Genomic DNA, 57,671 nt, shown 5'->3' with positions numbered 1-57,671 from the left:
AAATTAGTTTCTGAACGTGAAAATAAGCCTAATAACAGGAGAGTTTCAACAGAGGAATGTATAGACAGGCTAACAAACGCTGCGGCAAAAACCAATCCTCAAGACATCGCCGCCTACATCTATAAATCTCCTCCATCGGGAACTGGAGTTGATATTCATTTGTCTAAGGACGGAATTGAATATCTTTTTGATATAAAAACTGCACAGCCGAATCTAGCTGATTTTCAAAAGTTTAACAAACAAATGCTACAGTGGTATGCTTATCGACTTGCTAAAGATACAAATGCTAAGTTAAAAGCTCGTATTGCTATTCCTTTTAATCCTTTTTCAAAATCTTGGTATGAAAAGCAAAAAGGTAAGTTATCTAGTTCTCCTCTAGATATAGCTCAAGATATATGGGTTGAAAATGAATTTTGGGATTTTTGTTCTGGAACTGAAAATACATTTGAGCAATTAAAGGCACTTTTTGTTGAGTTAGGACACGAAAACTTTGCCGCAGAATTTAATGATATGTTTTACCAAAATTAGTTTAAATATCAAGAATACTTAGCAACTCTTTAGCTACATACTCAACAACAGGTATAGGAACAGCATTACCAAACTGTTTTTTGGCAATATCATCTTTTTCGTGATATTCAAAATTTGTCGGAAAACCTTGTAATTTACAGGCGTGCTTTGCCATGATTGGGATAAAGTTTTTCTGTTTATAAATTTTTTCTAAGAAAATATTTTTATACTCATCTGGATCTCTAGCATGAATTGATACTGTTGCTATATAGTCTTTAGCACCAGTAGCAGTTAAAGTTGGCATAATATCAGCAGTAGGTAAAATAATTCTATAAATATCATTAATACCTGTCATATTTTTAGAATTAACAAATTCATACTTCTTATCAGCAGTTAATCGGAATATTCCTTTTTGTACTAATTCATTTAATTCATTTATCTCTATATCAGATATTATCTGTTTAAAATTATCAAAAGATAAGGGATTACCATCTTTCTCTCCATATTTTTTACTTCTTCTATGTTTTAGAAGAGTTAAGCAAATCATTTTTTCTCTATCACTGGTTTCTATAATATCCCAAGAGTGAATTGTTGTATGTCCATTTCTTAAATCAGAAAAAATGAAGAAATCATTTAATTCATCATCTTTTTGAAATCTCGTTCTGGATGGTGGAATCATACCTTTAAATAAGGTATGTCGATCTAACTTGACTTTTTCAATAACTTTTGCAGATTTAATATCATCCAATATGTCGTAAACTTTTGGATGAATGTTCAAAGGAATAGGAAATTTATACTCTTGGCATTTTTCTAGATCATTTCTAATTCCAACAATAAAAACTCTCTCTCTATTTTGAGGTAAACCAAAATCATAAGCATTGAGGACTTTCCATTTAACACAATATCCTATGCTTTCCAATTCATGTACAATAAGTTCCAAATTATCTATATTTTTCGGGCTTGCTAATCCACTGACATTTTCAAATATAAAGGCTTTAGGTTTATTTTTATTGACTAGTCGAATTACATCAAACCATAACTTTCCTCGCTTGTCTTCAAATCCCTTTAAACGACCGGCGACTGACCAAGGTTGACACGGAACACCACCAACCACTATGTCAACATCAGAAGGGAGGTCATTAATTTTTGTGATATCTCCTAATTCAATTTCATCTTTGTTTAAGTAGCTGATGAAATTTTGTTGATAAATTTTTATAGCTTGTTTATCTATTTCAGAATAGCCTAAACATTGACCACCTAGTTTTTGTAAAGCAATTCTAAATCCACCAATACCAGCAAATAGATCGATGAAAGCGAATTTATTTTGATAAGTTACTAACTGTAGAGGTAATTCTATTTGTTTGGAATTTTGCGAAAATACAGATTTCATTTTTGTTAGCCAACTTGATCAACTAACTATTGATATTTAGTCACTTAGTATATCATCAAATATTCTAAGTGACTAAAATATCAACTCTGAGACAATCGTTTCACCTCTGCACCCGCCAACATCTGATGGGCTTGTGCCAAAATTTTTGGTATTTTATCGGCGTGGGGATTGCGAGCGAGGGATTGTAGCAAGTCTAATTCGTTTAGCCGATCAGCTTTGTTGCCGGGGAACCAGTGGCTGCCATTGCCTAGGAGGTTATAGCGCATTTTAGCGTACTCTACCAGGTCGTAGGCGATCGCTAAATTCCGCAACCACAAAATCACCCGAATATTTATCTCACCAGGGGTTTGGTCAAAAGTTGGTAGATTTGTTTCCCAGTTTTTTACCCAATCTTCTCCCAAAGTAGCGATCGCTTCTGACTCCAACTTTGCTAAAATCGGTGGCAAAATTGACGATGCTCGGTCTACTAACTCTAAAGTCTTCAGGTGTTCATCAAAATCTTCTGGTTTTGCTGCTCCCACACTCAGGGTATGCACTTCTTGATGACTCAAACAAAACAAATCATTAAACACCATTGGACTCAATGGGGCACAAAGATTCACTAATTTTTGCGGAGGTTCATACAACAAACCTCCTTTATTAGATGGACTAATAATAAACACCCCCATATCGTGGCGTTTAGCTGCTTCAATTGCCGCCCAATTCCATTGATTAATGTAGTACCAATGCAGATTCACATAATCAAATTGATTGGTATTAATTGTCTGCACAATCATATCTGTTGAGCCGTGTGTGGAAAAGCCAATAAATCTAACTTTCCCCTCTGCTTGTAACTGCTGGGCTACTTCCACACAACCACCGGGACGGATGCTCTCATCTAAAGACTCAGCATGATTGATGCCGTGCAACCCTAAAAGGTCAACATAATCTAGCTGAAGATTTTTCAATGATTGTTCAAATGTCTGACGGAATTCTTTCGCATCTGCCGTTGGACTGATTTTAGTCTGAACAATCAATTTTTCACGGGGAAACTTGGGCAATATTCTCCCCAATTGCATTTCGGAAGTGCCATAACCACGGGCAGTTTCAATATGATTAATCCCAACTTCCACAGCCCTTTTAATAGTCGCTTCGAGATTCGCCTGGTTATCAGCAGGAATTTCATGATTGGGAACATCCTGCCATTTGAACTGATATCTCATGCCCCCGCAGGAAAACACGGGCATTTGTAATTCTGTACGTCCAAATCGTCTATATAACATCAGTACATTGTGGATTGCTTACCAACTTCAAATCTCAAAACGACAGTCAACCCCTTCTCTTCGAGACGCTACCCGAACGGGGAATTCAAAATTAGGTACTGGGTACTGGGTACTGGGCAAGAACTTCCTTGATTGTTTTGGTTGGGGTCTAAATCGAATGGCACTAAGTTAAGATACAGCCCTTGCCCTGACTGGTTCCCAGCCTCCAGGCGGGGAAACCACTCTGGGAGTCTCCGCCTCCTATTTCTTGACGAGAGGCAGCAGCCCATTCGGAATACATTCCCAGTCTGAAGACTGGGAACGAGGTTACACAAGTCTTTGGGCTTTTCTTAGTGCCATTCGGGTCTGAATGCACATACTTATCTTAATAGTCCCCAATCCCTAGGGCGTGTTTTCAAACTATTTGTTTAGCCTTCTAACTTTTTAGATCCCCCTAAATCCCCCGATAAATTGGGGGACTTTAACAGACTCTTCGCCCCCCAATTTATCGGGGGGTTGGGGGGATCTAAGACTTTGAAAACACGCCCTAATCCCCAATCCCTAGTCCCCAGTCCCCGTGACAATTGCTGTCGAAATCTGAACTAAGGGAAAAGTTCAAATTAATTCTTTGGGGACTGCGCCTGGGTTAAGCAATTTCTCAGTATTTCGGCTAACACTTGTACGTTGGGTTCATTAAGTAGGTCAAGGTGAGATCCGGGAATATAATGGATATCCAATCCTCCAGCTACTATGTCGCCCCAGCCGAATTGAGGATCGTATTTTGTGCCTATAGCTTCGTCCCGATTTTTATCCTCTGTCCGCAAGAGGACAGCTCGACCAAGGTAAGGTGAAAAGATATATTCCCTACCCGCTTGAATATTAGCATTTATGCTCTTTAAATGCTTGTCAGTTTCAGGTAAATTAACTACCTCTTCCAAGTAACGGTTATATGTATTTTGCAAATGCTGCTTACGCCAATAGCTCCATCTCACAGTCTTTTTCCAAAGGTAGGCAGGCCCTTGTTGAAGGATATTATTTAAATGCAAATAAAGTCGCTTGATAAATGGCGCTCGCCAGCTATAACCTAAACGACAACTATCAAAAAAAACAAGAATACCAACTTGTTCGCCTTGCTTTTGGAGTTGTTGAGCCATCTCGAAAGCAACTACACCTCCAAAAGAATAACCGCCGATAAAATAAGGGCCATTGGGCTGAAGAGTCTTGATTTCTTGAATATAGTGAGTTGCCATATCTTCAACTCGCCTATGGAAAGGGTGTTTTCCATCTAACCCTTGTGGCTGTAGTCCGTAGAATGGTTGGTCTGATCCCAGATGCAATGCCAATTCACGGAAACCCAAGACTTCTCCACCTAGTCCGTGAATACAGTAAAAAGGTGGCTTGGAACCGTTGGGTTCAATTTCTACCAGGGATGACCAGTTAGATTTTGATTTCTCTAAGGTATTTACTGCTAAGTTTCTTGCTATATCTTCTTCTTGGGAGATGATTTTGGCTAGAGCCTCTACAGTACCTGACTGAAAGAGAATCGCCAGAGGCAGATTTTTATTAAATGTCTTCTCAATTTGCCAAAACAGTTTTACTGCTAATATGGAATGTCCTCCTAGCTCAAAGAAGTTGTCCTTGACACCAATAGGCCCGATACCTAAAATTTGTTCCCAAATTTTGGTTAGTTGCAATTCTAATTCATCACGGGGAGCTACATAAGTGTTTTCGGAATCAAGCCTTGTTGAGTCTGGTGCTGGTAAGGCGCGGCGGTCGATTTTGCCGTTGGGAGTTAGGGGTAAGGTGTCTAGTAAAACGAAAGCACTCGGCACCATATATTCTGGCAGTTGCTGTTTGAGGAAGTGGCGCAGCTCCTCTGTATTTGGTGTCTGTTCTGGGTGAGGAACGATGTAGGCAACTAGTCGCTGGTTTTCTGAATTATCAACTCTCGCTGTCACGATAGTTTGCTGTACGCTGGGGTGTTGTGCTAGTAAAGCTTCAATTTCTCCAAGTTCGATGCGGAAACCACGAATTTTTACCTGATGATCAATTCTACCGATGTATTCAATATTGCCATCGGGAAGATAGCGGGCTAAGTCTCCAGTTTTGTAAAGTTTTTCGCCTTGGTTAAAGGGATGGGAAATAAATCGCTCGGCTGTTAAGTCTGGACGGTTAAGATAGCCTTTAGCAACTCCCACACCACCAATATAAAGTTCGCCATTAGCACCCAAGGGAACTGGTTGGAGATGGGAGTCGAGGATATAAAGTTGAGTGTTAGCGATCGCTCTCCCAATTGGTACACTTTTTAAGTTACTCTCTCTTTGACACTGCCAAAATGTGACATCAATTGCCGCTTCGGTAGGGCCGTAAAGATTGTGTAGTTCACATGCCATCCCTTCAAAAAACCGCTCTTGGAGGTCAATTGGTAAGGCTTCTCCACTACAAAACACCCGTTTGAGAGATTTGCAACGTTCTAGTCCTTTGGTTTCTAGAAATATCTGCAACATGGAGGGGACAAAATGCAGTGTTGTAATCTCCTCTTGAACAATGGTGTTAATTAAGTAAGTCGCATCTCGCTGTCCGCCTGGTTGAGCCATAACTAAACGCGCCCCTGTTAATAGCGGCCAGAAAAACTCCCACACTGAAACGTCGAAACTAAAAGGCGTTTTTTGCAGAACGCGATCAGTTTCAGTTAGTTTGTAAGCATCTTGCATCCACAGTAAGCGATTGCAAATTCCTTTATGGGTGTTCATCGCCCCCTTGGGTTTACCGGTAGAACCAGAGGTGTAAATTACATAAGCTAAATCTAGAGGTTTGACGCTGGAATTGGGATTGCTATTGCTTTGTTGGGAGATTGTTTCCCAGTCGGTATCCAGACAAACTTTTTGGCTAGTTGTAGGGAGCTGGTCAACTAAACTCCTTTGGGTTAATAGCACTGCGGCTTGACAATCGCCTAGCATATATGCTATGCGTTCTTGAGGATATTCGGGATCAATCGGTACATAAGCGCCACCAGCTTTGATAATCCCTAATAACCCCACTACCATTTCTAAGGAACGCTCAACACAAATGGCTACGAGTACATTTGGCTGGACTCCACAAGTTTGCAAGTAGTTTGCTAGTTGATTGGCGCGACTATTTAGCTCACTATAGGTAAGGTGCTTGTCTGCAAATTTTACAGCGATCGCATCTGGTGTTTTCTCTACCTGCCCTTCTAACAAGTGGTGCAGACATTCAGATAAATCGTAGTCAGTTCGGGTATTATTCCACTCTACCAGTAGCTGATCCTGCTCGGCTGCTGTTAATAGAGGTAAATCGGAAATATGCTGTTCGGCGTTGGCGACAATACCTTCAAGCAAAGTTTGGAAATGCCCTACCATTCTAGCGATGGTTGTCGCATCGAATAAGTCTGTGTTGTATTCAATTCCACCTTTGATCCCCTCTGAAGTTTCTTCTAAATCGAGGGTAAGCTCGAACTTTGCTGCGCCGCTATGGACTTCTACAGGGGTAATGGTCAATCCCGGAAGTTCCCAGAGTTCCTTTGGGGTATTGTGGAAGGCAAACATTACCTGAAACAACGGTGAGTGGCTCAGATCCCTTTCTGGCTGTAGTTCTTCTACTAGCTTCTCAAAGGGCAAGTCTTGGTGGGAGTATGCTCCTAGTGTTACTTCTCGAACTTGACTAAGTAACTGCCGGAAACTTGGGTTGCCTGAAAGATTAGTGCGTATGGCTAGGGTATTGACAAAAAAACCAATCAACCCTTCGGTTTCAACTTGGTTGCGACCAGCAATGGGAGAACCGATGAGAATATCTTCTTGCCCAGTGTAGCGGTGCAATATTGTGCCAAAAGCCGCCAGCAATGTCATAAATAGCGTGACACCCTGCTGGTGGGAGAGTTCTTTTAGCGATGCACTCAGGCTCTGGGGTAGCATCAGGGATTGCACTGATCCCTGGTAAGTTTGGACTGCTGGCCGTGGTCGGTCGGTTGGTAATTCTAATACAGTATTAGCGGCAGCTAACTGGGTTTTCCAGTAGTTGATTTGGCCTGAGAGTATTTCACCCGATAGCCATTGGTGTTGCCAGACACCGAAATCGGCATACTGAATAGGTAATTTTACCAGGGGCGAAGGCTTGCCGCTCAAAAAGGCTTGATAAAGTTCTGCTAACTGCTGCCAGAAAATGCCTATTGACCAGCCATCTGAGGCGATGTGGTGCATCACCAACAGTAGTATATGCTCCTGTTCCTTTACCTGGAGCAAAGTAGCTCGCAGCATCAAGTCAGTTTCTAAGTTGAAGGGGCGTTGCACCTCTTGATTTAGGAGAGATTCTACTTGCTCCTGTGTTACCTCAATTACCTTGAGTTCCACTGACCGAGGTGTGCCAATTACTTGTATGGGGCTACCATCAAGTGATGTAATAAAGTTTGTTCGCAGTGCCTCATGATGGACAACGATCGCATCTAGTGACTGTTGCAACACATCCACATTTAACTTGCCTGTTAAGCGTTTTGCATTGGAGAGGATATATGCTCGGCTATCGGGTTGCAACTGCTGCAAAAACCACACTCGCTGCTGGGCAAAAGATAAGCGGGCTGACTCTCGGTTGCCTATTTGGGGAATAGTCTGATTCTGGGGATCATTTTCTTGACTCTCCTTTTGACCAATCCCTTGAGCTAAAGTAGCGATCGTGGGATTCTCAAATAAGAGTTGCAACGGTATTTCTATCCGAAAAGCTTGGCGAACCCGAGACATTACTTGAGTCGCCAGTAGTGAATGACCTCCCAATTCAAAGAAATTGTCGTGGATACCTACTTGTTCTAGACGCAAAACTTTCGCCCAGATGCTAGCTAAGACTTCTTCTGTCGAATTCTGAGGTGCAACTAACTTTGTTGACAGCCTAATATTAGATGTATCCGGTGCAGGTAAGGCGCGACGATCTATTTTACCGTTGGGATTTAATGGTAAGGTGTCCAAAAATACAAAGGAACTAGGCACCATGTATTCAGGCAATCGAACTGACAAAAAGCGACGCAATTCAACCTGGCTAGGGATTTGCTCTGGACTGGCCACAATATATGCCACGAGTTGCTTGTCTCCAGGAACATCCTCTCTAGCTATAACTAGATTCTGTATCAGTGCCGGATGTTGACCTAATATGGCTTCAATTTCTCCTAATTCAATTCGGAAGCCACGTATTTTCACTTGGTGGTCAATGCGACCAAGGAACTCGATATTACCGTCGCTCAAGTAACGTGCTAAGTCCCCAGTTTTGTAAAGGCGTGCCCCTGTTTCAGAGCTAAAAGGGTCGAGAATGAACTTCTCTGTGGTCAATTCTGGACGGTTAAGATACCCTCGCGCTAGACCAATACCGCCAATGTGCAGTTCACCTGATTCACCAACAGGCACAGCCTGCAAATTTTCATCCAGGATGTGAATCTCTGCATTAGTAATGGGGCGACCAATGGGAGCAATGGCATAATTGCTGCTGCGCTGACAAGTCCAGAAAGTGGTATCAATGGAAGCTTCTGTCGGCCCATAGCAATTATGCAAAACATTGTCCAAATTAAGTTGGGCAAAAAAGCGTTCTATCAGTTCGCCAGGTAAAGCTTCACCACCGCAGGTAATATGCCTGACGAATCGGCAATTCTCAATTCCGTTCTCTTCGAGTAAAACACGGAGTATGGAAGGTACTAAGGCCAAAACGGTGATTTGCTCCTCAGTAATCACCTTCACAAGGTAGGCAGTATCTTGATGACCACCAGGACGAGCCACGATCAATTGCCCCCCAAAGCACAATGGCCAGAATATCTGCCACACTGAGGGGTCGAAGCTAAAAGAAATAGTCAGTAAAACTTTGTCTTGCTGAGTTAATCCAAAGGTTCTTTGCTTCCAGTGGAGTTGATTGCAAATCCCACGGTGAGGGATCATTACACCCTTAGGCTGTCCTGTAGAACCAGATGTGTAGATTACGTAGATAAGATTATCAACCGTCGTTTCCTTGACAGGATTTTCTTGGCTGTTCTGGGTGTTCCCTTGCCAGTCCAAGTCTAAACAAACCACCTGTGCCTGATGCGGTGGTAAGCTGTTGACAAATTTTTCTAGAGTTAACAACACTGGTGTCTGGGTGTCTTCTAAGATGAAGGCTAAACGTTCTGAGGGATATGCTGGATCTAAAGGCACATAGACACCTCCAGCTTTCAGAATTCCCAGTAGTCCGACGATCATCTCCAAGGAACGCTCTAGGCAAATTCCCACAAGTACCTCAGGTCCAACGCCTAAACCACGTAAGTAGTGCGCTAGTTGATTCGCCCGTTGGTTTAACTGCTGATAAGTAAGTTGTGTATTTTCAAATACTACCGCAATTGCTTGGGGCGATCGCTCTACTTGTATCTCAAACATTTCATGGATGCACAGTTCCTGATGATCGCCTGCGTCAGTGCCATTCCATTCTTGTAGAAGTTGAGTGCCGATGATGTTAGTTAAGGTACTTAACGGAATATTTTGCTCACACTCAGAAGTCTGGCTATTTATCTGCATTTTAATATATATCAACTCCATCAGGAAATGCCATTTTTTAATTTATTCTATGTACAGCAATGTACCAAATTTTATATGCGGCTGCACATTAACACCCTTAGGATAGAAGTCTGGGGCTACAGAAACAAAGGCTAGCTAGTCTTGAGAACTAGACACTGACCGTAACTCCCTTCCCCAAAGGGTTAGGACTTCTGCTTTTTCAAGAGAATTGGTATGTAAGGCTCTAAATAATCGATTTATACTTAACATAATAATAACGATATTTTACCGAGCATATTGCTTTTAGATACAACTTTAAAATAAAATCTCAGCCAAAAAATGCATGATTGCCTTTTTTAAGGTACTAGCCAGTAACAACCATTTGATTTGCAGCTTTCCCTTTAAGTTGACAAGTAAAGGTTTTTTCCTTTATCTAACTAGATTAGCTACAAATACAACACTGGAAAATCCTATCCTTTTTCAAGAAGATTTGCTGAAAGAAAAAATAATTATTACCAAATCTTCATTGTGTCTCTTTATATATAAAAATCATGTAAAGGCGTAATTATGATTTGCTTAAATAATTAAGTAGCACCGATAAACCGTATAAATTGTAATATCCACGACCGTAATTAGGCTGGGTTTAGCACTGGTATTTTTACTGAACACGGACTAAATGCCCCACTACCGCTAACAGCATTTTCAAGTCAGGTTCGCATAAAGATTTGTCATTGGGATCAGGCAAGAAGTAGGAAAAAAGAGCATTTTAGCCTCGTTGATCTTTATTTACATAAAAATTGACTCTCTCATGAGGTAAAAATGTCTACAACGCTAATATGACAGTACTCATAGAAATCAGCTATTAGAATTTATGTTCATTAATCGGTGACGAATTCTCTAGAGATGCCCATCAAGCTCTGACTTTTCACGTTATGTGGAAAAGTCCACCAAAAACCTAACCCCCTAACCCCCTTCCCTGCTAGCGTTGGGGGAAAATTCAAAGTCTCTCTCCTACAAGGAGAGAGAAATAGAAGTGAGGTTTTCCAGATGCCGTGAAAAGTCAGATCAAGCTGACTCAACTTCAACCACGATATTCGATTATATAAAGTTTTGTAACAATCATCAAACTTTCGATTCATTTCGTTATATGTTGTTTGTGTAAGTTTTGTTAATCAGTAATTATGCGTAAACAAACAAAATAACTTCTAAGCAAAACCGAATTACTCTAGCTAAATATGGTACAGTTATTCTCCAAGATATATTAGTATAAATCTGCAGCGGAACTTTAATAACCGAGTTAGGTTATTTATTACACAGATGATAAAGCATACATAATATTGTTTGTTTACCTGACCTGCTTGATTATTAATGTCAGGAATTTATTAAGTTAACTCACCAACAAATCCTTTACTTAGGGATCAAAGCTCGAAATTTACGGACTAAATTGGATGCTACCCTTCAATAAAATTTAAGCATTCGGGTAGTAGCAACACTCAAACTAATGTTGGAATATGCTTTTGATCAAGAACTTAAAGTTTAGTCTAGAGAAAATGGTTAATAGTAGACTATAAAGGACAGATTCCTTTGAGAGAGAAAAGAAATGTGAGACATCCTAATTATATAGGTTTTCATCAAATTTTAACTACACCAAGTGTTACTAACTATGAGTAATCAGAGCATTGCAACAAATAAGTTGAGTGAAGTGCCTTCAGATTTACGTGCATCTGCATCTGTTATTGTACGCAAGGGATCGTGGTGGTTAAGATTAACAACATTGTTTTTAGTAGACTATATTCTTTTATCCTTAGCTTGGGTTTTAGCTGGATATGAATCTTCCTATGGGAATTTTACTTGGTATATACAGAGTCATTATTTACCGATTTTAATAACTATTGGGATTCAAATAGGATCACTAGCTCTAGAAGGTATTTATCGAGAAGGTCAAAACCGCTATGACTATTTCAATATTATCAAATCCCTAACTTTTGCTCATGGATTAATAATCCTTGTTTGTTTTTTGTATAAACCAGTTGTTGATATTACACACCAAAGATTAATATTATTATCTTGGCTCCTAAGTGTATTATTTATTTGTACTGGTAGATATGGTGTAAATATTGCTCTTGAATATTTGCGTAAGCAGAAAAAAATAGTTCGCTCTTCTGTATTTATTATTTGTGATGCTCAAGATCATGACCAGATTGCGAGCTTTATTAAAAAAGAAAAGCATTACATTGTATCTGGAACGGCAAATGCTAGTTCATTAGACAGATATAAACGTCAGCAAACATTAAATCAACTTAATGAATTAGGTGTAACAGAAGTTTTTATATCTTGGGATGCTCTAAAAAATAGAATGTTTTTATGCTGGTTATTTCAAGCGTCTGGCATCCAAGTACATATTTTGCCTATGGAATTAAAACCAATTTATAAAAACGTAGAATTTAATAAAATCGGGGGAATGCCTTGTCTTAGTTTGGATTGTCCGATAATTACAGGTAAGGATTTTTGGGTAAAACGTAGTTGTGATTTTTGTTTTGCAACTTTATTTGTAATGTTATCATTCCCTATTTACATAGCTATAGCTATAGCTATAAAAATCGATTCTCCCGGCACAGTATTTTACAAGCAAACACGTATAGGTTTGCATGGTCAACAGTTTAAAGTATGGAAATTCAGAACCATGAGGTCTGATGCAGAAAAATTACAGAAAGAATTAGAAGCTTTAAATGAAACTAAAGATGGAATTATCTTTAAAATTAAAGATGATCCTCGCGTTACCAGTGTTGGGAAGTTTCTGCGTCGTTACAGCTTAGACGAATTACCTCAACTTTTTAATGTTATCCTTGGACAAATGAGTATAGTAGGACCTCGCCCTTTACCTACTAGAGATGTAGATAAATTTTCTGAACATCATTTTATTAGACATGAAGTTTTACCTGGTATTACAGGTCTTTGGCAAGTCTCAGGTCGCTCAGATATTTTAGATTTTGAACAAGTAATAAATCTTGATCTTAACTACATTGAAAATTGGTCTCTGGGATTAGACTTTGAAATTCTGCTCAAAACAGTTTTGGTAGTTTTGAAAAAAGAAGGTGCATACTAGGTTGATCAAAACAAAATCAATTATATCTAGTGGACAGCAATAATTATGTTGTTTAGGTATTGATACGAGTATTGCACTTTTAAATGGAATTTTTCCGGCATTAAATTTAGGTTTCTCTGTTAGAAAAAATACAGATTAACTACCTGCTTAATTGCGATAAAAACTTTAGCATTCACTACTCAAAGTATTTGTTAATTAAGAAAATATTGTGATGATTGATACACTCAAGCGTGCGATGATAGAAGCAAAACAAAAATGCATTTTCATTGCATTATTCTGCTGGACTCGTGTTAATTGATTGTATGTATTGAACACTTAGAAAAACTTCTGACTATATATCAGAAAAGATAAGTTATGAGATTTATCGGTATTGATGATTCAATCAAAATGAACGAATTAAGCTGAATTAAGAATTTAAAAATGGTAGACAAGTACAAATTCCTGAGTAATTCCCTCTCAATGATACTGAATCGGTTAGCGCAAAGCATTACAACTTTTGTATTAACCGCTGCTATTGCTCGTACTCTCGGAGCTGAGGCTTTAGGACAGTATCTACTAGCGTATAGCTACTATTTTATCTTTGTGGGTATTGCTTCACAGGGTCTAAAGACATTGTTTACCAGAGAACTAGCCCGTGATCCGGAAAAAACACCAGTTTATTTGATCAGTGGCACCTGGTTACAGTTAATATTTAGTTTCTTCAGTTACGGGGCGTTGGTGATTGTAGTGTTTTTACTTCCCTATAGTTCCAAAACCTCGACTGTTTGCTATATCATGGGCTTAACGATCATTCCCTTTGCCCTTTCCAACATCACAGAGGCAATTTTTCAAGCAAAAGAAAAGATGCATCTGATTGCTATCTCTACAGTTCCAATTTATATCTTACGCCTAATAATAATGATTTGGGCGATGCAACTTAAATATGGAATTGAATATTTGGGGGCGATCCTATGTTTTTCAGAAACACTAATTCTGGTAATTGAATGGATCTTTATCGTCCCATTAGTTAAAATACAATGGCAGATTGATGGAAGTTTTGTATTTAAGACAATCAAAAGTGCGCGTACATTTTTTGCTATTGAAGCACTAGCTGTAATCAGTGGCAGAATTCAAATCCTGGTTCTTTCATTGCTAGGAAGCGAGTTGTTAGTAGGCCTCTTTGGCGGAATAATACAATTGCTACAACCATTTCTGATTATTTCTAACAGTATAATTTTAGCAATATTTCCCAGATTTTCAAAAGCAGTAGAGCAAGGACGGGACAAGCAGAGGCAGATCACTGAAAATATTATTGAAGTCCTACTAATAATGGCACTACCATTATTTCTTGGACTGTTATTGCTTGGCAAAGATTTACTAACTTTTATTTATGATAAGAGTTTTGCTGAGGCAAATATAGCCCTTAGCTTAACTGCCGCATCACTAATTTTCTTGCCGTTCTCACGCGCACTTTCTTTTCTACTTGTAGCCAATGGTTTTGAGATAGTAAACCTACGTGAGGTGGTAATAACCACTTCATTAGGGAGCTTGTTAGGTGTGGCATTAGTTTCGCAATATCATTTAGTAGGTGCAGCTTTGATGGCATTATTAATGGGTATCCTTGGTTTTAGCCAGTTTATTTATTTCACCTATACTCGCCTATTTTCATTAAATTTATGGCGAATTATGCGCCGGCCTTTACTAATAAGTATCTTTATGCTACCTGTATTCATCTTATTGCAAAAAATTAGCTTAGACTTTATATTAACTCTAATTATTTCAACTTGTGCTTATCTTTTATTTGTGATTTATCTGGGCATTCGTGCCTTTGGTGGGTTCCGTTTTTTGTGGATGAAGCTTTTGAGAGAGCAGTAATTGTTTGAAATGAAATCCTACCAGTAAGGTATCAAAATTGGTTGAATAAATGATTCCAATGAGAATATAGTTTTATTTTAATTATGATTAAAGTCGCTCTATTACATTTTTGTTTTGAAGACTATACCATTGAATTAGCAAACAGTCTAGTTAAATATGTTGATTTAACGCTAATTCATCCAGAAAAAGTCTCATATTTCTGTAGCAATGTCCTTGATTCAAGTATCCGCGTCATTAGCTTTAAAAAACCACGGATTCGTGACCCCCGCAACCTATTGTCTATGGTCGCTATGATGAATATCATCAAAGACATACAGCCAGATGTTTTACATGTACAAGAAACTAACGATCCTTGGTACGATTGGACTTTGTTACTCAATAAGATGCCACCATTGGTGACAACTATCCACGATGTATTCCGTCATCCAGGAGATAACATCACTGCATTTGGTTCAGAGTATACTAGACGTATTGGCTTCTACCGTTCCCAACAATTGATTGTCCATACTCATCAACTAAAAAATATTCTAATTGAACAATTTCGTATATCTCAAGAGCAAGTCAATGTTTTACCTCATGGGGAACTTGGTAGTTTGTATCGGCGTCGGGTTAGTCAGAATATTCAAGCCCGTGAGCCATATACATTGCTATTTTTTGGACGCATCTTGCCCTATAAGGGATTGAAATATTTGCTTGAAGCTATGCCCTTAATTGCTGAATGTATACCTGAAGTCAAGCTCATTATTGCTGGAAGGGGAGAAAGCGTAAGGCAGTATTTTCCTAATGGTTATGATGAAAACCGCTACGAGATTATCAACGACTTTATTCCCATTGAAGAAGTAGGTAATCTATTTCAACGCAGCACAGTAACAGTTCTACCATACATCGAAGCCTCTCAAAGTGGTGTAGCAGCTTTGTCTTATGGAATGGGAACCCTGGTTGTAGCTTCTGAGGTTGGGGGATTGAGTGAGATAGTTCAGCATAAAAAAGATGGGTTGCTAGTTCCACCCTGTGATGCTCGAACCCTAGCTGATGCGATAATTTGTTTGTTAAGCGATCGCAGTTTGCAACAACGCATGCAAACCGCGGCACTAGCTCGTTGTCAGCAAGATTTAAATTGGTCAAATATTGCCGCTCAAACTGTAGAAGTTTATCAGAAAACCTTGAAAGAGGCAGGAGGCAGGAGGCAGGAGGCAGGAGGCAGGAGGCACAAAATATATGGGGATTCAAACCCCAACCAAATTGTAAGCGCCGTGTAGACTCAGGGGTTTTAGACCCCAGAACCGTGTGCGTCACGGGCAGGAGACACCAGCGCTGTTTTCCTCCTCCCTCCTGCCCTCATTGATAAAAACGAGAAATTAATACAATTTAACTCACTACTTTGGCATTTAAAAAACATCATAATTACAAATCTAAGAAACAAACTATTTGCCAAAATAAACTTAGACTAACAACCACAAATCCCTGACTTGCTGAATCTATTTTCTCTATGCACACATAATGATACATATTATAAAAAATGAGGAAATTTTTAGTTTCTGCCGAACAAATACTTACATTCACTTGCTTGATGCTCTATTCAGGAACTCCATTAGATCCTTTTCTGACAGATGGCTTTACTGTAAAAGAGGGTGATAGAACTATATTTCGATTACTTTATACTCTTACATATATAGTGAGCCTTTCATTGATTGCTCTACGCTGGAAGAAGGCTAATTACGTTTTTAGCAAAGATAAGTTTATTTGGGCATTGATTGGAGTTTGTGCGCTTTCTAGTTTTTGGTCTTCAGATCCAGACATTACTGTACGTCGGGTTATTGCTCTGTTAGGAACAAGTATTTTTGGACTTTATTTAGCTTCACGCTACACCTTAAAGGAGCAACTAAAGCTGTGTGCATATATGCTTGGCATCTCAGCAGTAATGTGTTTATTATTTGCTATACTCGTACCACAATATGGTATTGATAGTTATGCTTCTTTGCGAGGAATATACCCAACTAAAAATGTTCTTGGTAAGACATTTGTACTTAGTGGAGCAATATTTTTATTCCTTGCTATGACTACTAAAGAAAATCGGTTACTTTCATGGCTTGGCTATCTCACTTCTGGAGTACTTGTATTATTATCGAAATCAACAACATCTATAGGTAATTTGATAATCATTACAGTAGCTTTTTTTGTATATGATCGAGTATTACATTTAAAGTATAAAGTAATGATACCTATTTTGACGTTCCTATCAATCATTGGCATAGCTTTTTATGCCTGGTTTATCTCAGAAGCTGATACAATTTTAGGCTCCGTAGGTAAGGACACAACACTCACTGGACGTTCGGAATTATGGCCTGTTGTGTTACAGATGATTGCGAAAAAACCGTGGTTAGGGTATGGCTATGGAGCTTTCTGGATAGAGCAGAATAGTGAGTCTTCTATTGTTGTACAAGCGGTACAATGGGATGCTCCTAATTCTCATAATGGTTTTCTGGATCTCTGGCTAGCGTTGGGTCTACCAGGAATGTTGGTTTTTGTAATTGGATTTGTTATTAATTGGTTAAGGTCCATGTATTTAATCAGATGGAATGGAAAATCTGAAAATTTATGGCTTTTAGTTTATTTAACCTTTACTATACTTTCAAATCTAACTGAAACTTCATTGTTAGAGCAAAATAATCTTGAATGGGTACTTTATGTATCAGCAATATTATCAAGCAAACTTTCTACACGCCCAAATGTTTTAAAATAGAATCAATGGATTTACTGTAAAGTTTGGAAAAGATGTGCGTCAACATCAAAAAGTCTAAGTATAGCTTTGACTATTGGAAATTAAAACGATAACTTGTGATTCTTGCACTGATATATTAATTAATATAGACCAATTGTTGAAAAAGTACAGCTTATGTCTCGAAGTAATACTCTCAAAATTATCATGTTAGGTCCTAGCTTACTCCAGCAAGGTGGTATTTCCGGTTACGAGAAACTCTTTTTGGAGTATGCTCCTGCTGAAGTCCAAATATGTCACATTATTACTCACGAGGAAGGAGCCGTCTCACTCAAAATCATGGTGTTTTTGAAAGCTGTGGGGAAATTTATGTGGATGCTAATAAGGGAAGAAGTTGATATTGTTCAACTTGAAATTTCACAGCGCGGCAGTGTTTTACGACAAGCAATTATGACATTTTTAGCTTGGGTATTTCACAAGCCAATAATTTTACATGCTCATGGTAGTCAATTTCATCTTTTCTATGCTGGACTTGCGAATTGGATACAGAAACTACTAAGTTGGATATTTTGTAAATGTCAACGCTTAATTGTATTATCCGAAAGCTGGAAAAGCTTCTATATAGAAAACCTTGGTCTGAAACCCGAACAAGTTGTAGTCTTTTATAATCCAGTAAAAATTCCTGCCGAAGTTCCATACCGTTCAGCCTCGATCAAAGTTAACTTACTTTTTCTAGGGCGAATTGGTGAACGGAAAGGAGCATTTGATTTGATCAAAGCCTTTTCCCTTTTGCCTACTGAATGTAAAACTAGATCAAATATGATTATGGCAGGAGATGGAGATATAGAAAAAGCACGTAACTTAATTACGAATTTAAATCTAGAAGATTATATAAAATTACCTGGTTGGATAGGGTCAGATGAACGCGATATTCTTCTAAGTCAAGCAGATGTTTTTGTCTTACCCTCTTATAACGAAGGTCTTCCATTAGCAATGCTAGAAGCAATGGCTTGGGAGTTACCAGTCATAGTTACACCAGTAGGAGGTATACCTGAGATAGTTACTCAATCTGAAAATGGATTAATCGTTAATCAAGGTAGTGTTCAGCAGTTATCAGATGCAATTAAGTCTTTGATTGAAAATGATGCTTTGAGGCTTTCTCTAGGAACGAAGGCTAGAACAAGTGTTTTTCCTCTAGATATAAAAAATCATTGGGTTTCTTTCCTTGATTTATATCGTTCAGTCTTAAATAGAGATGATAATGTGAGTGTAAACAGCCAATAACTGCAAAACTATCAGCTATGAAAATGCAGATATGTAGGTTATTAACCCCAGTTTCACCAGGTATGACTAGAAGTTACCCAAAGAAGGTAGATTTTAGAATTGACAAGTGAGTGTTTTACTAAACTAATTAAAAATTGGGATTATTATGGCATCACCGAAGAAAGTACTAATTATCGTTGAAAATCTGCCAGTTCCGTTTGATCGGCGGGTATGGATGGAAGCAACTACTCTACAAAAAGCTGGGTATGAAGTTAGCGTAATTTCACCGACAGGTAATGGTTTTGAAAAAGACTATGAAGTTATTGAGCAGATTCACATCTACCGTCATCCTCTACCACCAGAAGAAAGTTCAGTCATTGGCTATCTCCGAGAGTACAGTTGGGCAATTAACTGGCAATTTCGTCTAGCTCAAAGGGTATGGCGAGAGCGTGGTTTTGATGTTATACATATTTGTAATCCGCCAGATTTACTTTTCTTAGTAGCAGGATGGTTTAAATTATTTCATGGTAGATGGGTTATCTTTGATCATCATGACCTGAGTCCGGAGATGTACGAAGCTAAGTATCAACGGCGCGATATTTTTTATCATGGATTACGCTGGGCTGAACGCTTGACCTATGCCACGGCAGACATAGTAATTTCAACGAACGAGTCACACCGAGAAGTCGCTCTTAAGCGTGGGCACAAGAAAGCAGAGAAGGTTTTTGTAGTTCGTAGTGCGCCTGACCTTTCGCGCTTCCACCGAATGCCCCCGAACCCTAATTACCGTAGAGGTAGAAACTATTTGATAGGGTATATGGGTGTCATGGGGGAACCAGAGGGAATCGATTATCTTCTGAGAATGGTATATTACATTGTCCAGAAAAAAAATCGCTCTGATATTCACTTTATGCTAATCGGTAGTGGACCTGCGGCTGAAAAACTCAAGGCATTATCTAAAGAGTTAGAAGTGACTGAGTTCGTAGAATTTACAGGGTTCAAGCAAGGGGAAGAACTTCTAGAGCGGCTTTCAAGTTGCGACGTCTGTGTAGAACCCTCTCCAACATCTGCTTATAACGAAAACTGCACCATGAATAAAATCCTCGAATATATGGCGATGGGAAAAGCAATTGTCCAGTTTGATTTGCGAGAGGGAAGACGTTCTGCACAGGAGGCATCTCTTTATGCCAAGCCTAATGATGAGGTCGAATTTGCGGAGAAAATTTTGGAGCTTCTAGATGCTCCTGAACGTAGAGAAAAAATAGGAGCCGAGGGGCGACGCAGAATGGAGGAGATCCTTGAGTGGCAATATCAAGCTCCGAAACTGTTAGAGGCTTATGATAAAATTTGGCAAAGCTAGTTAGCTACTTTAAATTTAAGAATCACTATTAAGTGAGTGCTAAAGTGTTCATTTATGCTATTGCAGTATAATTAGGACACCCTTAACTCACATGGAATCCAAAAGACACCAAAGTTTTTGATCAATAGAAGGAAATAGAACACTGTGGTGCAATTGTGCCCAAATGTGAACTAAACTTGTAACTTATATTGTAAAATCATATAAGTCTTGCTTGTCAATTGTACTGATTTGTGAGTGATCTAAGTCAATTTTTAGTTTTTTGCTTGAAACATATACTTTTGAAGATTTATGTCAGAAAAATCTATGGAATCTAGAGAATCTATTGATTTAGACCTTAGTCGTTACTTATTGATATTGAAACGATGGTGGCTACCTGCTACAAGTATATTTGCAGCTACACTTATCCTCAGTGTGATAGCTGTACTATTCATGAAGCCATCCTATGAAGCCGAAGGAAAACTGTTATTTAGAATTCCTTCTTTTAAACTAGTAGGATCTGAACTTTTACCTACTAACAGTGAAGCACAAGATGCAGGAGATTTAAAATCCCTGCTAGCAACTCAAAATCCTATAAACACTCAAGTAGAAGTTATTTCCTCACCTACTTTATTGCAGAAAACAATAGACAAAGTAGGACTTAAAGACAACGAAGGTAAACCTCTAGAAGTAGAAAAGCTACGAAAACTTCTGATCGTGAAAATTGTTAGTGGCACAGATGTAGTACGAATTAGCTATACCAGCCATGACCCTGAAGAAGCAGCGGCAGTGGTCAACACAATTATGAATTTATATTTAGAAAATGACATTCTGACAAATCGCTCTGAGGCAGGAGCAACTCGTCAATTTATAGCCAAGCAACTTCCTAAAACTCAAGCTGCTGTTGATAATGCAGAAGTAGCACTACGTATATTTAAACAAAAGAATCAGATTGCAGATTTATCAGAGGAGACAAAAACAGCCGTTGCGACTATTGGAAATCTAGATAATGAGATGAATACTGTTAAGGCTCAGTTGGATGAGGTAAATGCCCAAACCAATGAACTGCGCCAAAAAGTAGAGCTAAATTCTCAGGAAGCGATGGCAGTGAGTGCCCTCAGTCAGTCACCTGCCGTACAGGGAGTTCTGACACAACTTCAAGACACTGAGAGGCAGTTAGCGGTTGAGCGCAGCCGTTTCCTAGATGACAACCCCGTAGTCATGAACCTAGAAGCAAAAAAAGCTAATTTAAAATCTCTCCTGCAACAGCAAATTGGTCAAACTGTTGGCGATCAAACACAGGTTTCAGAGAACCTATTGCAGATTGGACAACTAAGACAAAGCCTGATACAAAGTTTTCTGCAGTCAGAAATACAGCGCTTTGGCTTAACTAAAAGACTCTCCTCTCTGTATAATTCACGTTACAACTACGAAAAACGGGTGAAACTCATACCACAACTGGCACAAAATCAGCGTGAGTTAGAACGGAAAGTTGACGTTGCAGAATCGACATATCAAACTTTATTAAAAAAGGTTCAAGAATTACAGTTAGCGGAGAATACAAATACAGCCAGTTCCCGAATTATTGCTCAGGCTTCAGTGCCCAAAGATCCAGTATTGCTCAAAAAAATTATCGTTTTGCTGTTAGGAGTAATGCTCGGTTTATTTTTAGCCACCACAACTGTTCTCTTTCTCGGACTGAGAGATACATCTCTAAAAACACTTAAAGAAGTCAGAGATATATTTAGATATACTTTGCTAGGAATTGTTCCTTTGTCCATTAAAGCCAAGCCTCGCTCCCGTTATTCCAGTTTGGAATCAACGACTCAAGTAATTGCTGTTAGAGATACGCCTTACTCTTTAACTAGCGAAATGTACCGAATGATTCAAGCCAATCTGAAATTCCTGAGTTCAGATAAAGCGCTCAAAACTATTGTGGTAACTAGTGCAGTTCCTAAAGAAGGCAAGTCTACAGTTTCAGCTAATTTGGCAGCTGCGATCGCTCAACTAGGACGTCAAGTTTTACTAATTGATGCAGATATGCGAATTCCTTCTCAGCATGAACTCTGGCAACTAAGTAATGGAGTTGGTTTGAGTGAGGTTCTTGTAGGTGAGGTTGAATTTGACATTGCTGTATCTAAAGTAATGGATAATCTTGATGTCTTAACTGCTGGAGATAGACCTATCAACCCACTTGCTTTGCTTGACTCAAAACGGATGGCATCATTAATTGAAAACTTCTCATCTCAACATAACTATGATTTTGTAATTATTGATGCTCCTCCCCTCCTTTTGGCAGCCGATGCTTTAGCTTTAAGCCAACTGACTGATGGGATTTTGTTAGTAGCCCGACCTGGCGTAATTGATTCTAACAGTGCTAAGGCTGCTCAAGAGATGTTAGAGAGATCTAATTACAACGTCTTAGGTTTAGTTGTGAATGGAATCATTCATAAAAATGAATCTAGTAGTTATTTATATCATGATCACGAGTATTTTAAACCAAGGGAGTTAAGAAAAGAGCTTAAGGGACTGGCAAAAAAATAAACCCTCCAAAGTTTAGGGACTACTTGAAGAGATATCAATAAACCATTTACTCCAGAAAAGAAATTATCCGACAAGCATCTGGGTAATTGGTTTATACAAAATCCAAGGGTTTAAGATAAGACCCCTACATCTATATGTAGAATCAGTTTAAGTTGGGGTAATCCCCAACTTAAATGTATTTGATTTTCAATTGTTAATTCTATCTGTCATGTGAAAACCTAACTTTTATTTTTAGATAGCAATTAACAAATTTATAATCTTAAATAAACACACTTGTGACTCTGATAATTTCTCACAAGTGTAAATTTTTAAAGTGACCGCTATAGCGTTTCTCAATCTAGTGAGGTACATCTTAAGCCCCCTCTCGAAGAGCGGGGAGGGGGTTGGGGGTGGGGTTCTTGTACCTCACTCAACCGAGAACCGCTATACCGCTTTCTTCTATTAATAATGATTATTTTTTTTAAATACCCATAAATTAATTCTTTGTAAGTCTTTAAGAGACTATAACTATATATAATATAATTTTGTTCTACCATGCCCTTATTTATGCTACGGCATTAAAATCAAGCTTTGATAAGCTAAACCACATCTAGTTTGCATATTTAAAATTTTTGTAACTATTGTGAGGTGGAACAGCTTATCAGATTCGGAATGTGGGTTACAAGAACGGGTTGTAGACAAAAACTCTATATAAATCATCATTTTGCCATACAACCCGATGCAATACTATTAACTCACCTTTACCAATCTTCGTAAATTGGCGAAGGTCATTCTTAACTAATTTTGCATTTCGTATGCCCCTCTATCGAGTCCTGAACCAGAAATACGAGGGTTGCCTAGAAAATCGGTTTTCAAATTATTTAAGATATAATTCGACTTATAACCACTATCGACTGCCCGACTCGTGCGCTTCAGTCTAAAGTCACCAATCGAGGGATTAATAAATTGTGGATCTGCCATAATATCGTTAGGTCCAACAGCATTTACACTATAACCATTGTTGTTGTAGAGGTTGTAGTTAAAAGTAACGTTGGTACTTTGATTCTTCAGGTCTATAGGTTTGTTAGGCGCAGAATAAAGGATGTTATTGATAACCTGAATATCACCTGAATAATTACTCATGATTTGCCCGTACATAATTCCCGCAGTCTGGTTATTCAGATAAGTTGTGTTGCTGACAATATCGACATGATCGCTTTCATAGGTATGAATGCCCGAACCACCATTTTTATATGAGATATTGTCAGCAATCAAAGTACGTCCTTGATACGCATTCAATGTCGAACCAGCCGTATTATTTCTTGAACGATCAACAATAATACCATTACCGTCTTGGTACTTTCCATTTTGAATCCAGGGAACTAACATTTGATTGTTGTAGACCTCGTTTCTGGTCACAAAATTCTTGTACTTCTGGCTGTTGCCATTGTCAGAATTCCAATTGTTGAGGAGTGAAATGCCACTAGCACCGTAGACTGAGTACCAGGCATTATTGAACACTTTGTTATTATCCACTGTCACATAGTCCGATTCCATAACTGAAATGCCTCCCCCTCCACAATCGTGTATCTTGTTGTTGAGAATACTTATATGGTGAGAGCGACTATTGTTATCTCCATCTATGGTGATGCCGTTTCCATTCGTCAGTGGGTTTAATTTGTTATACTTCTGACTCAGCGCATAAGCACGGTTTATATTGCCATTGTTTCCTACAATCTCCAGCCCATTGACCTCAATATATGACGCTCCATTGTGAATCCAAATTCCATGCCATCCATTGTTCTGAAGTTTCGGCTTATCTCCAGGATATGCTTTATAGGTAATCCATGCATTTGCAGTTCCAGAGCGTTTAATATCTAGTACCGTTCCAACTGGGCTTGCATTCTTGTATACTCCGTCCATAATAAGTACGGTGTCCCCAGGGTTGGTAAGATCTGCTGCCCTTTGAATTGTCCTAAAGGGGGATGAGGTAGAGAGTCCGCGATTTCTGTCGTTTCCGTTACCACTAACATAATATGTTGTCGCAGTTGAAACCTGGCTGATTAGCTTGCGGCTAGGTAGTGGTATTTCTTGAACAGTGGATAACTGACGAACATCTTTAACTAAAGAATCTGTTATTCTCTGTCCTTGAACCAGACCTGTTAATACCCAGGGAAGTACAAGAGATGCGCTCAAACTAAGAAAACCGAAACCATGAATCATCATAGGGAAAAAATAGGGTATGTTGCAAAAACTTAATCGTCAACAGTCAGTAACTCTAGCCTTAGTTCGTAACTCAGTATTGGATACGGTGGTGTGACTGCCCTTTGTAAGTTTATACACGGTTTTTTAGGTTTACACCTGCGGATTTTCGCGTAAATATGACTGAAATGCCTTTTTAGCTTGTGGTCCAAAAAATGGAAAATATCTAGTAAAAGCACTGAAAAAAATTATTAGTATCCAGAGTTACCCCATTAATGGAGATCAAGCAACCGTACAAATGACCTCATTTTCAATTCGACATCATTTTACTGTGTATAGGCGGTGTGTGTGGTTAAGATAGTATATCTGTCATCAATAAGTTAATTTACTTAAATAATTCTTATGATAATAAGAATCACTACATCACAAAAAATAAGGCAGAGACTAGCTTTTATTGTCTCCACCTTCTAAAATATTCTCATTATCATAATAAATCTGAGTACCTACAACAAGGTTTGCAAAAGCCTATTAATGTACATTAAGAATTTTTAGTAAGAGGTTTAGAGTCAAAAGCATTTGTAAATGAGTAGTGTTACTTAAAAAGTTTATAAAAATAGCGGATAGAAAACACAATTTTATCGGAAGCGATGCCTTCTCTGCGATCCGCTACGCGTAGCTGGCTTTTCTGTAAGAGTGCGGCTCTAGGCTTGATATTTAAACGTATAGAACTCTTGCTCTCAAAAGGCAGTATAAGAGTTAATTTAATACTCCCATTATGAGTCTGTAGTTGTTTTCTATAGCAATCTAAATTAAATCGTGAGAAAATACGGAGATCAGCTTGTCAGCTTTTTTATCTCTTACGAATAATTTAGGATTGCTATATTATCCCTTGACTATTGAACTTTGATTCAAGGATAGTGCAGTTTTAGGGACAAAGAGGGTTGACCAACGCCCCCAATTTGCATCTATATCTTAAACTAGAGTCCGAACAAGTTCAGAAGATTAAGGACAATACCTAGAGGCCCAGTTATAGTGTTTACGGTATCGCCAAAACTAGCTGCACCTGAACGGGTGACTACTACAACATCATTATTGCGGAGTATGGGATTAGTTTGCTCATTAATTCCGGCGGAGAAATCCACTTTTACTATACGTTTAGTGACAGAACCATTAGGGTTGAGGCGAATCAAATCAACAGCCTTACTACTCGCTCTGGCATCATTAAATCCGCCAGCAGCAAGTATAGCTTGATTTAAAGAGCTATTCGGCTGAACCTGTGTTAAACCTGGTTTTTTAACTTCACCGACCACACCAACTTGAATAGATGTAGGAGACAAAGTAGTGGTAGCTAATTGAGTGGCTTCTGCGGGGTTGATTTCAGTTGCCGTGGGAATAACAATTGTATCTCCGTCTTGTACGATGATGTCTTGATTGGCGTCACCACTCTGCAATAGTTGCCAAAGATTAATATCTATAGTCTGTTCTGAGCCATTTCTTGTAGGTCGGCGTAGTCTGAGATTACGAACATCAGCCTGTCCTGTAATTCCCCCAGCTAGTTGAATTACCCGCGTCACATTTGGTAGACCAGTGGGACTGGCAGTGCCACTGTTAGTGGTTGCGCCTGCCTGAGCCTGAGCCTGAGCATCTGTGTTGCCTGGGGTGACAAGATAGGAACCCGGACGGTTAACTTCACCAATAATTGTTACTGTGCGGGGTGTGGTTTGGCTGGCGGCAAAGTTAGCTGCAAATATATTGCGGGATTCTGCTACGTTGAAGTTGGTTGCAGTTGGCACAACTATAGTGTCTCCATCCCGCAAGGTAATATCCTGTGATAACCTGCCTGTTTGGACGAGCTCCTTCAAATTGACGGTGACGGTTTGCTCTGAAGATGGTCCTATTTTACGCCGTAATTGAACTTGAGTCACATCCGCAGCTAAAGTCACTCCCTGCGCTGTTGTTAATGCGGCTAATACAGTGGGGTATTGTACGCCTGGATTGTTGCCGGCTCCTCCGCTCAAGCTGAGAGTATAACCTCCGGGACGTGTCACTTCTCCAGCAACGAAAATATTGATGGGACGAGGCGATAGAAGATTTACTGAGATTAAGGGGCGCTTGAGGAAGCGAGCATATCTTTTAGCAATTTCATCAGAAGCCTGTTCAGTTGTTAAACCGAGGACTGACACACTGCCAATTAAAGGTAGGTTGATTGCTCCACCTGGGGGAACTTGGTATTCACCTGTATATTCGGGTACTTCAAATACATTTACACGGATGAGATCCCCGCCTCCTAATGAATAATCAGTATTTAATTGTGTTTGTGTCGTTGATGATTGTGTCGTTGGTGGTAATGGTTGTCCCTGAGCTAGACTGACAGATGACACGGCGGTATTGACACCAGTTAACAAAGCCACACCTACAACTGGCTGAATTAGGAATTTAGACAAACTTTTGTTAAGCATATTTACCTGAGACTCTGAAACTACGATCAATAAAGTATTGTCTAAACATTCTTATTTTGACTATACCTAAGTATTCAAGTTCCCCGACACTCTTATTTTCCTAGATAAAGTGTGATTTTCGGGAGGAAATTTGTTTATTAAATTTAAATTTTTAATGAAGTTAACTAAAAGTTAACGCTGCTTGAATAGAGCAATGCTCAAAAAGTATCCGACTTAGGCAACTAAATGCAGTTTATACAATAAATTGTATTTTATCTAAATCAAATACTTATGAATAAAATTTTATTGCCAAAGTTAATTTGATGACATTTAAACTAGAGATATGAGAGAAAATGACGTAGGCACAATACCCTTCTCCTAACGGAGACCCTACGCGAATGGTAAGCCTTCGGCTACATTAATTTTGCGTACCAAGCATTTCGGGCAATGCATAATTAATTTCTGAAGTCTCCTGTGATTTTAAATACGCGACGAATAAGCTAATCGGCATTCGATTCGCATAATTAGGGCGCTCATGTTGCCCACTCCACAAGATATTGAGAAAATTTTAATATGCAAGTTAGATGTGTTTTAGCTTAGTAAGAGAGTAACAAAATTATGAAGAACTTCATTAACTAAGTACAAATAACTTGAAAAAAGGTCAGAATTTTATTTTTTGTGGGTTTGTTTGAGCAAAGATAACTCAAAAAGGTAGAATTTTTGGTTTTTGTTCTTTAAGCCAAGGGACAGTTTAGCATTTGGCAACAAGACTAATTAAGGGAGTTATTTTTTATTTGGATTTGTTCCATAAAAAATTCTTCTAGGGAATGACGCGACAAGTTCATGGCAATAATTTTACCCTCCATGAGACGAAGACTGGCAAGAAAATCATAGTAATCATTTTGTAGTGTACCTTGCCAGGAACCATCAGGCTCAAATCTGAGAGTGGGTATCCATTTTTGGAGAATTTCCCAATCACCACCTTGACCTTTGACGTGATATGTGTCGGTTCCGCCTAAGAGTTCATTGAGGGAACCAGAGCAAATTAGTTCACCTTGAGCGAGGATGGCAATGCGATCGCAAATCTGTTCTACTTCACTAAGAATATGGCTGTTAAAAAAAATCGTCTTGCCGGCGGCTTTGAGCGCCAGAATAATTTCCCGCATTTGATAGCGTCCTACCGGATCAAGCCCGGACATCGGTTCATCTAGAAAAACCAAATCTGGCTCGTTAATTAACGCCTGTGCCATACCAACACGCTGTAGCATTCCTTTAGAATAGCGGCGCAAGAGCTTTTTACGAGCATCGGCTTGGGATAAACCCACTAATTCCAGCAGTTGGGGAATGCGTTGACGTTGGACACTTTGGGGAATTTGGAATAGCCCAGCAGCTAGCTGCAAAAACTCCCAGCCAGTGAGATAGTCATATAAATAGGGATTTTCCGGCAGATAGCCGATATGTTGCTTGACAGTGCGATCGCCTATTGGTTTACCCAACAACGATCCCCGTCCAGAGGTGGGATGAATAATTCCCAGCAACAATTTTAAAAGGGTAGTTTTACCAGCACCGTTTGGCCCTAGCAACCCAAAGGTTTCTCCTTTGTAAACCGTTAAAGAACAGTTTTTGAGAGATACGACTTTTTGATTTAGCCAAAAACCGGTGCGATAGACTTTTCGCAACTCAGAAGTTAGGACTACTGGCGGAGTGTCGGTCGTATTAAGTTGAGAATTAGAGTCATCTGCAACAGACTTCATCTCGGTTAAATCACTATTTATCAGCTTGATATTAATTAGAAGTTACCCGGTAGGCTGATAATAACCATCAACTGCTGGTGTGTCAATTATTGGGGACTGGGGACTGGGGAGTGGGGAATGGGGGGATGAGGGAGATGAGGGAGATGAGGGAGACTACTAAACCCAATGCCCAATGCCCAATACCCATTTCATAGAACGCCCTTAGAACTGGGAATTACGCCAGCACGACGGGGGTCTATTTCTACAGCTAGCCGGGTTGCTCTTGCAAAGGCTTTAAATGTCGCTTCAATGATGTGATGGGAATTAATCCCATCCAGTTGCCGGATGTGCAATGTCATTTGGCTATGGTTCACTAAAGCCACAAAAAATTCTCGCACCAGTTGGGTGTCATAGGTTCCTACCCGTTGAGTAGGAATTTGCAAGCCGTAGCTAAGGTGAGGCCGTCCAGAAAAGTCTAGCGCTACCTGAACTAACGCTTCATCCAATGGTGCAAGAAAATTACCGAAGCGGACAATACCTTTTCTGTCGCCTAGTGCTTGGTTCAAAGCTTGCCCTAAGGTAATGCCTACATCTTCGTTGGTGTGATGGTCATCAATTTCCCAGTCTCCCTTGGCTTGGACATCTATATCAATCAGCCCGTGGGAGGCAATTTGATGCAACATGTGATCCAAAAACGGAATGCCTGTTGCTGCTGTGCAAGTTCCTCTACCATCCAGGTTGATGGTAACTTGCACATTGGTTTCACCAGTGGCGCGGTGAACAGTGGCAATCCGAGGGGTTTTAGTTGACTGATCGGAGTTTGAATTAATTTTGCTGATTTGCATGGGAAATAGGGCATGGGGAATGGGAATGGGAAATGGGAATGGGGAATGGGGCATGGGGCATGGGGTATGGGGTATGGACAAGAATTTTATTAATACTCAATGCCCAATACTTCTCTTCTTAGGCTGCGCCAACGGCAACTCTTGGAGACGCTACGCGTAGCAAGATCCCCGGAGGGGTACGCTCAGTACAAGTGCCCAATGCCCAATGCCCAATGCCCAAATTATCTTACATTCCCATAATTTCATATCCTGCATCTACATACAGAATTTGTCCGGTAATGCCACTGGATAATTCACTACACAGGAAAGCCGCAGCGTTGCCAACTTCTAGCTGAGTAACGGTGCGTCGTAGGGGAGCTACTTCTTCTACATGATGAATCATATCCAAAATCCCACCCACTGCTGAAGATGCCAAAGTGCGGATTGGGCCTGCGGAGATGGCATTCACGCGGATGTTTTGTGGTCCTAGTTCAGCAGCCAGGTAACGCACACTCATTTCTAACCCCGCCTTGGCAATTCCCATAACGTTATAGTTGGGGATTGCTCTGACACCACCTAAATATGTCAGGGTGACGATACTACCTCCCTCTGTCATCAAAGGTTTGGCTGCACCACTTAACTGCACTAGTGAATAGGTACTGATTTCTAAGGCCGTATTGAAGCCAGAACGAGAGGTTTGGCTAAAATCTCCAGTTAAATCGTCTTTGCTGGCAAAGGCCAGACAATGGATGAGGATATCTAGCTTTCCCCACTGATCGTGGATTGTCTCAAAGGTAGATTGAATTTGTTCGTCATCTTGGACATTACAGGGAAGAAATAAGCTGGGGTTAAGGGGTTCTACCAATTCCGCGACTTTTTTCTCCATCTTGCCGCGTTCATCTGGCAGGTAGGTAATACCCAGGTTTGCTCCGGCTTTGTGCAGCTGTTGGGCGATGCCCCAGGCGATCGAGCGGTTATTGGCAATACCTGTAACAAGGGCATTTTTTCCAGTCAAATTTAGCATAAAAATTGTTAATGCGATCGATCATTAGGAGCATACTAGAATCTGAGGCACGTTTTGTCTTTGTTTTATAGAGAATTTGCAAAAATGAATATTGCTAAGGGTGTTTGCTGTGACAAAAATCTTGATTTTTCATAAAGATATTCTGAAGATATCTTTATTTGTTCTTCAAAAAACCTTTTGAATCTAGCTATTGGAACTACTTATCAACAATTAGTAGCTGAAAGGATCAACAATTATGTATCATTATAAACAAAGAGTTATGAAGAGATTAGTTGGAGTATAGGAAAGTACAGAAAGGTTGACGGTGCTTTATTCATTTTTCGGGTGTATTCTTAGGTAATCAGTTTTTGTTTTTCCGGCATTGGGTAGGGGAAGGGAGATGATCGTGACACAAGATAAAGCCCTAGCAAATGTTTTTCGTCAGATGGCGACCGGGGCGTTTCCGCCAGTTGTGGAAACGTTTGAACGCAATAAAACGATCTTTTTTCCTGGCGATCCTGCCGAACGAGTTTATTTTCTTTTGAAAGGTGCTGTTAAACTTTCCAGGGTGTACGAGGCAGGAGAGGAAATAACGGTAGCGTTGCTGCGGGAAAATAGTGTTTTTGGTGTATTGTCATTGCTGACAGGAAATAAGTCGGATCGGTTTTACCATGCGGTTGCATTTACTCCTGCGGAATTACTGTCAGCACCAATTGAACAGGTGGAAGTAGCGCTCAAGGAAAATCCTGAATTATCAATGTTAATGCTGCGAGGTCTGTCTTCGCGCATTTTACAAACAGAGATGATGATTGAAACTCTCGCTCATCGAGATATGGGTTCTAGGTTGGTGAGTTTTTTGTTAATTCTTTGTCGGGATTTTGGCGTTCCTTGTGCAGATGGGATCACTATTGATTTGAAGTTATCTCATCAAGCGATCGCAGAGGCAATTGGTTCAACTCGTGTTACTGTTACTAGGCTACTGGGAGATTTACGTGAAAAAAAGATGATTTCTATCCACAAAAAGAAGATTACTGTGCATAAACCTGTTACCTTAAGTAGGCAATTCACATAAAAACAATTGGAGAAAGGGGAGTCGGCGCGTGTTGTGTTTTGAAAAATCACACTAATAGCTAGAGGTAAATCTAAAATTGAGTAATTTCAGCTATTGCCAATTTCCACTTATTTCCAGACAATGCTTAAAAGTAGTAGGCTGTATCTGGAAGGATTTCGGTAGCTAAAGATGACCACCGGATACATCCTCATCGCAGCAATTTTAATTCTGGGAGGCGTGATAGCCACCGTGGGCGATCGCATCGGCACACGAGTTGGCAAAGCCCGCCTCTCACTTTTTAATCTTCGTCCAAAAAACACCGCCGTAGTGGTAACAATTTTTACGGGTGGTTTGATTTCAGCATCAACACTAGGGATTTTATTCGCTGCCGACGAAGGCTTGCGAAAGGGAGTATTTGAGTTAGAAGATATTCAAACAGACCTCAGGCAGAAGCGGGAACAGCTAAAAACCGCAGAAACTCAGAAAAGTCAGGTAGAGGGTGAGCTAAGTCAGGCAAGAATTGCTCAAACAAAGGCACAACAAGACTTGCAAGCAATTAATCAATCTTTGCAAGCAGTGAATGCCAAACAGAGGCAAACACAAGCCCAGTTGAATCGCACCATTAGTCAACAAGCCCAAACCCAAACTCAACTCCAACGCACTCAAGGTCATCTAGAACAAGTTGTAACTCAGTATCAGAAAGCTATAGCTGAATTGCAAAGCGTTTACAACCAGAGAAAGGAGTTACAAGCAGCAGTTGAATTACTGAAGACGGAACGCCAACGACTGTATGTAGAAGCGAAAAAAGCCATTGACGAAGCCAAAACAGCGATTGAAAAACGCGATCGCGAACTTGCTAACCGTCAAGAAGCGATAGAACAACGCGATCAAAAAATTGCCCAACTGGATCAACTAATTCAAAAGCGGAATGTAGAAATTACATCGCGGGAGCAAGTCATTGCCACACGGGAATCGCGTCTCAAAGAGTTGGAAGCACAACAAGAGCAACTAGAACTGGAAGTTGCAAGGCTGGAAAAATATTATCAGTCTTACCGCGACCTGCGTCTTGGTAAGCTGGCCTTAGTTCGCGGTCAAGTTCTGGCTGCTGCTGTAATTCGTGTTACCAAACCTACTGCTGCTCTTCAGGCGGTGGTACAACTTTTACAAGAAGCCAATCGGAACGCTAACCTCGAATTAAGCGAACCTGGGGCAAATCCCGCCAATGTAGAACTCCTGCGCGTTACCCAGGATAGAGTTGAGCAATTGAGCAAGCAGATTGGCGATGGCCAAGAATATGTACTGCGAATTTTCTCAGCTGGTAATTACGTCAGGGGAGAAAAGCAGATAGAATTTTTCACCGATATAGCCCGGAATCAACTGGTTTTTTCGGGAGGCGCGGTGCTGGCTACAACTACTACTGATTCCAAAACTATGACATCCTATCAGTTACAGCAGCGCCTAGAAATACTGATTTCGGCTTCTCAATTTCGTGCCCGAAATGCCGGAATTGTCGAAAATGTCCAAGTAGAAGGGACTTTTCTCCGCTTTGTCACCCAATTAAGACAGTATAATCAACCCTTGGAGATCAAAGCGATCGCCGCAGAGGACACTTATACAGCCGGTCCATTGAGAGTAAAATTAGTGGCAATAGTCAACGGACAAATTATTTTTAGTACTTAAAAAAGTTTTTGCACACTGTTATAGCGGTTCTCACTTGGATGCAATACAGTTTGACCTCACTTCCATTCCTCTCTCCTAAAAGGAGAGAGGCTTTGAATCTTACTTCCCTTCCCTTATAGGGAAGGGGCTGGGGGTTACGTCTGTATTGCACTCAACTGAGAACCGCTATATTATTCAGGAGGCAGGAGGAACCCACGCTTCAAAACGTGAGACTTTTCTTAATTTTGAATTTTGAATTTATTAGGACTTACGCATTGACAGGAAAGAGCAAATATGAGTGTTTTGAAAAACCACATTTGTTGTAGGTGCAATTCATGAATTGCCCCTACTGCGCGGGTCTACAACAATCAAAGAATGATTAATAAAAACCTGAAACGACGTATTTACGTTGATACACAACATAATTCTTTTGTACAGTGCGTAAGTCCTATTTATTATGAATTTCCGTGAATTTTCACCAACCCAACCAGTCATCTTAGGGTTTGATCCAGGTCGAGATAAGTGTGGTGTAGCGGTGATGGGACTGGATCGGCAACTGTATTATCATCAGGTCGTGCTAGCAAAAGAGGCGATCGCTACAATTGAGACACTAAGGCAAAAGTTTCCTATCTCCTTGATGGTCATGGGCGACCAAACTACAGCCAAGCAGTGGAGACAGCAATTATATCAGGAGTTGACAGAACCTCTGAGTATTATTTTAGTGGATGAGCGGTACACAACCTTAGAAGCCCGCGATCGCTATTGGCAAATGTACCCGCCCAAAGGACTAATAAAGCTATTGCCAAAGGGTATGCAACAGCCACCAAGACCTATAGATGACATTGTTGCCATCCTCTTAATCGAAAGATACTTAAATCGCCTCACTGAATCAGAAGTGAGGAATGAGGAGTGAGGAGTGAGGAGTTAATATCTTTATAACTCCAAATTCCTAACTCCTAACTCCTAACTTTTAACTCCTAACTTTTAAAGTTCCGCCCGAATAGTAAAAGCATAATCTCCTCCAGGCTCTAGCTGGTAATCTTGTTGCTCTAAGAATCGACCGAGGGGTTCTTTGATTAAGGCGCGGCCTTGGGAAGGCTTGACAGCAAGTTCTCCCCGGCGAAAATGCCACTGAAAATGCCACTCAAACTCACCCGCATTCACTTCGCCTTCAAGGAAGCCGTGTTGCCAAGATTGGCGGGTAATTCTGACATGGGCAATGGTTTCTGGCAGACGTTTTGCACTCACAATGCTTTATGTCAAGTGTGGAATAACAGCCGCTCATATAGACTGGCTACTGATTTTATTTAACAAACATAGCTTAATTACACAAACTGACAAAGTGGGTATTTTTGGGTATTTTTTGTTAACTAGGTTGTGTTTATGAGTCGGACGACTTCAGGATACTGAAGTTGCGGCTAGAACCTGGGCGGATTTAATAACCCAAATTGAGGTTTATCAAATTTCGGGTGGAGAGTCAAGCGATCGCGCACAAAAAATTATAGGTTTCTGAACTTTTGATTCTCCTCTGAGGGTGCTGAGGCACTGAGAGCGGGTAATTTTTTAGTTTCTCAGGAATGAGAGTATCCTAGAAACTGCATATCTGATGCTCTTTTCATCAGTATATTGTGGGTTAATTGGAATTTCCTCGCCAGATTTCAGCATAATTACAGCCCGATAAACCTTGGAGTGTTTATATTGCTGTTCTTGGATATCAAAACGCAGAATGCTTGCTAGTGGATGTTCGATAATTTGATTGCCACGCAAACTTTTACGTTCGATAAATACCTTATCCATACTCTTATAGAAAGTGCAAGTAGTTGCAGGTGAGGTGGCAAAATAAGCAGCGATCGCCATTACAACTAATATAAATAAACTTGAGAAAAATAGATAATTTTGCTGATTTTGCTGCACTAATAGGGAAATTTGCTCAGAGTTGATAAAATTATTGATTTTTAAGACAATTTCCTCATCCTCTTGATAGCTAATATGCGATAGCAGGGCAAAATCTCCAAATGGAGTCACAATCATAACTTGATAGCTTTTGCTCCCTTTGCTACCAGTCTGTGTCAGGATGTATGCTTCCTGGAGATCAAATATTTTGAGTTTCTCCATACTTCCCAGCAAATTAAACCGCTTCAATTCACAGTTAATTTGGTTTGATGAAGGTCGAATGCAACTGAGACTAACTGAAGCATAATCAAAAACTAAGCAGTAAATCAAAAAGCTTAAAAACATAGTAAAAATACACCAGCCACTAAACCAATAGCTGAGTGGTCGATGCTTTAGCTGCAATTTAGTATGGGTTTCCGCGACAATTTTCATCGATACCTGTGTATAGAATACTTAACCCCTGAGTAGAGTATTCCCCTCGTCGCCCATTTACCGATCACCAAGTCTAAGTACTAGGGAGGATTTATGATCAATGCCTAACTGATAGATAATTGGGACAGAAAACTATAGCTAGAATCATGGAAACTACACAACTCGGAAAAACTGGTATCTTTGTGAGTGCGATCGGTTTGGGTGGTATGCCTATGTCAATTTCTCATCGCCCTCCCGAATCGCAATCAATCGAAGTTATTCATCGTGCCCTCGATCTGGGCATTACATTTATTGACACTGCCGATTCTTACTGCAAAGATGAGTCAGAAAAGCATCACAATGAGCGGTTAATTCACAAGGCACTTAGTAGTTACAAAGGCGATGTTAGCCAAGTAATTGTGGCAACCAAGGGCGGTTTGATGCGTCCCAATGGCAGTTGGACAAGTAACGGCAACCCAGAACATTTACGCCAAACAATTCGCGTCAGTTTTGAAGCGTTGGGTGGTGCTAAACCCATCGATGTTTGGCAATACCATGCACCGGATAGTAATTACACCATTGAAGAATCCCTTGCGCCAGTTAAAGAAGCAGTGGAGGCGGGTTTGATTCGGTTTGTGGGAGTTTCTAATTTTTCCGTTGAACAAATTAAGCGATCGCAGGATGTGGTGGATATTGTCTCGGTACAGAATCAATACAGCCTTTGGCAACGACAGCCAGAAAATGACGGCGTGTTGAAATATTGCGAACAGCAAGGATTAAGCTTTTTGCCTTGGAGTCCCTTTGGTGGTAGCCGTCGCCATCAGGACTTGCAAGATATTTCGGCGATCGCTCAGTTAGCTAAAGAAAAAGGCGTATCGGTGTACAATATCGTTCTGGCGTGGTTGCGTTCCAAGTCGCCCGCTATTTTGCCAATTCCTGGTGCTAGCAAGGTTTCCAGCATTGAAGACTCAGTACAAGCCATCAATGTAAAACTATCTGATCAAGAAGTGCAAAAAATTGATCGGGCAACTTAATTTCATCAGTTCGTAGTCTGTACTGTCTTCGCTAAAGCACAAACTACGAACAATCTCTACCCATCAGTTATTCATTGGCTCGATCAACTCACAATAAATGACTTTCGTAACTATGTTAAACCAAAAAAAGTTGAATAAAAATCAGAATAATATCATTATATTTACTGCTCTGAGAATCCCACCTCACATCTTGCACCTAGCCCTGGCGATTAGAAATCGCACGCCAGTTGCTCATGGGGGAAACCCCCAAGACCGCACTGGCTTGGCTATACAAACGTTCGCGTAGCGTCTCGAAGAGAAGTCCACCTCCGTGGACTAAGAGAAAATCAAAGGTTTTTATTTAACCCACGTTCGCCCTTGGCGTTCCGCAGGAAAGGTGGGTTTCGCCTGTGTAGCCGCGACTTCCAGTCGCCTGGTGCAAGATATAAGCTACCTGCAAACACGATAATTTGCGAAAGTTGTTCCAGGCATACCTGGATGATTAGCCCGATATTGCCAAGGCTGGACGATGATGAATCCAAGGGTTAGCCGCTTCTAATTGTGCTGCTAGGCCGATCAAGGTAGCTTCAGCCGCAGGTTTACCAATTAGCTGCACACTTATGGGTAAACCATTACTATCAAAGCCTACAGGAATTGCGATCGCAGGTTGTCCAGTTGCATTTGCAGCTGGACAAGGGGCAATCCATTGAACAATATTTTGGAATGTCTCTTCTGGACTCAGCGACGCCCATTCCCCCACGCGGATGGGTGAATGTAAATAAACTGGCAATACCAGCACATCCACCGTATCGAAAAACGCCACAATCTGCCGTGCCACTATCTGCATTTGAGAAACTGCTTGCAGATACTCAGTTACGGAACCTGTGCGTGCAAATAGCCAGCGATTCAATGGCTGCAAGGCTTCAACAGGAAGTCCCACCGCAGCTACCCCAGCTTGCCAAACGATTTGAAATGGTTCAATTAAACTGCTCAAATCTGGGGATTTTTGTTCAACGTGGTGGCCGAGTTGTTCTAATAACTGGACTGTTTGGCGGACACCTTGCTGACAGTTCGCGTCAGCCTCTCCCAAAGGAGAAATGTTAGTGTCAAAGGCAATTCGCAAAGCACCGAGTTTTGTCTGAGTGCCGACGAGAAATGATGGTTCGGGATCTGGCAACCAGTAAGGATCGCCTGTGACATAGCCAGATATGGCATCCAAAAGGGCAGCAGCATCAGCCACAGTCCGAGCGATCGGCCCGTTGACGGCAATTCCGGCAAGGCGTTCGCCTACAGGTGCTTTACTCACTCTACCCCTGGATGGCTTAATTCCCACCAAACCACAACAAGCGGCAGGTCCCCGAATGGAACCACCGCCATCAGAACCTTGAGCGATCGCACATAATCCCGCCGCTACCGCCGCCGCCGCGCCACCACTGGAACCGCCAGGGGTGTATTCTAAATTCCACGGATTTCTCGCTGGGGGAAAACCCGTAGGTTCAGTGTATGGAAATGAACCTAATTCAGATGTGGCTGTTTTACCGATAATAGTAAATCCAGCTTGCTTAATCCTTGTTACAACTCCGTCATCATAGTTAGGGATATTGTTCAGTAATGCCGGATTTCCATAAGTACAAGTAACACCTGCTACAGCATTGAGGTCTTTAATGGAAATCGGCACCCCAAAAAATGGCGGTAGTTCTGAGGTAGTTGTCAATAATTCTGTTTTGGCTTTGGCATCGGCGATCGCTAATTCTGCCGTCACCGTAAAATAACTTCCTAATTGGGGATTTAACTGCCCAATCCGTTCTAAATATATTTCCACCAATTCTAGTGGTGATACTTCCCGGCGACGAATTAATTGCGCCAACTCTAGTGCTGGGGTAAATGCTAAATCAACTTCATTCATAGGTTAGTGAATGGGTAATTTTGTCTTTCTCTGGGATTTTTAAACTGAAATTGTTACTTTAGCAGGATTTATGGGAATTATACATTTTATAGCTCCTAAAATTTGCTACTCAACTAGGATGCTCAGATGCAACAGGCGTGGTTATATTCTCACTCAAGCCATTTTAATTGTTTCGCATAAACTTTCGACAAATCCCCAAGGGGTATTTATGGCTAACCTAGAAATACTTGTTAGTGAATTGCCAACACTGATTCAGAGTCTAAAACTGACTATTGGCGATTCTAATGAAATCATGAAACAAATTATCCTGATCAATAATGCTCAGGAACAACTACGGAATATTAAAAAATTAATTGCTCAGGAGTTAAGACTTGATCCTATCAAAACTACTGCGATCGCCACACTTCCTCGAATAGCTACAGGAGCTAGTTTGTTGATACCTAGCGTAAAATTAGTACATCCAGCGATCGCCGAAAAATTTGGCAACCCAGAAACTAAAGTTTCATTAACTGATTTACAACCAAAAATTGATTCTTGGATTGAATGGGGTTACTTTTTGCAGGCAATAGCTACTGATATTCTCAGTGATATTAAGTTGGTCAACCAACTTAATTTTGATATTAGCTATCCCAGTTTACCCGCCAGGTTTCAAGTAATTTCTGAAAGCTTAAAGATCAACTTACACTTGAGCAACTCTAATGTTTTAGAACGTCAAATTCAAGAAATTATAAATTGTCAAAAAGACCTATTACAGTTACAGGAAAGATTAAATTATATTTTTAATACTATTAAAACTAGTCATAATTTATTAAATATTTTATTAGGGGTGTCTGCTTTTTATGGTAAATCTGGCTTCGCTTTAGAGTGGTTAGATGATGACCATCAATTAATTATATCGAGTGAAAATGATTTTCAAGAATTAACAGATATCCTTAATGATTGTGAGTTTTTTAAAGAAGAAATTGCTACCCTAATTATTCAGAGTGAAATTTTAAGTGAACAGGCAGAACAAGCCCTAAAAAGGATTGAACAAGAAAGTAGTAAAGAACCAATTCTTAGCCAGCAAGTAGAAATATTACCAAAGTTTTCGACACAAAAAATAGTCCGTTCAGCTTTGATTATAGCCTCAAGTTTATTAATCTTAACTTTTGGTGGTTGGAAACTTCAAGAGCAAAGTCCACAATTGCAGCAGATGAGTCTAAGTTTAACTCAAGAAGGAAGCGGGTTTGCTAAGTTTAAATCTGCTCAAAAACTCGGTATGGAAGCTGCTTCTCTGGTTCAAAATCCGCCCCATCCTCTAAAAGTCTGGCAACAAGCACAAAACAAATGGCATCAGGCAATAATCTTGTTAGATAGTATTCCTCATGCAGCATCAGTTTATGAACAGGCAAAGAATAAATTAGCTTACTATCAGATTAACTATAAATCTATCAGTCAAAGAGTGTTAATTGAACACAAAGCCTTAGCAAACTTAGAATCAGCCCAAAAACTAGCAATAGAAGCTAATTTATTTGTTGATAATTCACCTTATTCACAACTAAATCGGCAGCAAGCACAAGATAAATGGGAACAAGCAATCAACTTATTAGAAGCTATTCCAGAGAGTACATCTGTCTCTGTACAAGCTAAAGAGATGCTTTCTATTTATAAAACTAACTATGCGGCTATCAGTCAAATATAGCAGTCCTAAATCATTCGTTAAATATTAGATCCCCGACTTCGTAAAAGTTGTCGGGGATCTGGACACTGTAAAATTTCACAAATCAGATAAAAATTACAACTTAGAACGGTCAGTCAAAATCTCATAACCAGTTTCCATCACCAACACTGTATGCTCAAACTGAGCCGACAAAGAATTATCCATAGTGACAGCTGTCCAACGGTCAGATAATGTCCGCGTGTGTCTAGAACCCGCATTTAAAATTGGCTCAATTGCCAGCGTCATCCCCGCACGAAGTTTAACATTTGGCATTTCACGGGTACGGTAGTTGAATACTGAAGGTTCTTCATGCAGGTTACGACCAACACCGTGTCCAGTGAACTCTTCGACTATACTAAAACCGTTAGCTTTCACATGGTCTTCAATTGCTCCAGCTAAGTCAAGTAAGTATACACCGGCTTTTACTTGTTCAATGCCCTTATATAAAGCTTCTTCTGCTATGCGAATTAATTTTGCAGCTTCTTGGGTCACTTCACCGACAGCAATTGAAATGCAAGAATCACCATGAAAGCCTTGGTAATAAGCGCCTGTATCTACTTTTAATACATCCCCCACACGAATCACTTTCTTGGGACTAGGAATGCCATGTACAGCTTCATTATTAATACTGGAGCAGATAGAACCTGGAAAACCGTGATATCCTTTAAAACTGGGTGTTGCACCCATTTCGCGGATACGTTTTTCTGCATAAGTATCCAAATCAGCCGTAGTCATTCCTGGCTTTACTAGCTCAGAAATTTCTTTGAGAACAGTTGCCACAATTTTCGCTGATTGCCGCATGATTTCAATTTCACGCGGCGATTTAATTTCAATTCCTCGGCGCTGTTTTTTCGATGTTCCAGGCTGAGTTGTTTGAGAAAGTAAGTTACTGAAAATGTTCATAGGAAATTAATAATTACTACTGGCTCTGCCGTTGAAGTATCAATGCTTTCTCTAGATTACTTGAGAAATAATATCTATAATTTAAGTTATTTTAATCCCTGATAGGGATTCTTCCAGTTTAGCCTCTAAAGTATATACAATAACACATTCCCGTACTCCTAATGTGTTGGACTTGAATCAAAATCGCCCTAAATTATTTTTCGCTGCACACTATGGGACTTAGTTCAATTATCCTTAATTGAAACATTAGACCTCTGCCAAATACTGAGTCGAATAATTTTTAATTCTTGATGACAATCTCTCCAGTCATACCTGCTTCCGTATGTCCCGGTATCGGACAACGCAAGCCATAAGTACCAGATTTGAGGGGTACAAATACCCATTCTGCCTCAGCACCCGGCTTGAGTTCCAGTTCGTGAATGGCTCCTTTGATTTCTACTTTGCCTGCTTGGACTTTTTGTGTCCAGATGCCATCGGCAAAATCTTTAGCAGTAAAATAGTGCTTCAGTTGGCTGGGATTGGTAAGCCGTAGTTGATAGCGTTTGCCAGCGAGTAGTTCCAGATGATTTGGTTCAAACTTGAGTTCATTAGCTGAATTACCCAAGCTAATTGTAATTTCTGTAGCTGGTTGCTTGAGTAAATCGCCAGACAAATTCGCCGCCATTGCTGGAGTAGCAGCGATGAAATTTAGTCCCACGAGCAACGATAATATCACGTAGTTACGTCGTAATATTTGCAGCCAAGCAGGAGTGGGGAAAGGAAGAAATGTAATTACAATTTGATATAAATGGTTGTAAATTTTCATTCGGTAGTTCTGAAAAGGCAATGCTGGTGAGCAGGAACAATTAATAGGTAGCGGTAAAAATCATTTTACCCATTCTTTATATTATCTAGGACTTATGCACCGTACAAAAGAATTATGTTGTGTATCAAGCTAAATACGTCGTTTCCGGTTTTATGAATCATTCTTTGATTGTTGTAAACCCGCACAGTAGGGGCAATTCATGAATTGCCCCTACGACAAATGTGGTTTTTCAAATCAACCATATTTGCTCTTTCCTGTCAATGCGTAAGTCCTATTATTAGCCCTTTCAAGGTGACTCGTAAAATCTCTGTTTTTCTCTCTGCGCTGCGCCACGTGCTTCTCCCCCTGGGAGAAGCACGTGGCGTGGATTTAGGGGGATCTAAAAAATTAGGAGGCAAACGAGTAGTTTGAAAACACGCCCTAGTCCTCGCTTGAAAACTGAACTGGATAATCATACTGTATAAATAAATCGCCACAGTTATAATAGTTGGCCAGTGTCGAAAATAGCAAAAATCACTTACCTTCTAAGTATATACGCAATCCAATTATTGTTACACAACCCAAAGGTAGAGTTAATTAAAATAATTTGCCTCGATAATAAAGACAAGCAATATTAAAGATAATTTGGATAAAAAAATGAACGCCAACATTATTGCTTTCTTGGGGATTACGGCAGCCTTTGCAACCTTAGGAAGCCAGGTATATGCACAGTCACCAGCATCAAGCTTAAATCGCGGACAATACAGATTAACTGGTAATTCTCTAGTTGGAATTGATAGTAGAACAGCCAAAAATGACTTTACAAGCTTTTTTGAGCAAACTAATCCAGCAAACATCTCCAACAAGAATAGAATATACAATAAAACTCCAGTCAAAATCCACTTTAAAGAATCATTATCAGTGCCCGACACTTCTGTTTTCTTAACACCGGCTCAGTCGGAGAGTGACAATGATGGATTCCAAGTACACTTAGATATAGATAGAGAATAATGATGAGAAGTTCGTTAGTAATTGGTGTGGACATGACATACAGGTATCTAACAAGCATTACCAGGATGTAGCTATTTTCGCGGGAAGAATTAACCCTGAAGTGCCACAGCAACAATCCAGGATGGAACAACTTGAGCAACAAAATCAATTGCTTCAGCAACAAATGGAAGAGATGAAAAAGCTACTACAGGACAGAGATAACTTTAAATCGTAACGAAACAAGACGTATTAGACTCTATCCTGCCAATACTTTTTAAACTAATACTCCAACACTTTATGCCTAGCAATAACATGCTAGGTTTTTTTTCGTAATATCGGACATACCCTTGTATTTTAAAGTGACACTTTTTTTGACATAAATAATGACAAAAAACCTGACACTTATTTTGACACTTTAAAACATAGGGGTATATATGGCTATTACTTCCCCTTCTTCTCATCTAGTGCCTTTTGCACTGCGTCTCTACAGAATTGTGCCGGGTTATCTTGCTTCTGTATCTCTTCCTTCATTTCCTTGGTAGCCCTGAAAGTAACATTTTCTGTCAACTCTCTACTTGGTGGATTATCAAAATTTTCAGGCTTACCTTTGAGCTTAGACATTTATGTAGAAACGTAAATATAGATTGAAGTCGATGCAAGCGTCGGGTTAGAGTTTTAAATCGGTGAGTACTCCCGTGGAAAGTTGTAGCTCACCGATACCACTTTTACAAATGGGTAACTCTATTTTATGTTCACACGGTCAGAACTCGAAATCAAAACCATTGCTGAGTTGAGAGATTTGTGTAGACGGTATGGCATCAAGCCAACTGGCAATGCTGGTTACAAGGTCAGCTACATTACCTCGTTAATGGCATTCCCAGCGATCGCCCTTCACCAGCTACAGGAAGGTAAGGGATTAAGGAAGCTCACTTTTGAAGCTTACCAGAATATCGCCCAAGCACTAGATGAGATGAACTCACCCACAGATGAACAAGCAGCGCTGATTAAGCTGACGATGGAAGGTAAACGATATCAAGCACCTGAGAGATGGGAGCAAGAGCGTTTGATTAACCTGTACAAGGCAAAGCAGAAACTAGAAGAGGTTGTATCCTTGCTCAGTGACTAATGGCTAACTACTAGAGACTTTCATTTATTAGGAGTAAAACATGACTTGTCAACTACCAATACAACAAACCACCGCCCTTGTACCCGTGCCTCGCTTCCAGATAGGCGAATTCGTAAAGTTTGATAACAGTGGTGAACTACCTCATGGGTCATGTAGGGGCGTAATAATTGAACAAAATTACAGAATTAATTACGACGAAATGGGCTGGCAATACACCATAGCAATTACTGAGGCGTGGATAAGAGATGTTAAAACCCTAGAATGTAGCAGTGATTGTGCCTTTGATATGGATGAGGCGAGTCTAACATCAGCCGTCAATTTTTCTTAGTTAACTTCGATAATTTGTCAACCTTGAATTCGAGATGAAACGCTAGTACATCCACAAAAAACCCTTTAGGAGACTGACTTTCTAAAGGGTTTATTGTTATTAATTCCGGCTTACTATCCCTCTAGCGAGTACTGCCCACCAAGCAGGTATTTTGTCGAACTTCCGTCAGGTAATTGAAATGCTTCTATTTCAATACCAGCGATTTGAATTAATAGTAATACGTAAATACTTTCTTGAGTGCGAACGTATCGCAAAACAAGCGATCGCACCACCAGCCCACACCCTGTCCCTCATTGACACATCAAAACTTGATGCACTTGTTGACAAGGAAGGCAAGTTACAAGATGAGGTAAAAGCGCTTGAGACACGCATGAGAGAAGTGAAAAGCGCTTTAGACATAATAAGATAGATGTAGATTCTTACCCGGAAAGTTGAGCATCCTTTGAGCATAGTTGCTGAGTAGTAATTCATACCTATTGTTGATGCTTGAAGGGTGAAATTAGACTATTTGAGCATTGTGTGAGCATTTTAGAGAGAGTAAAGGCTAGGAGTGTTGATATAGCATGGTTTTAAAAGTCATCATTGTGCGTCACGGTCAAAGTGGTTATAACACCGAGCGGCGTATCCAAGGACGCACTGATGCGTCAACATTAACCGAAAAAGGTCGTAACGATGCAAGTCTAGTAGGCAAAGCCCTCAGTAATATTTTATTTAATGCGATTTACAGCAGTCCCTTGCAACGGGCGAAACACACAGCAGATATTATCCATAGTGAGTTAGCTACTCATTCTGAACAGTCTGCTGTACTCCAAGTTTCTGATTTGCTGCTAGAAATTGACCTGCCTTTATGGGAAGCACTACTAACTGCCCAAGTCAAGCAAAAATTTGCCGAAGACTACCGCACTTGGCACGAACGCCCCCACGAACTGCGGATGGTGCTTAATGATGCACAAGGGACAAGAGAACATTTTCCCGTTCTTGCTTTATACGAACAAGCACGGCAGTTTTGGCAAGAAATTTTGTCTCAGCATCAAGGCGAAACTATTCTCATAGTGGGACATAACGGAATTAATCGCGCCCTCATTAGCACAGCGCTATCCATCCCTCCAAGTCGCTACCATTCAATACAGCAATCTAACTGTGGCATCACTGTACTAAATTTTGCTGGGGGATTGGGCGAACCAGTCCAATTAGAGTCCTTAAATCAGACACAACACACTGGAGAAACTCTACCCTCATTGCGACCGGATCATCAAGGAGTACGATTGTTGCTAGTGCGTCATGGTGAAACCGACTGGAATCGCCAAACCAGGTTTCAAGGACAAATTGATGTCCCCCTCAACGACAACGGTAGACAACAGTCGCAAAAAGCAGGTGAATTTCTCCAAGAGGTAGCCATTGATAATGCTTGCAGTAGCACAATGCTGCGCCCTAAAGAAACAGCAGAGATTATCTTAAAACAACATCCAAATGTAAAGTTAGAATTGCAAGATGGTTTGAGAGAAATCAGTCACGGACTCTGGGAAGGAAAATTAGAAACAGAAATAGAGCAGGAGTTTCCGGGAGAGTTACAGCGCTGGCGGATAGTACCAGCCCAAGTGCAAATGCCTGAAGGAGAGAATTTGCAACAAGTGTGGGAGCGCAGCGTTGCAGCTTGGCAATCAATTGTGCAAGCTGCATCAACCAATCAATTTAAAACTGTATTAGTAGTAGCTCATGACGCTACTAATAAAACCTTGCTTTGTCACATTCTGGGTTTATCGCTAGAAAATTTCTGGAATTTTCGCCAGGGAAATGGCGCAGTCAGTGTTATTGACTACCCTTCTGGTATCGATGGTTTACCAGTATTGCAAGCGATGAACATCACCACTCATTTGGGTGGAGGTGTACTAGATAAAACAGCAGCAGGGGCATTGTAATAAAGTTATGAGTGAGGAGTTAGGAGTTAGAAGTTAAGAGTGAAAAATAAATTCAAGTTTGTAGTAAGGAGTTTAGTCCTGATAATCCTTGCTTTGAGCGATGAATCGCTGACTACGAACTAGGATTTTATTTTATGTTTAATTATGCCTACCTACTTAACTCATAACTCATAACCCCTAACTCCTAACTTTTATGACGGAACTGCTACAAAAAGTACGGGTGATTGACCCAGTTTCTGAAATCGATGAACTCTTGGATGTGCTGATTGCTGATGGTGATATCCAAGCAGTGGCTTCGCACATTTCTGATATCAGTTCTGATACTAAAATCAGAGATTGTCAGGGATTAGTTCTTGGACCTGGGTTAGTGGATTTGTATAGCCACTCCGGGGAACCTGGCTTTGAAGAACGGGAAACCCTCTTGTCTTTCTTACAATCTGCTGCTGCTGGCGGCTTTACTAGAGTTAGCATTTTACCCGATACATCCCCAGTTATTGATCATCCTGCACTTGTGGCACAGTTGCGGCAGAGGAGCAGAGCGGCAGAGGATAGTTTTTCTCCCCTGCTCCCCTGCTCCCCTGCTCCCCTGCTTCATATTTGGGGTGCTATCACCTTAGATGTTGCTGGGAAACAGATGACGGAATTGGCAGATTTAGCGTCTGCTGGAGTTGTTGGTTTTACCGATGGTAAGCCCTTAGAAAATTTGGCCTTGGTGCGGGGAGTGTTAGAGTATCTCCAGCCCTTGGGTAAACCAGTCGCATTTTGGCCTAGCGATCGCCAATTAACAGCAAATGGTGTAATGAGAGAAGGGTCAGATGCTCTCCGTTTCGGTTTACCCGCAATACCCGCCAGCGCTGAAACTACTGCGATCGCCGCAATGCTAGAATTGGTTGCAACAATAGGCACACCAGTCCATATCATGCGTGTCTCCACAGCTCGCAGTGTGGAATTAATCGCCTCAGCGAAGGCGGCTGGTTTACCCATCACCGCCAGCACCACCTGGATGCACCTTTTACTTGATACCAAAGCAGTTAAGAGTTATCACACCAGCTTGCATTTAGACCCGCCTTTAGGTAATTCTCGTGATGTGGCGGCGTTGCGTGCAGGGGTACGTGCAGGGGTGATCGATGCGATCGCTATTGACCACACACCCTACAGCTACGAAGAAAAAGTCCAAGCTTTTGCCGAAGCACCACCCGGAGCAATTGGTTTAGAATTAGCATTACCCTTGTTGTGGCAGTATCTCGTTGAAACTGAAGAATTTACAGCTTTAGAATTATGGCGAGCATTGAGTACCAGTCCAGCAAAGTGTTTAGGGCAAAAAGTCAGTGCGATCGTTCCTCATCAACAAGCGGAACTGACTTTATTTGATCCCCAGCAAACCTGGAAAGTCGAACGGAAAAGTCTTTATACACTTTCACAAAATACACCTTGGTTAGGACAACAGTTAAAGGGTCATGTTGTGCAAACCTGGTGTTAAAAAATCCAAAATACTCTGATATCTGGGACTTTTTAGAGAGGTACTAATGTATTGGCATTTCAAACTTATAGAATAGAAAGAAACCCTATATACATTACGCTGATTCAGCAGAATTGCCCATGACCACTTCTAAACGCCACTACCACATCACTACTTTCGGTTGTCAGATGAATAAAGCTGACTCAGAGCGCATGGCTGGCGTTTTGGAAGATATGGGCTTTGAATGGTGTGAAGACCCGAATAATGCAGATGTAATTCTCTACAACACCTGCACTATCAGGGATAATGCTGAACAAAAAGTATATTCCTACCTTGGCAGACAAGCGAAACGCAAACATGAGCAGCCTGATTTAACTCTCATTGTTGCTGGTTGTGTTGCCCAGCAAGAAGGAGAAGCGCTATTACGGCGAGTGCCAGAATTAGACTTGGTAATGGGGCCACAACACGCCAACCGCCTCAAAGATTTGTTGGAGTCAGTGTTTGAGGGCAATCAAGTTGTAGCAACTGAAGCAGTTCACATTATTGAAGATATCACCCAGCCGCGACGCGATAGTAAAGTAACAGCTTGGGTGAATGTGATTTACGGCTGTAACGAACGCTGCACGTACTGCGTAGTTCCCAATGTGCGCGGTGTCGAACAATCTCGCACGCCGTCAGCTATCCGGGCTGAAATGGCAGAATTAGGACGGCAAGGTTACAAAGAAATTACTTTACTCGGTCAAAATATTGATGCTTACGGTAGAGATTTACCGGGAGTGACACCAGAAGGTCGGCATCTGCAAAACTTTACAGATTTGCTTTATTACGTGCATGATGTGCCGGGGATTGAAAGGCTAAGATTTGCTACTAGTCACCCCCGTTATTTTACGGAGAGGTTAATTCAAGCTTGTGCTGAGTTGCCCAAGGTGTGCAAACACTTTCACATTCCCTTTCAATCTGGGGATAATGAACTTTTAAAGGCGATGGCGCGGGGTTATACCCATGAGAAATATCGCCGGATTATCGATACCATTCGGCGGTATATGCCAGATGCTTCCATTAGTGCCGATGCCATTGTCGGTTTTCCTGGGGAGACAGAAGCACAGTTTGAAAATACCCTGAAACTGGTGGAAGATATTGGCTTTGATATGTTGAATACAGCAGCATATTCGCCGCGTCCAGGGACACCCGCCGCTTTGTGGGAAAATCAACTGAGTGAAGAAATTAAAAGCGATCGCCTACAACGGCTCAATCATTTGGGAAACTTGAAAGTAGCGGAGCGATCGCAACGTTACTTTGGACGCATTGAAGAAGTTTTAGTAGAAGACCAAAATCTTAAAGATCAAACCCAGGTGATGGGACGCACTGGCGGTAATCGTTTGACCTTTTTTAGTGGCAACATCAAAGAACTTCAAGGGCAGTTGGTGAAGGTAAAAATCACCGAAGTCCGCCCTTTTAGCTTGACGGGTGAACCAGTTGAAGTGAGGCAAACCATTTTGCAATAATAACCAGATAAAAAACATCCGAAATTTCTTGTGGGATGGGTGTCCGCACCCGTCCCAGCTTTAGGGCAGGCAGGATGCCCACCCCACAAGATGGATAATTTATTTCTTATCAGTCCCTTATAGATTAATACAGTTCAGTTAAGCTTTTCTTCCTTCTCTTCCTTCGCGTCCTTTGCGTCCTTTGCAGTTCGTTAAAAAAATTGAATTTGACAAAGAGTTAAGCCTTAACTGAACCGTATTGCCTTAGAGATTTAGGAAGAACGAACATTGTTAGAAGCAAGCCTGATTAATTCTTCAACATTGTTTGAGATTGTATTGCAAATCGCATTTAAAGGTAAGTCATTGGGATCAAGCCCAAAAGGTTCTTCGATTTCTGAGCCAATTTGTTCAATGCTTAATAATGTAAAACTTACAAAAGCCATTACTAGACCAGTCCACCAATTTAAAAAATCAACAATTTCCAAAGGTAATATCAAACAAAAAATTAATAACAGTTGTCTAAGTTTAATAGTATATATCAAAGGCAGTGGCGTTTTTAAAATGCGTTCGCAACCACCTAAAATATCTACTAAATCATCTACGCAGTTATGTAGAGTAGTCAGTTGATAGACATTTAGACGATTCCGATCGTGCTGATCCTGCAAGTAATCTCCTATCCAATAAGCAATTTGTAGTGGAGGATGATTAGTATCTTGGAGTTGTAAATATTGTTTTTCAGACATTAAGGATGCCAACTGATTGTCTAAAGTGACTGTTCTTAGATGTAGCTTCATTGCAACGGCAAAAGCAATTACTAACCGAAGTATTGACTCTTTTTCTAATCTATCTTGCGGTGTCTTATCTTTAATTATTATCCAAATTCCACGAGTTAAGTTACGAGATGTATTAACTAAAGCTCCCCATAGTTGACGACCTTCCCAAAATCTATCATGGGCTGTATTAGTCCGAAAGACTAATAGTAATGTAAAACCAATATTAAAACTTAAAACAGCATTAGTAAGAATATTGTTGGAATCTGAAAATGCTATTGGTAATCCTAAATAATTCAAAAATGATATTAAAATTCCATAGGCAGTACAAAAAATTACCCAAGGAAGAATAATAGAAATAATTGACCTTTCAAGCCGAAGAGTTACTTGAAGCCAGTTCAATTTTTCGCCTTTGTAAAGATGATACTTTTCTCTTAAAGAGTTTTTGGAATGATTTTGAAAATAGTTGGGTCGTTTCATATTGATCTGGTTTGAAGATTACACCAATTAGCAAACTAACTTTTTTTAGTCAACCAACACAAATCCTATTTTTAACATTTAAATTTATTTCTGTTAACCCTCTTTAGGTAGGGAACTTCATGACTGTCTTCCAATTATTCAGCATCAACTTTAACTTGGTTTTCTCCATGTATTTCGAGACGCGTAGCGCATATTTACAGCGTCCTTAGTAAATCCCCTAAATTTATTTATGGGGATTCCTTCTGCCTCCTTAAATCACGATAAATTTGTACAGTCCATAATTCCTCAAAATGTTAGAAAAGCCATTATTATGGGAAAACTTAAAACAGACCTAGTTTGAAAACGTTATAAAATTCCAAAGGTAAATATGATTAAACGCTTAAAAGGATTATTTTTGACTACAATTCTGACTGCTGCCTTGATTGGAGTAACTGCTACTCATGCAAAAGCAGATACTTACCGTGCTGGAGAATTTACCATTACTTTAGATAATGGGGAAAACGGCAAAACCTACAGAGGTTGTGATGCTCAGGCTAAATGTATCAACTTAGAAAATGGAACATCTTGGCGTGATAATGGTTATCGAGGCATTACTTGGGAAAATGACGATTATACTTATTCAGTTTCCTGGCGTGAAAATGCCAATGAAGGAATGTACCTGAATATTTACAAAAAAGGTGAGCAGATATTACACCGTCAACTAGTAGCAATCACGGAAAATGTAGTCCCTCAAAAGTGGAAAACCTCTTGTGATGTAGTGAATATTAAATCTGGGCAACTGGCACTTCGTGATAGTCCGAATGGACAATCTCAGGCTGGTCTTGATAATGGAAATAATGTTTTATTGAAGAAACAAGAAGGTATCTGGGCTTATGTAAGTGTAATTCAAGGCTCTAATACTAGAATTAATGGTTTGTCAGGATGGGTTAATTCAAATTATCTGCATTGCAGCAAAGAACCAATTGATTAGCCGAAAGCCCTCCTGAGATTGGTTACTGGATTGATACCAGCCGTGTTGGTATTAATCCTTGTGTCATAAGCTTGCTTATGACTTATGCAAAAAATCTCTCAAATTCTTATTCCTCCAAGTCCTCTGTGGTTCGATTGCTATTAATAATCATATTTGTGACATACTCCACACACTCCCCTTCTCTGCGAGACGCTACGCGAACGGGTGAGTGTGGGCTTCTCAACGACTCTTCTATGAAGACATTAGTTGAGCTTTAAGATCGTGTGTCCCACGATTCTTTATATTTATACTTGCGTTTAGATCCCTACACAAACTAATTTTACAATTAGGACAATTGTGTATTCGTTCTGACAGAGGTTTCTTTACCTTAGTCCCACAGCTAGAACACTCTTGGCTAGTACCTCTTGGGTTTATAGCTATCACTTTTAAACCAGCATTTTCGGCTTTGTTTATTAGTATTGCTATAAATATTTAGACTGTGTTGTAGATAATCCAACTTTAGAATACTACTATAAAAGATATGGCTTTAAACGTATAACAATAGTCAAACATCGAAGTTATCATCAAAATATGGCTATTATGGTATTCAAGATTTAGGTTGAAACTTGCTCGTCATTAGTGAACTATTTGATTGGTATTAGTTGCAATTGTGAAGATGAGTCAGACTCGCTAAGATGATATGAGAAACCTATAGCATCTGAGTATGGCAAAGCAGGACGCTCCACTTACACCAGAAGCGGTGATTAAAGAAGTCTGTCGGCGGATTCGAGTAGCCCGCAGCTATTGGGATGCTCACAACAATGCTGCTTGTCGGGGTGAGCGCGATCGCGCCTTAGTTCTTTACAACACCCTCAGTAAGGAACAAAAAGATCAAATTCCCCAAGTTTTAAGGGTGTGGTTGCGTTACCGCAGTGAGAAATACTTTGGATCGCACCGAACGCCACCGAAGTCACGCCAGCTTCCCTAGGAGAATATTATCACAATTTATGACTAGTTTTTGGGCATTGGTCACATTGGATAACATCAGCAGTTAATAACTGGTCTAATTTATTGTTGTAGCTGGGTAAAAGTTCAACTTTTTTACTTTCTAGTTAGCAAACTATACGTTGCATACTTCGATACGTCCATAAGGGCGCTGTACTGCATCGGACTATTAACCAGGAGACTACACCAATGATGAAAGCTGAAGATATCATGACCAAAGATGTAGTTACCATTCGCGGTTCGGCAACAGTTGCTGAGGCGGTGGGGCTGATGAAGGAAAAAGCATTGCGGGCGCTGGTTGTGGATCGTCGCTATGACAATGATGCTTATGGCATTGTCACAGAAACGGATATTGTCTATAAGGTAACAGCCTACGGTAAAGACCCAAAGCAAGTGCGGGTTTACGAAATTATGAGCAAGCCCTGCATTGTGGTCAATCCTGATTTGGGTGTGGAATATGTAGCGCGGTTATTTGCTAACACTGGTATTCATCGCGCACCTGTGATTCAAGGCAAGCTGTTGGGTATCATCTCCATTACCGACATTTTGACCAAAAGCGACTTTGTAGAAGCGCCAACAGCACTCCTGCTACAGGAGAGAATTGAAAAAGCAATTGAACAGGCTCGTGCTATTTGCACCGAACAAGGTGCTTATTCTAAACCCTGTGCAGCTGCCTGGGATGAAGTAGAAGAACTCCAGGCAGAAGCGGCTCATCAAAAATCTGAGGGTATGGTATCAGCCAAAGTCTCTTTTGAAGAATATTGCAAGGAAAACCCAGATGCACCGGAATGTCGAAATTATCATCCGTAATTGAAGTGTGGGGATGAGGGGGCATGGGGCATGGGGCATTGGGCACTTGTAGCGCAGTCGTTGGCGCAGCCTAAGAAGAGAAGTATGGGGCATTGGTTATTAATTCTTGTCCCTCACTCCCTCTGCTCCCTGCTATCTCAATTTACCGTTTGGCAACTTGTATCAATAAGAATAGACCTATTCCCAAAAAAAGGAAGTTGGGCAGCCAAGCCCCCATAAAAGGAGAGAGGACACCTGCTTGTGCGATCGCACCACTAATAAAGAAAATTAAGTAGTACGAAAATATAACTATGACGCTAATCCCAAAGCTGGTGCCTCTGCCAGTTCGCTGGGGTATGCTTCCCATCGCTGCACCAACTAAGCCAAAAACTACACATACAAAGGGCAAGGAGATTTTTTGGTGAATCCGCACTTCCAGTTTACGAATTTTTTGGCGATCGCCACCGAGATTTTCCACTTCTAGTTGCTGTAGTGCTTCAGAAATATTCATTTCACCGTAGTCTCGGCTTTTTTCTGCCAGACTTAATGGCGTGCGCGGTAGTTGCAGTTGTTGGTGTTCAAATCTAACGATGTTGCGATAAGAGCGATCGGGGGCGACAAAATAGATCGTACCGTTGTAAAAATCCCAAACATTTTGAGAAGGATTCCACTGGGCAGATTCTGATACGACAATTTGATTCAGACCTTTTGTTGAGCGATCTACAATCGTTAACCCTGTCATCCGTTTACCATCAAATTGGTCAGCGTAAAATAAGCGTGTCAATATCCGATTCTTAGAACCATCCGGTTGGGCAACATCCTGGTATTCAGGATAGAAAATATTTTGCTGTTTTAAAATTGGCTTGTCTGATTTCAGGGCTTTATCCAAAGTCATCGTCGCTTGATAATTTGCTGCTGGTGCAATTTGTTCGTTAAACACAAATGTCATTCCTGTAACCACAAGACTTAACATCACAGCAGTTAGCACTATGCGATAGACGCTGACTCCACAACCACGCAGGGCGATTAATTCACTCTCGCTAGAAAGACGACTGTAGGTGATCAAAGTCGCCAGCAGCGTAGACATGGGGAAAGCTAAAACGATAAAGTTGGGAAATTTTAACAAAAAAACTTGAATGGCAATGTCTATGGGTAGCCCAGATTCTACGATTTTTCTGATGAGATCAAATACAGCATCAATGGTGACGCCAAGTGATGAAAAAGCTCCGACACCAAAGAAAAACGGCGCTAACAATTCGCTGGTAAGGTAGCGATCCATGATCGTCAAAGGCAGCAGCGAATAGAGACTGTTGAAAGACGTGAGTTTCTTTGATATCATAAGCAACTTAAAAAGTTAAATATTGGCAACTCTGGTAAAGTGAAATATATGTTTAATATCAAAATTAAATTCTCAATAGGTGAGAATTAACTAAGAAATTCATGGTGAAAAATAAACAATCAAAATATCCTTTGAAATTATTAACTAAATAATTGTTAATTTAGACTTGAAAGTTATCCCCCAAATAATACTGCCGCACCAGGGGGTTGCTGTAGAGTTCTTCAGCAGCGCCAAAAGCGAGGATTTGTCCCTCACGCATGATGTAGGCGCGATCGGTAATGGCCAGGGTTTCGCGGACATTATGATCTGTAATTAAGATTCCCATACCGCGATCGCGCAGTTGTGCCACGATTTGCTGAATTTCTGAAACTGCGATCGGATCAACTCCCGCAAATGGTTCATCCAAAAGTAAAAATTTAGGCCCTTCTCGTCCAGCAGCTAAAGACCTCGCTAATTCCGTCCGCCGTCGCTCACCACCAGAAAGTTGAATTCCTTTACTCTTAGCTAATTTTTCCAACCGAAATTCCCGCAGTAAAGTTTTAAGTCGGCTTGACCACTCCCATCGTGGCACATTCGTTTGTTCTAGCACCAACAGAATATTATCCTCTACCGACAGTTGGCGAAAAACACTTGCTTCTTGTGCTAAATAGCCAATACCCAATCGCGCCCTTTTGTGCATTGGCATTCCCGTAACATCCAGACTACCCAGCCAAACTTTCCCTTGATTGGGTTTTTCTAAACCTGTGGCAATGTAAAAGGTTGTTGTTTTACCAGCCCCATTGGGGCCTAGTAAACCAACAACTTCGCCCTGAGCAACAGAAAGGTTAACACGATTGACAATTAACCGCTTGCCGTAAGATTTGTGAATATTCTCTAAAACAATTTTCACGCTGTCAGCACCTTTTTTTGGTGGTAAATGCTAATTAGCAGGTTTGAATGCCGGTGTTTTTGGGGCAGGTTTCGCAGTTTGTCCATCATTATCTGATTCCTGCACCATGTAGATGGACTCTACCTGACGGTTGGATTGGGGTAAAGCGACAAATCGCCCTTCATCAATTAAATAGGTTACTTTCTCTGCCCGAATACTGTTACCACCCTGTTGCAAAATATAGACATTGCCACTGAAATCAATTCGGCGTTCTTTACTAAAATACTGTGCTTGGGCAGATGTTGCCTGAATCTGGCGAGCCGGATACAACATTTGCACATTACCGCGAGCGGTGACTACTTGATTTTTAGCGTCATATTCTTGCACATCAGCGCGGATAGTCAGGGGGCGATTTTCTTTAGATGTTTGTGCAGTAGCAGTTTGCACTTGGTTAGGGAAAACAAAAGCGCCCAAGAGTGCAACTGGCAGCATTAAAGCTAATCCAAAGCGACGCATCTGTGATAAAGGCAATTGATAGCAGGGCATCATAGCAGTTTAGGATTCAGGATTTCAGCTTGTATTCTAATTTAGGAATTATGCAAAACTACAGGCCATAGGGGCAATTCATGAATTGCCCCTACTTCAAAATCATTCTTTTCGCCTATTGTTTGCGTAAGTCCTGTAATTATCTCAAGTACTTGATCCAGATATGAAATATACAATCTGGAGTGATTGAGGATAACTACTGGCTGAAATAGTGACGCTACCCCCAACCTCAAGGTTTCAGGAAATTGACATCTGAGTGAAAATGAGGTAAGCATAATTCATGAATTGTGCTTACCTCAAGATTTCGGGCAAGGCATAATTAATTTCACCAGATGTCTAATCAGTAGTTAGCACAATTCTAGGCAAAGATAAGACTTTATTTGCACCCAGATCGCCAGTGGCAATCAAATCTTGCCCTATTTGTTGTAATGTCGTCAACAATGCTGCGCTCTGACTCAATAGCTCATCTACATCAACGCCACTGTAACTAGATGGGTAACGCCGCAGGCGATTTCCGCCTTCTCCCAATAGAATTACTGCACCTCGCCAGTTGCGATTCTCCAGATGATACAGTGCCACAGCAATTTGGAGAATGCCTTGATAAAAGGTCTTTTCCGGTTCGCCAGCTTCAATCCACAAAGCCTCTAAAGTGTCATGACAGGCGTAGAACTGACCAGAATTGAACTGTTCTACGCCTTGCCAAAACTCTTGGGGGATGGTTTCGCTCATCCCATACTGTCTCTTACTTCTTTAATTGTTTCGAGAGATATTTCTTGTTTTTCTCCAGCAAACTCATTATCAGGAGTGAGGAACAACATACAATGGCACTCTTTGCGTTCTCTCATGGGCACACAGGGACAGTTCCAATATGTGGCGTGAACCTCAGCCTCTTTATCTTCATAGTGGCGACAGGGACATAAAGGCGCACCTAGATCGTCTTTATGTTTTGCTAGTCCTTCAATCACAACTGCGGTAACAGAAGGTTCAGAACAGAAGTAGGTTCCAGTACGCTTGGCGTATTGTTCGGAAAAATGCCGCATTGCCTCTAGGCTTTTATCGCTGGATTTTGTGTTATGTTCTGATGTGATCATTTGGAATCCGTCGCTCATAATTTAAATATTTCTTTGCATTGTACCTTAGCCTCATGTGGGGATCACTGGGTGTATTTCCCCAACCTTGCTTGCTCAAATTGTTTTAACTTTGTTGGAAGGCTGATATCTCTGGTGTGCTGGGATCAGAGACAATCTAGGAAATCACACAAGCTTAACTTCTAGTCTAATCAAAATTCAAGTTGTATCTTTAAGCGGAATTTAAAAGTCAAAAGGTTGATTTATTCTCATCAACAAAGGAAGCTGTGACCCGTCTAAGGGACTGACAAGAAATAAATTATCCATCTTATGGGGTGGGCAACATGAGCGCCCTCAATCCGTGACGGGTGGGGATACCCATCCCACAAAAAAATTTGGGATGTTTTTTTATTTGTCAGTCCCTAAGGGAAGATGCCAAGAACGATCCTTTTATCAGACTTACAGCATTTTGCAACTATGGTATACCGTTATGAAAAACTTATCTAAAGTTAGCTAAACCAAACTCTTGCGAGAAAAATTATAGACAGCTTTAGCGTTTACTTCCTGCTTCATTCTGGA

At 40.5% G+C, this 57,671-nt stretch carries 44 protein-coding genes (1 of these 44 running past the window's edge); 23 read left to right on the top strand and 21 right to left on the bottom strand.

The genetic code is table 11. The features are described from left to right. Positions 1–528: the 3' portion of a TdeIII family type II restriction endonuclease gene (locus V7K97_RS21480; RefSeq protein WP_334803028.1), read on the top strand. 279 nt of this gene lie to the left of the window's left edge; the window shows 528 of its 807 coding nt (coding positions 280–807); its start codon lies beyond the left edge, outside the window; the stop codon is at positions 526–528. A gap of 1 nt (position 529) precedes the next feature. Here V7K97_RS21480 and dcm read toward each other — a convergent pair whose 3' ends face one another. The 3 genes from dcm to V7K97_RS21465 all read right to left on the bottom strand — a co-directional run bounded on the left by dcm (position 530) and on the right by V7K97_RS21465 (position 9,674). Further along, positions 530–1,897 carry a DNA cytosine methyltransferase gene (dcm, locus tag V7K97_RS21475; RefSeq protein ID WP_334803027.1) on the bottom strand — a complete coding sequence of 456 codons (1,368 nt, stop codon included), beginning with the start codon at positions 1,895–1,897 and terminating at the stop codon, positions 530–532. 80 nt (positions 1,898–1,977) lie between these two features. Continuing rightward, the gene (locus V7K97_RS21470) at positions 1,978–3,159 is read right to left on the bottom strand and encodes an aldo/keto reductase (protein ID WP_334803026.1); all 1,182 of its coding nucleotides are present in this window, start codon (positions 3,157–3,159) and stop codon (positions 1,978–1,980) included. Positions 3,160–3,758: 599 nt separating this feature from the next. Next, positions 3,759–9,674: an amino acid adenylation domain-containing protein gene (locus tag V7K97_RS21465; RefSeq protein WP_334803025.1), complete on the bottom strand. Its 5,916-nt coding sequence runs from the start codon at positions 9,672–9,674 to the stop codon at positions 3,759–3,761. 1,642 nt (positions 9,675–11,316) lie between these two features. Here V7K97_RS21465 and V7K97_RS21460 point away from each other — a divergent pair. The 7 genes from V7K97_RS21460 to V7K97_RS21430 all read left to right on the top strand — a co-directional run bounded on the left by V7K97_RS21460 (position 11,317) and on the right by V7K97_RS21430 (position 22,475). Further along, positions 11,317–12,759, top strand: a complete 1,443-nt coding sequence (locus V7K97_RS21460; RefSeq protein ID WP_334803024.1) for a sugar transferase — start codon at positions 11,317–11,319, stop codon at positions 12,757–12,759. Positions 12,760–13,179: 420 nt separating this feature from the next. Continuing rightward, complete coding sequence (locus V7K97_RS21455) at positions 13,180–14,613, top strand: oligosaccharide flippase family protein (RefSeq protein ID WP_334803023.1); 1,434 nt, start codon at positions 13,180–13,182, stop codon at positions 14,611–14,613. Between the two features lie 83 nt (positions 14,614–14,696). Next, the gene (locus tag V7K97_RS21450) at positions 14,697–15,872 is read left to right on the top strand and encodes a glycosyltransferase family 4 protein (RefSeq protein WP_334803022.1); all 1,176 of its coding nucleotides are present in this window, start codon (positions 14,697–14,699) and stop codon (positions 15,870–15,872) included. 260 nt (positions 15,873–16,132) lie between these two features. Then, entirely contained in the window at positions 16,133–17,356 is a 1,224-nt protein-coding gene (locus V7K97_RS21445) for an O-antigen ligase family protein (RefSeq protein ID WP_334803021.1), read from the top strand. Positions 17,357–17,509: 153 nt separating this feature from the next. Further along, the gene (locus V7K97_RS21440) at positions 17,510–18,616 is read left to right on the top strand and encodes a glycosyltransferase family 4 protein (protein WP_334803020.1); all 1,107 of its coding nucleotides are present in this window, start codon (positions 17,510–17,512) and stop codon (positions 18,614–18,616) included. A 145-nt stretch (positions 18,617–18,761) separates the two neighbouring features. Continuing rightward, positions 18,762–19,955, top strand: coding sequence for a glycosyltransferase family 4 protein (locus V7K97_RS21435; protein WP_334803019.1), 1,194 nt, complete (start codon positions 18,762–18,764; stop codon positions 19,953–19,955). A 288-nt stretch (positions 19,956–20,243) separates the two neighbouring features. Beyond that, positions 20,244–22,475 (top strand): GumC family protein, encoded by a 2,232-nt coding sequence (locus tag V7K97_RS21430; RefSeq protein ID WP_334803018.1) that lies wholly within the window; start codon positions 20,244–20,246, stop codon positions 22,473–22,475. A 777-nt stretch (positions 22,476–23,252) separates the two neighbouring features. On the opposite strand, the gene V7K97_RS21425 is transcribed toward V7K97_RS21430, so the two are convergent. The 5 genes from V7K97_RS21425 to fabI all read right to left on the bottom strand — a co-directional run bounded on the left by V7K97_RS21425 (position 23,253) and on the right by fabI (position 30,675). Next, on the bottom strand, positions 23,253–24,680 hold the full coding sequence (locus V7K97_RS21425; RefSeq protein WP_334803017.1) for a right-handed parallel beta-helix repeat-containing protein: 1,428 nt from the start codon (positions 24,678–24,680) through the stop codon (positions 23,253–23,255). 953 nt (positions 24,681–25,633) lie between these two features. Continuing rightward, positions 25,634–27,115 carry an SLBB domain-containing protein gene (locus V7K97_RS21420; RefSeq protein WP_334803016.1) on the bottom strand — a complete coding sequence of 494 codons (1,482 nt, stop codon included), beginning with the start codon at positions 27,113–27,115 and terminating at the stop codon, positions 25,634–25,636. Between the two features lie 749 nt (positions 27,116–27,864). Continuing rightward, positions 27,865–28,848, bottom strand: a complete 984-nt coding sequence (locus V7K97_RS21415; RefSeq protein WP_334803015.1) for an ABC transporter ATP-binding protein — start codon at positions 28,846–28,848, stop codon at positions 27,865–27,867. Between the two features lie 188 nt (positions 28,849–29,036). Continuing rightward, positions 29,037–29,672 (bottom strand): imidazoleglycerol-phosphate dehydratase HisB, encoded by a 636-nt coding sequence (hisB, locus tag V7K97_RS21410; protein ID WP_334803035.1) that lies wholly within the window; start codon positions 29,670–29,672, stop codon positions 29,037–29,039. Between the two features lie 226 nt (positions 29,673–29,898). Then, the gene (gene fabI / locus V7K97_RS21405) at positions 29,899–30,675 is read right to left on the bottom strand and encodes an enoyl-ACP reductase FabI (protein WP_334803014.1); all 777 of its coding nucleotides are present in this window, start codon (positions 30,673–30,675) and stop codon (positions 29,899–29,901) included. Positions 30,676–31,054: 379 nt separating this feature from the next. Between fabI and ntcA the strand changes: the two genes are divergently transcribed. The 3 genes from ntcA to V7K97_RS21390 all read left to right on the top strand — a co-directional run bounded on the left by ntcA (position 31,055) and on the right by V7K97_RS21390 (position 34,277). Continuing rightward, on the top strand, positions 31,055–31,726 hold the full coding sequence (gene ntcA, locus V7K97_RS21400; RefSeq protein ID WP_322678644.1) for a global nitrogen regulator NtcA: 672 nt from the start codon (positions 31,055–31,057) through the stop codon (positions 31,724–31,726). A 168-nt stretch (positions 31,727–31,894) separates the two neighbouring features. Next, on the top strand, positions 31,895–33,385 hold the full coding sequence (locus V7K97_RS21395; protein WP_334803013.1) for a DUF3084 domain-containing protein: 1,491 nt from the start codon (positions 31,895–31,897) through the stop codon (positions 33,383–33,385). A 436-nt stretch (positions 33,386–33,821) separates the two neighbouring features. Beyond that, on the top strand, positions 33,822–34,277 hold the full coding sequence (locus V7K97_RS21390) for a pre-16S rRNA-processing nuclease YqgF (protein ID WP_334803012.1): 456 nt from the start codon (positions 33,822–33,824) through the stop codon (positions 34,275–34,277). Between the two features lie 71 nt (positions 34,278–34,348). On the opposite strand, the gene V7K97_RS21385 is transcribed toward V7K97_RS21390, so the two are convergent. Together V7K97_RS21385 and V7K97_RS21380 are read right to left on the bottom strand one after the other, a co-directional pair. Next, positions 34,349–34,612, bottom strand: a complete 264-nt coding sequence (locus V7K97_RS21385) for a DUF3146 family protein (protein ID WP_118171445.1) — start codon at positions 34,610–34,612, stop codon at positions 34,349–34,351. 315 nt (positions 34,613–34,927) lie between these two features. After that, positions 34,928–35,689: a hypothetical protein gene (locus tag V7K97_RS21380; RefSeq protein WP_334803011.1), complete on the bottom strand. Its 762-nt coding sequence runs from the start codon at positions 35,687–35,689 to the stop codon at positions 34,928–34,930. A gap of 146 nt (positions 35,690–35,835) precedes the next feature. Between V7K97_RS21380 and V7K97_RS21375 the strand changes: the two genes are divergently transcribed. Further along, on the top strand, positions 35,836–36,702 hold the full coding sequence (locus tag V7K97_RS21375; RefSeq protein ID WP_334803010.1) for an aldo/keto reductase: 867 nt from the start codon (positions 35,836–35,838) through the stop codon (positions 36,700–36,702). A 481-nt stretch (positions 36,703–37,183) separates the two neighbouring features. Here V7K97_RS21375 and V7K97_RS21370 read toward each other — a convergent pair whose 3' ends face one another. Next, a complete protein-coding gene (locus V7K97_RS21370) occupies positions 37,184–38,587 on the bottom strand; it encodes an amidase (protein WP_334803009.1) in 1,404 nt (467 codons plus the stop codon). 208 nt (positions 38,588–38,795) lie between these two features. Between V7K97_RS21370 and V7K97_RS21365 the strand changes: the two genes are divergently transcribed. Continuing rightward, on the top strand, positions 38,796–40,268 hold the full coding sequence (locus V7K97_RS21365; RefSeq protein ID WP_334803008.1) for a hypothetical protein: 1,473 nt from the start codon (positions 38,796–38,798) through the stop codon (positions 40,266–40,268). Positions 40,269–40,361: 93 nt separating this feature from the next. Here the strand turns inward: V7K97_RS21365 and map are convergent, their stop codons facing one another. Both map and V7K97_RS21355 read right to left on the bottom strand, forming a co-directional pair. After that, the gene (gene map / locus V7K97_RS21360; protein ID WP_334803007.1) at positions 40,362–41,189 is read right to left on the bottom strand and encodes a type I methionyl aminopeptidase; all 828 of its coding nucleotides are present in this window, start codon (positions 41,187–41,189) and stop codon (positions 40,362–40,364) included. 280 nt (positions 41,190–41,469) lie between these two features. After that, entirely contained in the window at positions 41,470–41,994 is a 525-nt protein-coding gene (locus V7K97_RS21355; RefSeq protein WP_334803006.1) for a cupredoxin domain-containing protein, read from the bottom strand. A 636-nt stretch (positions 41,995–42,630) separates the two neighbouring features. Between V7K97_RS21355 and V7K97_RS21350 the strand changes: the two genes are divergently transcribed. Beyond that, positions 42,631–42,984 (top strand): hypothetical protein, encoded by a 354-nt coding sequence (locus V7K97_RS21350; protein WP_334803005.1) that lies wholly within the window; start codon positions 42,631–42,633, stop codon positions 42,982–42,984. A 420-nt stretch (positions 42,985–43,404) separates the two neighbouring features. Here the strand turns inward: V7K97_RS21350 and V7K97_RS21345 are convergent, their stop codons facing one another. After that, positions 43,405–43,584: a hypothetical protein gene (locus V7K97_RS21345; protein WP_334803004.1), complete on the bottom strand. Its 180-nt coding sequence runs from the start codon at positions 43,582–43,584 to the stop codon at positions 43,405–43,407. A gap of 127 nt (positions 43,585–43,711) precedes the next feature. On the opposite strand from V7K97_RS21345, the gene V7K97_RS21340 reads away from it, so the two are divergent. The 6 genes from V7K97_RS21340 (at position 43,712) to miaB (ending at position 49,300) form a co-directional block, all read left to right on the top strand. Continuing rightward, complete coding sequence (locus V7K97_RS21340; protein ID WP_334803003.1) at positions 43,712–44,089, top strand: hypothetical protein; 378 nt, start codon at positions 43,712–43,714, stop codon at positions 44,087–44,089. A 40-nt stretch (positions 44,090–44,129) separates the two neighbouring features. Next, a complete protein-coding gene (locus V7K97_RS21335) occupies positions 44,130–44,417 on the top strand; it encodes a hypothetical protein (RefSeq protein ID WP_334803002.1) in 288 nt (95 codons plus the stop codon). Positions 44,418–44,568: 151 nt separating this feature from the next. Next, positions 44,569–44,826: a hypothetical protein gene (locus V7K97_RS21330; RefSeq protein WP_334803001.1), complete on the top strand. Its 258-nt coding sequence runs from the start codon at positions 44,569–44,571 to the stop codon at positions 44,824–44,826. Between the two features lie 154 nt (positions 44,827–44,980). Further along, positions 44,981–46,336, top strand: coding sequence for a histidine phosphatase family protein (locus V7K97_RS21325; RefSeq protein WP_334803000.1), 1,356 nt, complete (start codon positions 44,981–44,983; stop codon positions 46,334–46,336). A gap of 193 nt (positions 46,337–46,529) precedes the next feature. Beyond that, positions 46,530–47,816, top strand: coding sequence for a dihydroorotase (locus V7K97_RS21320; RefSeq protein WP_334802999.1), 1,287 nt, complete (start codon positions 46,530–46,532; stop codon positions 47,814–47,816). 119 nt (positions 47,817–47,935) lie between these two features. After that, positions 47,936–49,300, top strand: a complete 1,365-nt coding sequence (gene miaB, locus V7K97_RS21315) for a tRNA (N6-isopentenyl adenosine(37)-C2)-methylthiotransferase MiaB (protein ID WP_334802998.1) — start codon at positions 47,936–47,938, stop codon at positions 49,298–49,300. A 251-nt stretch (positions 49,301–49,551) separates the two neighbouring features. On the opposite strand, the gene V7K97_RS21310 is transcribed toward miaB, so the two are convergent. After that, complete coding sequence (locus V7K97_RS21310; RefSeq protein ID WP_334802997.1) at positions 49,552–50,529, bottom strand: bestrophin family protein; 978 nt, start codon at positions 50,527–50,529, stop codon at positions 49,552–49,554. Positions 50,530–50,896: 367 nt separating this feature from the next. On the opposite strand from V7K97_RS21310, the gene V7K97_RS21305 reads away from it, so the two are divergent. Beyond that, positions 50,897–51,499 carry a hypothetical protein gene (locus V7K97_RS21305; RefSeq protein WP_334802996.1) on the top strand — a complete coding sequence of 201 codons (603 nt, stop codon included), beginning with the start codon at positions 50,897–50,899 and terminating at the stop codon, positions 51,497–51,499. A gap of 231 nt (positions 51,500–51,730) precedes the next feature. On the opposite strand, the gene V7K97_RS21300 is transcribed toward V7K97_RS21305, so the two are convergent. After that, complete coding sequence (locus V7K97_RS21300; protein WP_334802995.1) at positions 51,731–51,922, bottom strand: zinc ribbon domain-containing protein; 192 nt, start codon at positions 51,920–51,922, stop codon at positions 51,731–51,733. A 280-nt stretch (positions 51,923–52,202) separates the two neighbouring features. On the opposite strand from V7K97_RS21300, the gene V7K97_RS21295 reads away from it, so the two are divergent. Further along, positions 52,203–52,466 carry a Precorrin-3B methylase gene (locus tag V7K97_RS21295; protein ID WP_334802994.1) on the top strand — a complete coding sequence of 88 codons (264 nt, stop codon included), beginning with the start codon at positions 52,203–52,205 and terminating at the stop codon, positions 52,464–52,466. 206 nt (positions 52,467–52,672) lie between these two features. Then, positions 52,673–53,293 carry a CP12 domain-containing protein gene (locus V7K97_RS21290; RefSeq protein WP_334802993.1) on the top strand — a complete coding sequence of 207 codons (621 nt, stop codon included), beginning with the start codon at positions 52,673–52,675 and terminating at the stop codon, positions 53,291–53,293. 142 nt (positions 53,294–53,435) lie between these two features. Here the strand turns inward: V7K97_RS21290 and V7K97_RS21285 are convergent, their stop codons facing one another. The 5 genes from V7K97_RS21285 to V7K97_RS21265 all read right to left on the bottom strand — a co-directional run bounded on the left by V7K97_RS21285 (position 53,436) and on the right by V7K97_RS21265 (position 57,116). Next, positions 53,436–54,551, bottom strand: coding sequence for an LptF/LptG family permease (locus V7K97_RS21285; protein WP_334803034.1), 1,116 nt, complete (start codon positions 54,549–54,551; stop codon positions 53,436–53,438). Positions 54,552–54,771: 220 nt separating this feature from the next. Beyond that, positions 54,772–55,500, bottom strand: coding sequence for an LPS export ABC transporter ATP-binding protein (gene lptB / locus V7K97_RS21280; protein ID WP_334802992.1), 729 nt, complete (start codon positions 55,498–55,500; stop codon positions 54,772–54,774). A gap of 30 nt (positions 55,501–55,530) precedes the next feature. Beyond that, positions 55,531–56,028, bottom strand: coding sequence for an LptA/OstA family protein (locus V7K97_RS21275; RefSeq protein WP_334802991.1), 498 nt, complete (start codon positions 56,026–56,028; stop codon positions 55,531–55,533). 333 nt (positions 56,029–56,361) lie between these two features. Continuing rightward, complete coding sequence (locus V7K97_RS21270; RefSeq protein WP_334802990.1) at positions 56,362–56,754, bottom strand: DUF309 domain-containing protein; 393 nt, start codon at positions 56,752–56,754, stop codon at positions 56,362–56,364. After that, on the bottom strand, positions 56,751–57,116 hold the full coding sequence (locus V7K97_RS21265; RefSeq protein WP_179069106.1) for a ferredoxin thioredoxin reductase catalytic beta subunit: 366 nt from the start codon (positions 57,114–57,116) through the stop codon (positions 56,751–56,753). The genes V7K97_RS21270 and V7K97_RS21265 overlap by 4 nt, the downstream gene beginning before the upstream one ends. Between the last annotated feature and the right edge of the window lie 555 nt (positions 57,117–57,671).

This window comes from Nostoc sp., from assembly GCF_036917815.1.
In the GTDB taxonomy this organism is placed as follows: domain Bacteria; phylum Cyanobacteriota; class Cyanobacteriia; order Cyanobacteriales; family Nostocaceae; genus Nostoc.
Note: the sequence above shows the minus strand (reverse complement) of the source record. Positions and strands in the feature narration are given on the sequence as shown.

What these genes read in the sequence shown, in the direction of transcription:
- V7K97_RS21380 (WP_334803011.1), bottom strand. Translation starts at nt 35,689, where the DNA reads ATGAAAATTGTCGCGGAAACCCATACTAAATTGCAGCTAAAGCATCGA.
- V7K97_RS21375 (WP_334803010.1), top strand. Translation starts at nt 35,836, where the DNA reads ATGGAAACTACACAACTCGGAAAAACTGGTATCTTTGTGAGTGCGATC.
- V7K97_RS21305 (WP_334802996.1), top strand. Translation starts at nt 50,897, where the DNA reads ATGATTAAACGCTTAAAAGGATTATTTTTGACTACAATTCTGACTGCT.
- V7K97_RS21465 (WP_334803025.1), bottom strand. Translation starts at nt 9,674, where the DNA reads ATGCAGATAAATAGCCAGACTTCTGAGTGTGAGCAAAATATTCCGTTA.
- dcm (WP_334803027.1), bottom strand. Translation starts at nt 1,897, where the DNA reads ATGAAATCTGTATTTTCGCAAAATTCCAAACAAATAGAATTACCTCTA.
- hisB (WP_334803035.1), bottom strand. Translation starts at nt 29,672, where the DNA reads ATGCAAATCAGCAAAATTAATTCAAACTCCGATCAGTCAACTAAAACC.
- miaB (WP_334802998.1), top strand. Translation starts at nt 47,936, where the DNA reads ATGACCACTTCTAAACGCCACTACCACATCACTACTTTCGGTTGTCAG.
- V7K97_RS21350 (WP_334803005.1), top strand. Translation starts at nt 42,631, where the DNA reads ATGAACGCCAACATTATTGCTTTCTTGGGGATTACGGCAGCCTTTGCA.
- V7K97_RS21370 (WP_334803009.1), bottom strand. Translation starts at nt 38,587, where the DNA reads ATGAATGAAGTTGATTTAGCATTTACCCCAGCACTAGAGTTGGCGCAA.
- V7K97_RS21390 (WP_334803012.1), top strand. Translation starts at nt 33,822, where the DNA reads ATGAATTTCCGTGAATTTTCACCAACCCAACCAGTCATCTTAGGGTTT.
- V7K97_RS21285 (WP_334803034.1), bottom strand. Translation starts at nt 54,551, where the DNA reads ATGGATCGCTACCTTACCAGCGAATTGTTAGCGCCGTTTTTCTTTGGT.
- V7K97_RS21460 (WP_334803024.1), top strand. Translation starts at nt 11,317, where the DNA reads ATGAGTAATCAGAGCATTGCAACAAATAAGTTGAGTGAAGTGCCTTCA.
- V7K97_RS21455 (WP_334803023.1), top strand. Translation starts at nt 13,180, where the DNA reads ATGGTAGACAAGTACAAATTCCTGAGTAATTCCCTCTCAATGATACTG.
- V7K97_RS21355 (WP_334803006.1), bottom strand. Translation starts at nt 41,994, where the DNA reads ATGAAAATTTACAACCATTTATATCAAATTGTAATTACATTTCTTCCT.
- V7K97_RS21290 (WP_334802993.1), top strand. Translation starts at nt 52,673, where the DNA reads ATGATGAAAGCTGAAGATATCATGACCAAAGATGTAGTTACCATTCGC.
- V7K97_RS21435 (WP_334803019.1), top strand. Translation starts at nt 18,762, where the DNA reads ATGGCATCACCGAAGAAAGTACTAATTATCGTTGAAAATCTGCCAGTT.
- V7K97_RS21450 (WP_334803022.1), top strand. Translation starts at nt 14,697, where the DNA reads ATGATTAAAGTCGCTCTATTACATTTTTGTTTTGAAGACTATACCATT.
- V7K97_RS21320 (WP_334802999.1), top strand. Translation starts at nt 46,530, where the DNA reads ATGACGGAACTGCTACAAAAAGTACGGGTGATTGACCCAGTTTCTGAA.
- V7K97_RS21425 (WP_334803017.1), bottom strand. Translation starts at nt 24,680, where the DNA reads ATGATGATTCATGGTTTCGGTTTTCTTAGTTTGAGCGCATCTCTTGTA.
- V7K97_RS21270 (WP_334802990.1), bottom strand. Translation starts at nt 56,754, where the DNA reads ATGAGCGAAACCATCCCCCAAGAGTTTTGGCAAGGCGTAGAACAGTTC.
- V7K97_RS21430 (WP_334803018.1), top strand. Translation starts at nt 20,244, where the DNA reads ATGTCAGAAAAATCTATGGAATCTAGAGAATCTATTGATTTAGACCTT.
- V7K97_RS21420 (WP_334803016.1), bottom strand. Translation starts at nt 27,115, where the DNA reads ATGCTTAACAAAAGTTTGTCTAAATTCCTAATTCAGCCAGTTGTAGGT.
- V7K97_RS21335 (WP_334803002.1), top strand. Translation starts at nt 44,130, where the DNA reads ATGACTTGTCAACTACCAATACAACAAACCACCGCCCTTGTACCCGTG.
- fabI (WP_334803014.1), bottom strand. Translation starts at nt 30,675, where the DNA reads ATGCTAAATTTGACTGGAAAAAATGCCCTTGTTACAGGTATTGCCAAT.
- V7K97_RS21395 (WP_334803013.1), top strand. Translation starts at nt 31,895, where the DNA reads ATGACCACCGGATACATCCTCATCGCAGCAATTTTAATTCTGGGAGGC.
- V7K97_RS21445 (WP_334803021.1), top strand. Translation starts at nt 16,133, where the DNA reads ATGAGGAAATTTTTAGTTTCTGCCGAACAAATACTTACATTCACTTGC.
- V7K97_RS21345 (WP_334803004.1), bottom strand. Translation starts at nt 43,584, where the DNA reads ATGTCTAAGCTCAAAGGTAAGCCTGAAAATTTTGATAATCCACCAAGT.
- map (WP_334803007.1), bottom strand. Translation starts at nt 41,189, where the DNA reads ATGAACATTTTCAGTAACTTACTTTCTCAAACAACTCAGCCTGGAACA.
- V7K97_RS21470 (WP_334803026.1), bottom strand. Translation starts at nt 3,159, where the DNA reads ATGTTATATAGACGATTTGGACGTACAGAATTACAAATGCCCGTGTTT.
- V7K97_RS21265 (WP_179069106.1), bottom strand. Translation starts at nt 57,116, where the DNA reads ATGATCACATCAGAACATAACACAAAATCCAGCGATAAAAGCCTAGAG.
- V7K97_RS21415 (WP_334803015.1), bottom strand. Translation starts at nt 28,848, where the DNA reads ATGAAGTCTGTTGCAGATGACTCTAATTCTCAACTTAATACGACCGAC.
- ntcA (WP_322678644.1), top strand. Translation starts at nt 31,055, where the DNA reads ATGATCGTGACACAAGATAAAGCCCTAGCAAATGTTTTTCGTCAGATG.
- V7K97_RS21295 (WP_334802994.1), top strand. Translation starts at nt 52,203, where the DNA reads ATGGCAAAGCAGGACGCTCCACTTACACCAGAAGCGGTGATTAAAGAA.
- V7K97_RS21325 (WP_334803000.1), top strand. Translation starts at nt 44,981, where the DNA reads ATGGTTTTAAAAGTCATCATTGTGCGTCACGGTCAAAGTGGTTATAAC.
- V7K97_RS21440 (WP_334803020.1), top strand. Translation starts at nt 17,510, where the DNA reads ATGTCTCGAAGTAATACTCTCAAAATTATCATGTTAGGTCCTAGCTTA.
- V7K97_RS21365 (WP_334803008.1), top strand. Translation starts at nt 38,796, where the DNA reads ATGGCTAACCTAGAAATACTTGTTAGTGAATTGCCAACACTGATTCAG.
- V7K97_RS21340 (WP_334803003.1), top strand. Translation starts at nt 43,712, where the DNA reads ATGTTCACACGGTCAGAACTCGAAATCAAAACCATTGCTGAGTTGAGA.
- V7K97_RS21275 (WP_334802991.1), bottom strand. Translation starts at nt 56,028, where the DNA reads ATGATGCCCTGCTATCAATTGCCTTTATCACAGATGCGTCGCTTTGGA.
- V7K97_RS21310 (WP_334802997.1), bottom strand. Translation starts at nt 50,529, where the DNA reads ATGAAACGACCCAACTATTTTCAAAATCATTCCAAAAACTCTTTAAGA.